Below are 56,372 nucleotides of genomic sequence, written 5' to 3'. Positions count from 1 at the left end.
GAATCAATTCATCGTTGGGCGTGGTGGTTCGCCATCCTTACCCCACTCACCGGTGGCATCGGCATTCTGCTGACCGGAACGGTGGTGGATCAGTGGCGCGACTGGGCTGTATTGCACCATTACGCCTTCCCCGATCCTTATATCGCTCCCTCGCTCCCCAATTAGGAACGCGCTCTCATCGGCTCACTGAACAGGAAAGAACTCCCCCCCAAACTCAAACCGGCCTCCCTGCAATTGGGAGGCCGGCTTTTTTTTGACCGCCAGGTTTCATAAATCCCTCCCCGTCACGGGGGCCGGCGCCAAAGATCGGCCAGATGTGTTGGAAAGGACAGAGCCAGCCAGATGCCCACCCACATTGGCCCGGCACCGGACAAGGCCGCCTTGAGCGCCAGCAGCAGACACCCCCCCGGCAAAGCGGCGATGATCATGCTTATCAGGCGCTGTCCGGCGCCGCACCCGCCACGCCGAAGACCTACCACCAGAATTTCCACGAGAAGAACGGCCAGGATGCAATCAACCGCCTGACCAGACGCCAAAAATGCGCTCATCGTCGCTCCTTCGTCGGGACGCCGGTACCGCCGTCAGCCGAAAGGACCATTCAGCAGCACAACCTCATAGTTCAGCCGTGATGCGATACTCACCCACAGGAGATAAGGCAGCAGCAAAATGCCGGCGAAAAGCGATCGGCGATAGACGATGGCGACCATGACCAGCGTCGAAAGCCAAAGCGCGCCCCCCTCGATAAGCGCCAGATCCGGCCGCCGGACGTGAAAAAAAATAAGGCCCCACAACATGTTCAACAGGCCATTGATCAGGAAAAGCGTGAGAAGCCTCTGCCGGTAAGCCCATCGCCCGCGGGTCACTTCTGACGAACGCCCCCAGACCACCAAGCCGGATGCGGCGGTCAAGGTGGCAATCACGGCCCAAATCACCGGAAAGGCCGCCGCCGGCGGCTTCCATGACGGCGTTTTCAGGCTTTGATACCAAGAACCGACATCGGTAAAATTTCCACCGGCCATGGCAACAACAATCGCCGCCACCGCGGCAACCATTACCGAACCGCGGACGGACGGACGGTTCGGGATCATGTCTTCGCCATTCCGAGCAGATGGGCGATGTCGTGGAACAGGATACGCAAATGGACGCCCGGCCGGGACCTCGCCAGTTCCTTGTTCATATAGGACTCCCACGTCAGCCTCTGGACGTCGGGATTGGCGCACATCGCCACGAATCGCTCGCGGCGGGCATCGCTGCTGTACCAGACATACTGCAAGATCCCCAGAATTCCGAAGACCAAGCCATGCGCCTTCATAAATCGGCGCCGGGCTTGCGCCAAACAATAGGGATCTCCGGTCACGAGAAAGGCATGTACCGCCTCGGCGGCCAGCCGGCCGCCGCTCATCGCGTAATAGATGCCCTCACCCGAGGCGGGGGCGACAACCCCCGCAGCATCCCCTGCCAGAATGACATCCTTGCCATTATCCCACGTCTTCAACGGCCGGGCCGGAATGGGGGCCCCTTCCCTGCGTAAAGTCTCGCAGGATGTAAGACCGGCCGCGGCACGCAATGTCTGAACCGATTTGCGTAACGAAAAGCCTTTTCTCGCACTTCCAACGCCGACACTGACGATGTCGCCGTGCGGAAAGATCCAACCGTAAAAATCGGGCGATATGACCCCTTGATAGTAGATGTCACAGCGCGTTCCATCGAATAGGCCGTCACAAAGTTGCGGTGTGCGGATGATCTCGTGATAGGCGAAGACGGTTTTCGTGTGCCCTCTGCCAGGGATTTCCTGACGGGCGACCTGCGACATGGCGCCATCGGCACCGATCACCACTTTCGTTCTCAACCGGACCGCCCCCTCCTCTCCTCCGGCCGGAGACGCCCGATAGACCACCTGCGGGAGGCCATCGTCATCGCGATCGATACGCAGAAAAGCCCCCCGGAACAGCACGGCGCCGGAAGCCGCCGCCCGTCGCCGAAGCCAGGGATCGAACGACGCTCGATCGACCATTCCGACGAAACCGCCCTCGATAGGCATATCGATCATACGATGCGAGGGAGCGATGATTCGCGCCGATCGAACGCGAGCGACCAGGAGATCATCGGGGATATCGAAATCTTTGAGCAAGCGGGGAGGGACCGCCCCGCCACAAGGTTTGACCCGTCCGGCACGGTCGAGAAGAGCCACTTTTAACCCGGAACGTGCCAAATCGTTGGCAGCAGTGGCCCCAGCCGGCCCTCCCCCAACGACGACGACATCGAAAAGCGTATCGCCGATCGTCACGACACCCCTCCCTTTTCAAGCCCTCCCGCCGGAAGCCGCAGCGGCAAGGAACGCGACGTTTCTCCATCGGCACGGCCCAACCGCAGGACAAGCGCGGCCGCCAGAACAAAACAGGCGCTTTCACCCGCGAAAACAACGGCGAAAGCCATCGGCCCCGTTCCCACCCATTGGCGCATCAGGGACAGCGCCGTCGCTCCGGTGAAACCGCCAAGGCCAAAGGCGCTCGCCTGCGCGGCCCCCCCAGACGCCGACCCGGATTCCTTCGCGACATTGCCCTTCCCGTCCGGCGAAAGACATCATCAGGCCCAGCGCCGATACCGCGAAAGCCCCGTTGGCCAGACCCAACGCGAAAACCAATGGCATGAGCGGCCAAGCCAGGAATCCGGCAACGGCCAATCCCACCAGAGCAGCCGCCGAGGCAAGGCACCCCCAAAAGGTGCAACGCCTCATGAACAGCGTTCTATCACCACGGACGTACGTTCCCAGTCCACCCGCCAGAACCATCCCCACCAGGACACCGGCATGCTGGATGCCTGCCAATTGCGTCGATTTTCCCAGGGACATACCGAAAACCAAACCGGCGTAGGGCTCCAGAATCAACTCCTGGGCGCTATAAGCCAGCATCGAGATGAAAATGAAGATGGCGAATTCGCGAGCAAGACGTTCCCGCCACGTCTGACGAATGGTTTTGATAAAACCGGAAGGCGCTTCCATCGTCTTCAGGGATGTCTCGGTTTTCAGGGATGAACTTCCCGCCGTCATACCCCTCACCGCCAGCAAAACCACGATCAGAGCGATGGCGACAAGACAGGACGCGACAGCCACCAATCGCTGCGGTGAAAAAGGATCGAGCATCTGGCCGGCCACTCCCGCGGTCAGCACTATTCCTGCGATCATCATGATCCAGGCGATAGCCGCGGCAGCCGGTCTCCGAGCCGGCTCCACTCTGGTCGACAGCAAAGCCAGAAGCGACGTTCCGCTCGCAGCGACCCCGCCACCGATCATGGTATAAGCCACGATTCCAAGCCCCACACCGAGGACCGGCGCGTCCTTCATGGCAATGGTCGCGTCCACCGCGAGCAGAGCGCCGAGCGCCAGAATCCCCATCCCGAGAAGAATCCAACGGACCCGATTGTGCCCGCGATCGGAGCGATGCCCCCAACCCGGACGAGACAATTGCACGAAATAATGCCAAGCGATGAAAGCGGCCGGTAGACCGGCGGGCAACGCCATCTCGACGACCATGATCCTGTTCAGCGTCACCGTTGTCAGCACGGCAATTGCGCCAATGGCCGTCTGCACCAAGCCCATTCGCACGATACCCAACCATCCGAGCCAGCAACCGGTCATGGCTGTCCCGCGACGATTGCGCGCACGGCAAAGGCTGCGATCAGCATCCCCAGAACGTAAAGGGTCGTCCCGGTCGCATTATACCAAGGGGCGAATTTGCGGGGATTGCGAAGCAGACGAATCATCAGCAGGGATTGGGCGAAGACCAGAAGTCCGACGGCGACGGAAAATTGCCCCCCCCCCCAAAGCCAGAGTTCGACCACGACGATCATTTGGGGAATGGCCATCGTCGCACAGGCAAAGCGGGCCGCCCCATCGGCGCCAAACATCACCGGAAGCGACCGTATGCCCATCTGACGATCGCCATCCATCGCCTTAAAGTCGTTGAGCGTCATGATGCCGTGGGCGCCGATGCTATAAAACAGGGCCAGCAACAGACTATGCCAGTCCGGCAAGGAGCCGCTCAGCACCGCGGCGCCGGTGAACCAGGTGATGCCTTCGTAGGACAATGCAACGGTGGCGGCCCCCCACCATCCACTTTGCTTCAATCGAAAAGGCGGCGCGCTGTATATCCAGGACAGAACAAGACCAAGGGTTGCCGCCCAGAAAACCCAGAAACCGAGAAGAGAGGAGAACAGCAACGAAAAGACCGTCCAGCCTATGGCGATTCCCAGTCCCCAATATCCGGGAATCCGCCCCGACGGAATTGGCCGGCCAGGCTCGTTGATGGCATCGACATGACGATCGAACCAGTCATTGACGGCCTGACTGGTGGCACAAACCAGAGGGCCTGCGAGAAGGAGTCCCGCCGACAACACCAGGCAATGGGAAAGGAGCGGAACCCCCGACGAGACGGCGCCACACAGGAAAGCCCACATCGGGGCGAACCAGGTGATCGGCTTGAACAACTCCAGCACAGAGCTGAAAGCGGGGAACATCTGTAGCGCAGGAAAGACGTTCGATCGAGCCATGATCGTAAGATTAAGTTGACAGTATATTTATGTCAACTTTTTTAGACACTCGATCAGCTACAGAAAGCGCCGCTTATCGGGCCAATGCGCGAGGGAGAAAATCCGGCGTCAAATGTCCTGTGCCGCGCCGGTTTCGGCGCTGCCAAGGCCGAAGCGGCTAAGCTTGGAATAAAGGCTTTGACGGCTGAGTCCCAGCATTTCCGCCGCAGCGGCCCGGTTATTGCCGGTAAGTTCCAGCGCCGCCTTGATGCACATCCGCTCGATGACGTCCGTCGTCTCGGTGACGATCTCGCGAAGCGAACTTCGCCCCACCAGATGCGTCAATTCAGAGGCGGTCCGAGGCAACTGCTCGACATCGCTGGATGGCGGCGGCGCGACCCGCCGGGCCGGACGAATGACGAAACCATGGCAGGATTCAAGCCCGATCCGGACCGAGACCGCTGATAACTCGACCTCGCTCTGCTCGCCATAAACGGTCCGAACCACCGTTCCAAAATTCCGCACCGTCCCGTGGTCCCGCAAATTCCCGGCAAGCACGCGAAGATCCACACCGGGCCGCCCGAGGAATCGCCCGAGAGGTTGTCCCTTTGCGGCTTCCGCGCTAGCCAATTGCAGGAGTTCGAGGAAAGACAAATTCACATCGACGATGTTCAAAGCCTCATCGGCCACCACAAAGGCGTCGGGAACGCGGTTGAGAACCTGCAGCAGATGACGCTTCGATTCATCTTCGCTGGCCGGCGACATCTCCTTGGTGGCCGATAGACAGATCAACCCGTGAAGCTCACCGTCCTGTCGGAATAAGGACACCACCGCCCTAAAACCATCCCGGCCATCGGCAAGACGCACATCCAGAGGATCGGTCCGCGCTACGGCATTGTGATCGTTCAACAATGCCCTGACCCCGTCCCGCGTCTCGGGATGAAACAATTTGGCGTAGGATTGGCCGACAAGCGAGCGGCAATCCACACCGAGCATGCCGCCGAGGGCAGGATTGGCTTCGATGATTTTCTTGCTGGCGGGATCAACGATCAACAGCGCCTCGGAGGTAATCTGGAAAAGAACGCGGTAGCGCGATTCGGCCTGACGCAAACGGATATAATCGCGTTCCATCGCCTGCTGCGCTTGCAGAACACGCTGCTGTAAGGCATGGTCCGCGCGCAGATCGCGACCGATCGCGATGACCCGTCCATCGAGTCCGACACCAACCCCGAGACAGCACAGGGGGATGGATCCCGTTGGCGAGTTCTGATTGATCTCACGCCAGCGCGTTTCCCGTCCGCTCCGCGCGTCGAGAAGGATTTCCTCCACCTTGTGACGGCTATCGTTGGCGACCGTTTCCACCCATGGGCGGTCAATGATGCCGGCAAAACTTTCCTTTGGAAGATCGGGGCCGGAAACGGCGACTTCGCAGATAACGCCATCCCGATCCATCACGAACACAACGTCGCTCACGGCAGACATCAGCCGCGCCGCCGTAACCGCGTCCATACCCCCTATCGCGTCTCCCGTCAGATGATACTCCATTGGCGTGTCCACGCGTTTCCCCCCACCCAGTGACATCTCATCCTTTACACGGATTGCCCGATGGACCCAAGCTGGCGGGTATTATAAATCATATTTTCTGCGGCTTCCACAGCATTAACCCCGTCTACAACAACCGTGGCACCAACTACACGTGATGCGAATTCGGGATGAAGCGTGAAAAGTCCACCACCGACAATAATTTCCAAATCATGATTTCGAGAATTCTTTCGTAACTGAAAAATAATATCCCTCAAATGGCCAAAAAACTCTTCTCCGGTAATGGAAATACCAACAATGTCAAAACTATTTTCAGAAACGGCACGCAATATCGTCGAAGCAGAAGTGTCACGATTGCTTGACACATCCCAGCCTGCCTGCAAAAAAGCCCCCTCAACCATCAGCAGCCCGAAACTATGCTGTTCACCAGGAACCGGAGCAAGAAATACACGGCGAAGACCTTGCAATATGGGCCGAATTTCGGCATTTCTCCGCCACATTTCAAGTAACACCAAATGCAGACGAGAAAGTGATAATGTCACGTCGATAATTCTACACCGATCATCATGCCATAATTCACCGATTTTGCGGGCAACAGGGGCGAGTATATCGAGACATATCCTCTGAATACCGACACCATGATCGATCAATAATTGTAGTTGATCGATAATTTTATCAGCGGGCTCATCACTTAAAACCAACACCGCAAGCGCTTCGATGTCGACAATATTACTAACAGAACACCATTCCTCACCAAGATCCGGCACGCCTGGGGGAGAGATAGAGGAAAACAATAACTTTGGTAAAATTTCTTTTTCTATAATATTAGCAAGGACAAAATTAGACAACTTCGTAGCATGCCCCCCATCTATCTGGAGGTCATCAACGTCATTCAAACTATTTATACGCGCCCGACTCAGATCGACCATTAAGGCCCATTCCAATATCTTATGATGCAGGGGTATCCACAATCAAAAAAGGGCATTCGTGTATTGTTTACATAAACTGCACAATTTCGCAGCCCTCCTAAACGTCATAATACCCGCACAATCACGCCATAAAACCATATGGCGACGGTGCCGCAGCCCCAGGCATAGCTCAACCATATGTAAGTTTTTTTTGACGTTCAATAAGATTGACACACCTTAAAGACCGGCTTTAAGCTTTAAGCATCGTGAACACCTGCCACCCGGGGAGGAAAACGATGCGAAACGCTGCGATGAAATGGTCCGGCATTGGTTCTCACACAGAAATCGGGAACCCTGAAATTCTCGGAAGCGATTTTGTTCCGAGCTTCATCGCCACTTTGCCCGGCAAAATGGGCGCAAAACTCCCATTCTTAGACTCTTTGCTGGAACGTTTCTCCTGTTGTCCCTGGACTGCGACCGCAGGCTCGGTCATCCCCTCCTATACCCTTGAGCCGAGGATCCATCCCCCGATTTACACGGCAGACGAACGCCGGCGACGCGACATGACGCCGTGGACCACCGTGCAGGGCGTCCTCGCCCCCATACAATTCGCCGTCTTCCTGGTCAGCCTGGCCTTGGTCCTAAACTATCTCGCGACCGGCCATGGCTATGGCGTCGCGACCGCCTCAATCGTCGCAAAAACCGTAATCCTTTACCTCATCATGGTCACCGGATCGATTTGGGAAAAGAAAGTCTTCGACCGATATTTATTCGCGGCGCCGTTTTTCTTCGAAGACTGCGTCAGCATGCTGGTCCTCGCTTTGCACACGGCCTATCTGATTGCGTTGACGGCGGGCCTCGGTTCGCCCGAGGGGCGCATGCTGCTGGCACTCTCCGCCTATGCCACTTATGCAATAAACGCCGCTCAATTTCTGCTGAAACTGCGGGCTGCCAGACTGGAAGCCGCGGACGCGGTGGCGAAAAAATCCGTTGATGGCGGGGCGAAATGACGGTGGAACCCATCGCCCTTAGGAAAAAGGGGAGTTTCGATGTTCCCGTGCCCCCTCCCAATATTCTGAGGGAACGCGGCCAACAGCAAATGTTCTGCGGCTTGGCGGGAATTATCTGGCTGCACAGAAAAATGACCGATGCTTTTTTTCTGGTCATCGGCTCGCGTACCTGCGCTCATTTTTTGCAATCGGCGGCCGGTGTGATGATTTTCGCGGAACCTCGCTTCGCCACGGCCATCTTGGAAGAACGCGATCTGACCGGTCTCGCCGATCCCGAGGATGAAATCGAGGCCATCGTAGCCCGGATTATCGAAAGACGGCCCGATATCCGGCAATTATTCCTGGTGGGGTCCTGTCCGTCCGAGGTCATCAAGCTCGATCTGTCACGCAGTGCAAAACGGCTTTCCGCCAAATATTTTCCGCAGATCGTGGTTCGCCAGTATACGGCGAGCGGACTGGAGACGACCTTCACCCAGGGCGAAGACGCCTGCCTCGCGGCAATCGTTCCCGACCTGCCCGCCGAGAAGCCTCATGATGGTCGCTCCTTGCTGATCCTCGGCTCTCTGCCCGATATCGTCGAAGAACAGTTTCGTCGCCTGTTCGACGCCCTTGGGATCGGCCCGGTCACCTTACTTCCGCAATCCCGCTCCGCGGATCTGCCCCGAGTAGGTCCTCGGACGCATCTGCTTCTGGCTCAGCCCTTTCTGGCGGAGACCGCACGCTGCCTGGAACAAAGGGGCGCCAACCGCTTGCCGGCACCCTTCCCCTTCGGCGTCGAGGGGACGACGCTTTGGTTGAAGGCCGCGGCGGACGCATGGGGCATCGATGAGGACCGTTTCGAGCAGGTGATCGCTCCGGCACGAGACAGGGCCCGTCGGGCGCTGGCGCATCATCAGCGCCGCTTGCGGGACAAGCGCTTGTTCTTCTTCCCCGATTCGCAACTCGAAATTCCATTGGCGCGCTTCCTATCGCGTGAATTGGGGATGACGCTGTTGGAGGTCGGCACGCCCTATCTGCATTCCGGTCTGCTCGCCGCTGAACTTTCCCTGCTTCCGCCCACAACCCGGCTTTCCGAAGGTCAGGATGTGGAGCGACAACTCGAACGCTGCCGGGCTTCCCGGCCGGATCTGGTGGTCTGTGGATTGGGCTTGGCCAACCCGCTGGAAGCGGAAGGGCTTACCACCAAATGGTCCATCGAACTGACTTTTTCGCCCATCCATGGTTTTGAGCATGCCGGAGACCTGGCCGAACTGTTCAGCCGCCCACTGGCACGACGAGACCTGCTGAAGGTAGGCCCATGAAGCTCGCCATCTGGACCTATGAAGGACCTCCGCACATCGGCGCCATGCGCGTCGCCACGGCGATGAATGGCGTCCATTGCGTCCTGCACGCGCCACAGGGCGACAGTTATGCCGATCTGCTGTTCACGATGATCGAACGCAACCGGCAACGCCCACCGGTGACCTACAGCTCGTTTCAGGCCCGAAACCTGGGACAAGACGTCGCCGCGCTGTTCAAGACGACTCTCAGCCAAGCCTACGAGCGCTTCCAGCCGCAACTTTTGCTGGTGGGAGCCAGTTGCACGGCGGAACTGCTTCAGGATGATCCTGGCGGACTGGCGCGTGCCTTGAAGTTACCGATTCCCGTCATCGCCCTGGATCTGCCGGCCAGTTCAAAGAAGGAAAACTGGGGAGCCGCGGAAACCTTTTATCAGATCGTCCGACATCTCGCCGACATCGACGTCAGGCCCACGCCTCGGATTGGACGACGCCCCTGCTGCAATCTTCTGGGGCCCGCCGGTCTGGGCTTTCGTCATCGCGACGATGCCGCCGAAGTCACCAAACTACTGGCGATGATGGGGGTGGATGTCGCCCTCTGCGCGCCAATGGGAGCCAGCCCCGCCGACATCGCCCGAATCGGACGGGCCGATTTCAATGTCGTCTTATATCCCGAGATCGCCGATCCTGCCGCCAGATGGCTGGAACGCACCTTTCATCAACCCATTGTTCGCACCGTACCGCTTGGCCACGGAGCGACCAGAGACTTCATTACCGAGATCGCCCGGGTCGCCGACGTCGATCCGGCCCCAGCCCTGCTTGCCGATCCGTCCCGCATGCCCTGGTGGACGCAGTCCGTCGACAGCACCTATCTCACCGGCAAAAGAGTGTTCATTTTCGGCGATGCCACCCACGCCATCGCCGCGGCCCGCGTCGCCCACGATGAACTGGGCTTCCAGATCGCCGGCCTGGGAACCTACAACCGCGAATTCGCCCGTGAGGTGCATGCCGCCGCCAACCTTTATGGCATCGAGGCGCTGATCACCGACGACCATCTGGACGTCGAGGCCAGGATCGCCCAACTGCAGCCGGAACTGGTTCTCGGCACCCAAATGGAACGCCATATCGCCAAAAGGCTGGGAATTGCCGCGGCGGTTATTTCCGCACCGGTGCATGTCGAGGATTTTCCGGCGCGCTACTCGCCGCAAATGGGATTCGAAGGCGCCAACGTTCTGTTCGACAGTTGGGTCCATCCCTTGATGAAGGGACTCGAGGACCATCTTTTGACCATGTTCCGCGACGACTTCGAATTCAATGATGCCTCCGGTCCGTCGCATCTGTCCCAACATCGGCCCGTAGCGGGCGGCCCGCGGCCATCCTCCGATGTTCGACCGGTATGGGCCGCCGAGGCGGAGCGGGAACTCGGCAAAATTCCTTTTTTCGTGCGAGGCAAGGCGCGCCGCAACACAGAGCAATTCGCCATCGACCGTGGGGTCGCAATCATCACCCTGGGGACGCTCTATGACGCAAAATCCCATCTTGCCGGCTGAAGCGCCGCCCATGCGCGTTGTCATCGTGACCCTCGACCGTCATCTGGCACGCGTTGCGGCCCAGGTTTCAGACATCTTGTCCGGCGAATACCCCGGCTTGTCGCTCCGGCTTCACGCCACCGCCGAATGGGAGAACAATCCGCTCGCGTTGGAAAGCTGCCGCGCCGATATCGCCACAGGCGACATCATCTTCGTCACCATGCTGTTCATGGAGGACCATATCCGGGCCATTTTGCCCGCCCTGGAAGCGAGGCGGGAGCAATGCGACGCGATGATCGTCACCATGTCAGCCGCCGAAACGGTCAAACTGACCAAAATGGGCGCTTTCCGCGCCGACGCCCCGCAAACCGGTACGCTGGCCCTGTTGAAGAAGCTGCGCGGCTCCGCGAAGAATGGCGCCAAGCTCCCGAGTTCCGGTGCGGCACAGATGGCGATGCTTCGCCGTCTGCCCAAAATCCTCCGGATGATTCCCGGTAAGGCCCAGGATGTGCGGGCCTATTTCCTGTGCATGCAATATTGGCTCGCGGGGTCTGAGGCCAATCTCGACAATATGGTTCGCTTTCTGGTCAACCGCTATGCCGACGGCGCGCGGCGCGGCCTGCGAGGAACCATCGAAGCGGCTCTTCCCGTGGATTACCCAGAAGTGGGACTCTACCATCCGGAGATCACGGGTGGCGTCAGCGACCGCCTCGAAGCGCTGCCGGCAACCGTTCCGGGCTCAGCCGGCACGGTCGGCGTTCTGGTTTTGCGGTCCTATGTCCTTGCGGGCGACAAGGGGCATTATGACGGAGTCATTCGGGCGCTGGAAAGCAAGGGGCTGCGCACCGTGCCGGCGTTCGCCAGCGGCCTCGACGCAAGGCCGGCGATCGAAAAATTCTTCACCTCCCAGGGCCGACCGGCCGTCGATGCCATCCTCTCACTAACCGGGTTCTCCCTGGTCGGCGGCCCCGCCTACAACCACGCCGAAGCGGCACAAGAGATCCTCACGCGGATGGACGTTCCCTACATCGCCGCGCAGCCGGTAGAATTTCAGACCATCGAAGCCTGGAATGCCTCCACCAGCGGCCTGACCCCGGTCGAGGCCACCATCATGGTTTCGCTTCCCGAACTGGACGGCGCCATTGCACCGACCGTCTTCGGTGGCCGGTCCGAAAGCGCGGTGGGCGGGCACCAGATGCAAACCTGTGACGAGCGCGCCGACATGCTGGCGGCCCGTGTGGCCAGACTGGTCGCCCTGCGCCGGACCGCCAGGCGAAACCGCAAGCTGGCCATCGTTCTCTTCAATTTTCCACCAAATGCCGGGGCGACCGGTAGCGCGGCCTATCTATCGGTCTTCGAATCCCTCCATCACATCCTCACGGCACTCAAGGACGGAGGATATGACGTCGAGGTTCCCGACGATGTGACCGCACTGCGTCAGCGGTTGCTTAACGGCAACGCGGGATTGTTCGGCACCGACGCCAACGTTCATATGACGATTCCGGTGGACGATCATGTCCGCCGCGAACCACACCTTGCCGCCATCGAAAGGCAATGGGGCGCCGCACCCGGACGCCAACTGTCCGATGGCTACAGCCTGTTCGTGCAAGGAGAGCGGTTCGGCAATGTCTTCGTGGGGATCCAACCCGGCTTCGGCTACGAAGGTGATCCGATGCGCCTGTTGTTCGAGGGCGGTTTCGCACCAACCCACGCCTTCACGGCATTCTATCGTTATATCCGAGAAGATTTCGCCGCCCATGCCGTGCTTCATTTCGGTACGCACGGCGCCTTGGAGTTCATGCCCGGCAAACATGTGGGGCTATCGCAGAGCTGCTGGCCCGATCGGCTGATCCAAGACCTGCCGAATTTCTATCTTTATGCCGCCAACAATCCATCGGAAGGCGCTCTGGCCAAACGCCGCGCCGCGGCCACCCTGATCAGCTATCTGACCCCGCCGATTGCCAGAGCCGGGCTTTATAAAGGACTTCTCGATCTCAAGGCCACCATCGAACACTGGCGTGCAAGCCCAGGAACGTCGCCGGAGGATCGGGCCGAACAAGCCGCGTTGATCCGCGAACAGGCGGCCCTCCTTGACCTTGGAGACGAGATCGAAGACACGGCGGCAGACAACGATGCCTGGATCTCCAACCTGTCCGCCCGTCTTTACGACTATGAACAGACTCTGATTCCCGAAGGATTGCATGTGATCGGCGAACCGCCCTCGCCCGAGGCCCGTGCCGACCTCCTCCTCGCCATGGCCGACGCGCACCACGGTTTGCGCCCCCATCGCCGGGCGATCGAAGCATTGATTGCCGGCATGCCGCCCAAACGTGCCGCCGCCTTAAGCGGATTGACCGATTCCTCGGCCGGCATGGCCCTGTTCTGCGAACTCGCCGTCATTAATGGCCATTTGTCCAAGGACTCGGAAATACTGGCGGTTCTGCGGGCACTTGACGGACGTTTCGTGCCACCGGTCACCGGTGGGGATCTGCTGCGCACGCCGGCCATCCTGCCCACCGGGCGCAATCTGCACGGCTTCGATCCGTTCGGACTTCCCAGTGCTTCGGCACAACGCAACGGCGTGCAACAGGCGCAATACCTCCTTGATCGCCATAGAAAAGAAGGTGCTCCACTGCCGGAAACCGTCGCCTTCGTATTGTGGGGAACCGACAATCTGAAAAGCGAGGGGGAACCCATCGCTCAAGTGCTGGCCCTGATGGGCGCCAAGGCGCGTTTCGACAGCTATGGACGCCTTTGCGGTGCCGAGTTGATCCCCCTGCAAGACCTGGAACGGCCCAGGATCGACGTGATCGCCACTTTATCCGGTATTTTCCGCGATTTGCTGCCCCTTCAAACCAAAATGCTGGCAGACGCGGCCTTCCTGGCGGCCAGTGCCGACGAGCCACTGGAAATGAACTTCATCCGCAAGCATGCCCTGGCCTATCAGGCCGAATTGGGCTGCGATCTGGAGACGGCTGCGCTCCGGGTCTTCTCCAATGCAGACGGCGCCTATGGAGCCAACGTCAATCAGATGATCGACGCCGGCTGCTGGGTCGATGGCGATGAACTCGCCGATGCCTACGAAAGCCGAAAATGTTTCGCCTATGGCCGGGCCGGCAAAGCCAGCAAACAGCCGGCCTTGCTTGGCTGCGCACTGAAAACAGCCGACCTCGCATACCAGAACCTCGATTCTCTCGAACTGGGCATCACCACCATCGATCATTATGTCGACACCCTGGGAGGAATCAGCCGCGCGGTTCGCCGCGCCAAGGGTGTCGACGTCGCGGTTTATGTCGGCGACCGGACGCAAGGTGAAGGCAAGGTCCGCACCTTGGCCGAACAGGTCACGCTGGAAACACGCACCCGGACCCTCAATCCGCGTTGGTATGACGGGCTGTTGCGCCACGGTTACGAGGGTGTCCGCCAGATCGAGGCGCAGGTGACCAACACCATGGGCTGGTCGGCCACCACCAGCCAGGTCGCCCCCTGGGTCTATCAGCGTATCAGCGAAACCTTCGTCCTCGATGAGGCGATGCGCAACCGGCTTGTCGACCTCAACCCCAAGGCCTCGGCCCGCATGGCCAATCGCCTGATCGAAGCTTACGAACGCAAATATTGGACACCCGATTCGGCCACATTGCAGGCCCTGCGCGACGCCGGCGACGACATTGAGGATCGGCTCGAGGGCGTCATGATGGCGATGGAGTGACATGATGAGGAACGCCGCATTGACTGTTTCTGATCTGTCCGGAGGACTAGCCCAAACGGCGGTGACGGAAAACCGTCCCCAGTTCCATCTCGCGGCGCACTTGCGGATCGATGGCGCCAGGGTCTTTGCCGTCTATGGCAAAGGCGGCATCGGAAAGTCTACGACATCGTCGAATCTCTCGGCCGCTTTTTCCAAACTGGGCAAACGGGTTCTGCAAATCGGCTGCGACCCCAAGCATGATTCGACATTCACCCTGACCAAAAGACTGATCCCCACCGTCATCGACATCCTCGAACAGGTAAACTTTCACGGCGAAGAGCTGCGCCCGGAGGATTTCGTCTTCGAAGGCTACAACGGCGTCATGTGCGTCGAAGCCGGCGGCCCCCCGGCGGGCACCGGCTGCGGCGGCTATGTCGTCGGCCAGACGGTGAAACTGCTGAAAGAACATCACCTTCTCGAAGAAACCGACGTGGTCGTCTTCGATGTCCTGGGCGATGTGGTGTGCGGCGGCTTCGCCGCTCCGTTGCAATATGCCGAACGCGCGCTGATCGTCACCGCCAATGATTTCGATTCGATCTTTGCGATGAACCGGATCGTCGCCGCCATCAAGGCCAGTTCGAAAAATTACGATGTCCGCCTGGGTGGCGTCATCGTCAATCGCAGCGACGGGACCGACCAGATCGACCGCTTCAACGCGGAAATCGGCATCGAACGGATCGCCCATTTCCCGGCGCTCGATGTCATCCGTCAATCGCGGCTCAAGAAATCGACGCTTTTCGAGATGGCAGCCTCACCCGAACTCGATGGCGTCTTGAGAGAATATCTTCGTCTCGCCCAGTCTTTACTGACCGATGGCACGTTCTATGACGCAACACCCATGAAAGATCGCAAGATCTTCGATTTTTTGGGGTTCGACTGATGCCGACGACCGCCTTTGCAAAACGCCGCAGCCGTCTGGAGGCCTATTTCGACCACACGGCATTGGAAGCTTGGACACAATTGACGTCCGACGCGCCGGTCGGAAAGATCCGCGCCACGGTCAGGGCAGGCCGCGAGCGGATGCACGGCCTGTTGTTGGATTGGTTACCGGCCGATCTTATGGGAAAGACGGTGTTGGATGCCGGTTGCGGGACCGGAACGCTCGCCATTGAAATGGCCCGTCGCGGCGGTGCGGTCATCGCAATCGACATCGCCGCCAATCTGATCGACATCGCCCGCCGACGCACTCCAAGCGATCTCGATGGCGGTTCCATCGACTATCGCGTCGGCGATATGTTGGAGCCGGGCAGCGGTACGTTGGACCATGTCGTCGCGATGGATTCGCTGATCCATTACGAGACCAGGGATGCCGTCGCCATCCTGGCGCGGCTTGCCGGACAAACCCGGTATTCGATCCTGCTCACGGTTGCGCCCCGCACACCGTCTTTAACCCTGATGCACGCTGTCGGACGGGTCTTTCCCCGCAGCAACCGCGCCCCGGCCATCATGCCGGCAGGCATGGCGGCGTTATCCCGGCAGATCGAAAGCGAGCCGGGTCTCAAGGATTGGCGGATCGGCAGGAACGAACGCATCAATTGCGGATTCTATATGTCTCAAGCCATTGAATTGGTGCGCAGATGAGGGAACAGGGCAACCGAGCTGGGAAAATCTGGACACGAATCGGCCTTCGGTTCCTGCCGTTTGCCGACGCCGCGACCAGCGATCTGCCACTGCTCAGACTTTTACGGTTGTCTTTGTTCCAGGTGACGGTGGGAATGGCCATCACTCTGACCATCGGGACCCTCAACCGGGTGATGATTGTCGAACTGGGCGTATCGACCTCCCTTGTGTCGATCATGGTCGCCCTGCCGCTTGTTGTCGCCCCGTTCCGCACCCTTATCGGCTTCAAATCCGACACCCATCGCTCGGTACTGGGCTGGCGGCGCGTGCCTTACATCTGGTTCGGCACATTGTTGCAATTCGGCGGACTGGCCATCATGCCCTTCGCCTTGCTGGTCCTGTCGGGCGACCACGGCGCCCCGGTCGTTTTCGGACAGGTCGCGGCGGCCCTGGCCTTTCTCTTGATCGGGGCCGGCATGCAGATGACCCAGACCGCCGGTCTGGCACTGGCCACCGATTTGGCCCCCGATTCGGTCCGCCCACGGGTGGTGGCGCTGATGTATGCCATGCTGCTGATCGGAGTCGTCGTCAGCGGTTTTCTGTTTGGCCTTCTGCTGGCCGATTTCTCTCCACTGCGGCTGATCCAGGTCATCCAGGGAGCGGCCACTCTGACGATGCTGGCCAATGTCGCGGCGCTGTGGAAACAGGAGCCACGGGATCCGTCGCGCACTGTCCGCGGCGGCGACGGTCTGCCGGATTTCAAGGCGTCCTGGCGTATGTTTTCGACGCTTCCCGACACCAAGCGATTTCTCGTCGCGCTCGGCCTCGGCACGGTCGCCTTTGCCATGCAAGATACGCTGCTCGAACCCTATGGCGGCGAAATACTCCATTTGGGCGTGGCCCAGACCACCTTGCTCACCGCTTTGATGGCCGGCGGCGCCCTGGCCGCGTTCGCTCTCGCGGCCGGCGCTTTGACGAGGGGACGCAATCCTTGCCGACTCGCCGCCCACGGCCTTCTGTTGGGACTGCCGGCATTTACCATCGTCCTGTTCGCCGCTCCGCTCGACTCGCCCCTTTTGTTCCGACTGGGCGTAATCCTGATCGGCTTCGGCGCTGGCCTCTTCGCGGTCGGGACTTTAACCGCCGCGATGAATCTGGAGTCCGGCGGACACAGCGGTCTCGCCCTTGGCGCCTGGGGCGCGGTGCAGGCAACGGGAGCCGGTGTGGCCATCGGCCTGGCCGGGCTGATCCGCGACGTCGTCTCCCTCCTCGCCCTGCGCGGCAGTCTCGGGGCGGCCCTGGTCAGTCCGGCCACAGGATACGGCGTCGTCTATCAAATTGAAATTCTGCTGCTCCTGGCCGGTCTGGTGGCGATCGGCCCGTTGGCCCGTCACTCAAGCAAAAACCGCTTATCCCGCTCCGACGATTTAGGCTTGGCGCGACTGCCAACCTAGTCGCCCCGCGTGAGGAGGACGTCATGGATTATACGCATTCCGGGATCGATTTTTCTCTGGTCTCCATTTATGTTTTCTGGGCCCTGTTTAGCATCTTGATTATTTATCTTCGCCGCGAAGATCGCCGCGAGGGTTACCCTCTCGAAGAAGATGGAAGCGGGCAACTGCGCCCGGCCGGCGGACTGTTGTTCACCGCCCCCCCCAAAACCTTCCGCTTGCCGCTCGGCGGTGGTGAACTGACGGTGCCCAACGATAATCGCGACAATCGCGACGTCGCCGCCCAGCGGACGAGCATTACTCCCGGTTCACCGCTGCAACCCACCGGCAATCCGATGATCGACGGAGTCGGGCCGGCCGCCTTTGCCGAGCGAGCTAAAGTGCCGGATCTCACCTTCGAGGGACTGCCCAAAATCGTTCCTATCAGCGTAGCCGCCAACTTCGCCATCGCCGACGGAGATCCCGACATCCGCGGCTGGTCCGTGTTGGGAACCGACGGAAGAAAGGCTGGGGTCGTCAAGGACATCTGGGTCGACCGGGCCGAATCAATGGTCCGCTATATCGAAGTGACTTTAGCCGATGGGGAAGCCAGCGTGCTGTTGCCGATCACCGTCGCCCTGATCGACAAAAGGCGGCATCTGGTGGATGTCGAGGCGATCACCGCCGCCCAATTCGCCGACGTTCCGAAAATCGCCAAGCCGGATCAGATCACGTTCTATGAGGAAGAAAGAATCGTCGCTTACTACGGCGGCGGGTTCCTTTACGCCACACCTGACCGGGTGGAGCCTCTCTTATGAGACGGAGCCACGATGAATTTCAGGGCGAACCGATCCCGGGACTGCCAGAGAGACTTCCCGTCGGGGAAAGAATTCTCTGGCAGGGTTCCCCTCTATGGTGGGACCTCACCAAGCGGGTGTTTCACATCCGGGTAGTGGCCGTTTATTTCGGGGTCCTCATCGCCTGCCACGCCGCCATGCAGGTAATGGAAACCGGCACGGGATTGTTCAGAGCAATTCTGTCTCCATTGCCGATCGCGCTGATCGGGCTGGGACTGCTCACATTTCTGGGGTGGCTAAGCAGCAAGACGACGATTTATACGATCACCAATCGCCGGGTCGTCTTACGGGTCGGGATTGCCTTGCCGACAGCGATCAACATTCCCTTTAGCGTGATCGGGGCCGCGCAACTGAGGCTCGACCGGAATGGCGCCGGTGACATTCCGCTTTCACTGACCGGCCGCAACCGAATCTCTTATAGCAGTCTGTGGCCCCATGCCCGCCCCTGGCGCTTCCAGACCCCCGAGCCGATGTTACGGTCGGTTTCCGATGCGGGACACGTCGCCGAGGTTCTGAGTGGTGCCCTGCATGCCGCGCTCGGCGCCTCCACGGTTCCTGCCCCAGGAGGGATCTCTGCGGCAAGCGAAGCAGGTCCCCCCTCCCCAGCGGCCCCAATTGCCGGCGCCCCCTCGCTTGACACGCCCCAAGTTGCCAACGGCATATTTTCATAAAAAATACAACATAATACAAATGAATAAATATAATAATAATTTTTATTGACACTTATAAAATATAGATCAAAATTACATATGGATAAATCACTTATGATGTAAGTTTCCCCAAACGTGCATTGGCATCCTTCTTCAATATTTCAAAACTTACCCCCGGACTCTGTCCGGGGGATCTTTCAAATGAGCCCTCGGAAATGACGCGACAATTTTCCGATTGTGGGCCGCCGCTCCGGACCGAGAAGGAGATAACGCCATGCGTTCCCTTAACGATCATTCCTTTCCGCCCTCCGCCCTGGTCGGCGCCGGATTGCTCGTTTTCACCACAGTGGTCGGGGTGGGCATCCATCAACTGAAAAACCATTTCCAGCCACCGACTGCGGCAGCTTCTGACGCCGCCCCAATCGAGGCTCGACAACTTCGCTTTATCGACGTCAACGACGGCCTTGGTGCCTATGGCGGTCACGTCCGTGTTTTTGACGCACGGACCGGAATTGAACTGGCGCAGCTTGCCGAAAACGAAGGATTCATTCGAACCGTCTTGAACGGCCTGACCTTTGAGCGGACCAAACGAGGCATTCGGGCGGAACCGGTCTTTGAACTGGCAGTCTGGCCGGACAACAAACTGACATTCGGCGACCCCGCAACTGGCGCACGAGTCAATCTTGGCCAGTATGGCGCCAGGAACAAAAGCGTATTCCTGCATTTTCTTGATCATCCGGAGGCCGGGCGATGACATCACCCGCCATGCTCGGACATGGGCTGTCCTGCATCTTTGCCATTTTCCTCTGGTGGCTGAGCACGGGAGTGATCGTGAGGCTCTGCGCGTTGCCGAAACGGACTTTCGGTTGGAGTCTGGGTGGCGGATTTCTGATGATGGTATTGGCTGCCTACGGGTTGGCCCAAACTGCGCAGACCACCACCGTCCTCGGCACCTACCTGTCTTTCCTGTGCACCATTGCCATTTGGGGATGGATCGAGATGAGCTTTCTCATGGGCTATGTCACGGGGCCGCGAATGGCTCCCTGCCCGGCCGATGCTGAAGGTTGGCAGCGTTTTTGGCTCGCGCTCAAGACATTGCTTTATCACGAATTGGCGATCGCCGCCGCCGCCTGCACTGTCGTTTTTCTCACCTGGAACGCGCCGAACCAGACAGGAACATTCGCCTTTCTGATCCTTATGGTGATGCGGATCAGCGCCAAACTGAACATCTTCCTGGGAGTGCCGCATCTGCCCGAGGCGTTGTTGCCGAACCGGCTTGCATATTTGAAAAGCTATTTTCGAACGCGCAGGTTCAACCTGTTGTTTCCCGTATCTATTTTCGGCGCCAGTTTGGCGGCGATCGGCCTTGGACGGAGAGCAATCGCTGCCGAAGACTTCGAGGTGATCGGCACGGCACTGCTTTTGACGCTCCTTTTCCTGGCCGTCATCGAGCATTTTTTCATGATGATGCCGATTTCCGGCGATGCCCTGTGGCGCTGGGCCAAGCCGTTGGAGGTGGACGAGTCCATCGAAAAATCCTCACCATAATGCCGATGCGCATGCGTTCCGGGCGACGCAGCCACATTCCCCATAGCCTCTCGGTCCCCCGCGGCTCAGGTCAATCCGGCTTCAATGAGGTTCAACGCTTGTCCAACTTCCAAGGAAGCGTTCGATCGCGGCGACAGCGCCTCAACCACCGACGCCACCCCTTGTGGCAGCACCGTCATATCAACATGTCCCAAGCCGGGAACGACACTGACGGCAATATCTGGACGGACGGTGTGTATGAGCGCGGCGAACCGATCGGCATAAAACGTCTCGTCATCCGCGCCGATCACGACGGTCATCGGTTTGGGCGTCCGACGGAAATCCCCCAAATAATCGGCATCGGGATGAAAGTTCCGCGAAAGGCGATAGGAATAGCTTGTCGTCAGGATCTTTTCCATGCCCGGCTGAATGGCAAAGGCGACGACCGGCAAACCTTCGAAGCGGTGAATACCCATTCGCTCCAAGGTTACCAGAGCGATGATCCTTGGGATGAAGGGGGCAACCCAACCGCCGCTGTTCGGTCGCTGGGTCGGCGCCTTGTGACCCAGATAGGGAGAGATCAGCACATAGTGATCGAACGAACCTCCCAACGTCCCTCCCGCCACCCGCAACACATAGCCGCCGCCCGAGGAAAAACCGATCAAAGCCACCTGCGCCTGCGAATGACGCGATCGGATGAACGCAATGAAATCGGCCAAATCGTCTTCAAGCTGCCCGACATAAGCGATATCGCCGCGCTGCCCCGTTGCGCCATGACCGCGCATGTCCGGGGCATAGGCGCTGATGCCGGAGGCCTGTAGACCTTTGGCCAGCGCATGCATGCTGCTGCCACTGCCAGCCGAACCATGAATCAGCACAGCCACTCGGTCGCCGGCGGCAAGATAAGAGCGATAGACCAAGTCCGTCCCATCCCGTAGCGGACAGCATTCGGTGGCGGGCAGATCACGGTAATCCATTTGCTTGAAGGGGGCGCCAATCGACTCCATCGCCTTCGGAGGGGCCGCGGTGCCAAATGCAACCATTGCAGCCAGCAGCAGAGCGACGGCAACAGGGACCGCGATGACGGCAATGACCAGGGCGCTCAGCGTCATTTAGCGGGACCTTAGTTGAGGACTCGTGCCAGGAGCGCACCCACCATGGCGGCCGTTTTCTCCAACGATTCAATCAACTCCAAATCATCACGCTGGCGTGCCTCCTGTTTGATTAGGTCCAGCAGTCGCTTGGCTTCCAGCAAATGGTCAGCCGGAACGGTGGTCGTTTCCATAATCGCCATTCAACACACCCCCCAGGGAAGTTGCGGCTTTAATTTTTCTACCATATCGACGGCGGGGCAGATGTCCCGACGACGGCCTGGCACCGCAATTGACACCCATCATCCTTCGAACGTTTATCCCGCTATTTGTCATGGACATTATGAGTTTAAGTTGCTTTTATGTCCATTATATTGACGTATAGCCTGGACAAAATGGATATGTTCGGCGGTCAAGCCTCATCCTTTCCAGCCTACCCCTTGCTCTGTCGCTACGAACGGATCATAAGGGTATGGTTGTGTCCTGATTGATATCCTCCATGCCGCCGCCCCCCGAGAAACCGAACGATGTCGAGCGACACGGTATGCCCGTGCCGATAAGCGCGCTTGAGCGTGAGACCGGAATCTCCAAGGAAGTGGCCCGCAAATGGGAGATCCGTTACGGTTTTCCCTGTCCTGAACGGGACGAGAACGGCGACCGCCTCTATTCAGCCAAACAAGTGCTTTCCCTGCGGCTGATCCGGCGGTTACTGGGCGCTGGCATGCGGCCAGGCAAGGTGGTCGGTCTTGATTTGGCGACGCTGGAGCAGTTGGCCCAGAATGTCACGCCGGACATGGTGGCCAAGTCTTCGAATTTTTCGACGCGGTTACTTGAAACTTTGGCCCGGCACGATCTGAGGCAGTTGGAATACCTCTTGAGAGGACAGTTGCACCGCCAAGGATTGTCCCTGTTCGCGCGGGAAACAGTCGCACGGCTGAATGTCATCGTCGGAGAAGCTTGGCTGCGCGGCGAGATCCGGGTGTTCGAGGAACACCTCTATTCCGAGGTGGTGCGGGGCATCCTCCAAGAGGCAGTCCGCACGGTCACCGAGACATCGGGGGCACCCCGCGTCGTGCTGTCAACGGCGCCCGGAGAACTTCACACGTTGGGGCTGCTGATGGCGAACGCGGTGCTTTCGCTGGAAGGGGCCTGCTGCATCGGATTGGGGGCGCAGACTCCGTCGATCGAAATCGTCACCGCCGTCAAGGTCTGCGCCGTCGATGTCGTCGGCCTGTCGTTCAGCATTGCCCATCCGGCACGTGAATCTGCGCAGTACCTGCGCGATCTGCGAAGCCGACTTGATCCAGCCGTCGACATCTGGGCCGGTGGGCTTGGCGTGGCACGCCTGCGGCGCATGGAGGGTGTGCGGTTCATGAGTACGCTTGAGGAAATCGGACCGGCCGTCCAGACCTGGCTCAAAAGGGAAATCCCCTCAAGAGCCCGAACCTGAACGCCCCCTCTTCTCATCGAAGTCGCCGCCGGTTGACTTGACATCGCACATCAGTGTCGGATGCGGCACGGCCCTTCCCTGCCGTGCCCGCCGGAAGTCAGAAGATACGGCGCCCGTTGATGGCAACCACGTATCCGTCCTTATTCACTTCGATCTGCCCGCCCTTCTTTCCGCCCTTGGTTCTGGCCGGCAAGTCTTTCGCGGGAGCCTTCGACAGCTTGTCTTTCACCGACGGCTTCTCGCTTTCGCTCACCACTTGATCACCCGGCACCACGTCACTGGACACCACTGCGCTGGGCTCCACATTACTGGGCGCGACTTCGTTGACCTCCACATTACCGGGCACCACTTCGCCAGGCGCGACTTCGTTGGGTACCGCTTCGTTGGGCTCCGCCATTTCGCGGGACTGGTACTGGGCCCATTGTGGGCGATGTGTGATGACGCCTTGTACCAAACGTGCTCTCCTTGCTGTCAGCGATCAGCCCACGCGGCAGGGCCACCGAAGCTGTTATTTCACCGACCACTGTAAAAATAATATAGTCATGATACGACCGGGATTGGTCTGCAATAACAATCCGGCCACCAACGGACCGAAGATCGCAAACAATCTATTCCTGGCTGTCGCCAACTTCATACTACTGGAAAAGGCACCGAACCAACCCCTGAAAAAATTTTTCAGTAACAATAAATGTCCGCGACAATGTCAGCCTGCCTCCAACCGGTGGCCGCCCGCCGTACCATTTGTTCGCGCGCCAAGCTGGCGTTAGCTGCAAAAGTGGGAGGTGTTGGGGTGATAGCAGGCATGGCCTCCCCTTGGACTATTTGTCTGGAGACGTGGCGATCCGAAGAACGCCACCGTCCGGGCGAGTGATTTCCACGATCGTTTCAAGCCGTGTCAGCCGCTTCTCATGATCGGCGAGACTGTTGTCGATCTTCGCCCGCAGCCCCTTCAATGCGTCATCGAGCGCCCTGGTACGCTCCTCGATCAACACGATGGTCTTCAGGCCGGAAAGGACGCGGTCGCCCAGGCTCACGATTGTGTCTCGATTTTCATGGTATCGAGCGTTGCGGACATTGCCGCGATCGACGCCATGGCGGTATCAACCGATTGAAGCACCTGCGGTGCCGTTGCTTCTAAAGCAGCCAACATCGCCTCGATTTCCTCGCGATGCTCCCCGATGTCGTCCGAGGCATTAAGGCTGCGTCGAACGAATTCCGCAGTAGGAACCCCGGCCCGCTTAGCCCGGCTATCGAGCGCCCGTTTTTCTTGCGGCGTCATCTGCACGACCAATCGTGCGGTTGCTGCCATAATCGTTACTCCGTGTACATGTACATGTCATGTACATATTGAGACCGCGAGCATGGGCTTTCAAGCGCCATCTATCGGCAACGATGGTTTCCCTCTATACCAGGCAGGCCAGCCAGAAAGTCCGAACCATATCGGCAATCAAAAAGCTTGAAAATTACCGTTGAAAACCAAAATGGACGCTGACTGTAAACTGGTCTGAAAACGATAATGGAATCAATATATTGAAGATCGCCACCTGGAACGTCAATTCGGTAAAGGCCCGGCTTGGGGCGGTTCTGGACTGGCTGCAAACGGCCAAGCCCGATGTGCTCCTGTTGCAGGAAATCAAATGCGTCGACGCGGACTTCCCCAGACTGGAACTGGAAAGCCTGGGCTGGCATCTGGCGGTCAGGGGGCAGAAAACCTACAACGGCGTCGCAGTGCTCTCGCGGCTGCCGATCATCGAAGAGGTCCGGGAAATGGCGGGCGACGGCGGCGAAGCCCGCTATATCGAAGCCAAGCTGGCGAACGGCGTTCGCGTGGCATCGATCTATGTCCCGATGGGCCAATCCACCGAATCCGACCGTTTTCCGTTCAAGCTGGCTTTTTTGGACGCAGTGCGAGAACGGGCCCGACGGCTTATGGAGCTGGAGGAACCCTTCGTCCTCGGCGGCGACTACAATGTGGCGCCCGAGGAGGCCGATGTCTTCGACGTCCACGCCATGGAAGGCCAGGTGCTGTTCCATCCCGAGGAACGCCAGCGCTTCCGCCGCCTGCTCTACCTAGGCCTGACCGATGCCTTCCGCGCCTTCCACTCCGAGGCCCACTGCTATTCCTGGTGGGATTACCGGGCAGGTGCCTGGCAGCGCGATCTTGGCCTCAGGATCGACCATCTGCTGCTGTCGCCCCAAGCGGCGGACCGTTTGGTCGCCTCGGGCATCGACCGGGAACCGCGCGGTAGGGAGAAATGTTCGGATCACACCCCGGTCTGGTGCGAACTGAGCGATTAATCCCCTTTCGTCAGGACGCCTTGCGCCCCGCCGCGTTCAGATCGGCCTCGACCGCCGACACCTCCTTGTCGAGTTCGCCGGCATGAACATCGACGGTCTGAGAGGCATTGGCGATGCCCTGAACGGCCTCGGCTTTCAATTTCTGCTTATTGCTCTCGATAACCAGGGCCGTTCAGTGCTCGTTCTCTCTCTTCGTCACCCCCGCGAAAGCAGGGGGTCCATGCTGATGGAGAGAGTATCACTCCCGGGGAAACAACGGTGTTTATCCCAACCATGGATTCCCTGCTTTCGCGGGGATGACGGCAACAAAAATGAGCACTGAACAGCCCTGTCTCGATAACCGTCTCTTTAATCTGCCATGCGGAATAAGGATATTCTGCGACAAGACACAAGATCGTTAATATATGAGACAGAATAAATTTCCAATGAATTCGCATATTGCTTAGAAGAATCGTCGTTATGCTTCCGATTTTGCCGTTTAATTTTCATATATGACACACCGTCTCCAAGAATATTTAATTCAATATGGGATTGAATATTCTTGGTTGAAAATACAATCGCAATCATCTATTAAATGAATGCTACCCACAGAAAACGAATATAAAATAAAATTAATTCGACAAACATAAACGACATACAAATAAAATGTAGATTTAAAAATATATTTTGCAATATCTTAAGATATTGCTGCAGGAGCATGACTTGTGCATCACATTTATTTATTTGAAACAAAAATGAAACAAAACCTTCAAACGAATTTCACCCGGCCGGAACGGTCAACTTGCTTACTTTAGGCCCCGATCAGTTGCTTTTGGCGCGTTGCCACCAAAGCATATTCAATCGCGGAGTATCGTCGTGGATTACGACATCAGGGATACCGGCACTGTGCACGAGTTGGCGTTGCGCGGCCGGCTGACCTTTGACAGCAATGAAAGGTTCCGGACCATCGTCGATACCCTTACCGCCGGAAAACCGAGGTCTCTCAGAATCGACGTCTCGCAACTCGAATTCATCGACTCGGCCGGACTGGGCATGCTTCTGCTGTTGAAGGAAAGCCAAAGCGGCCCCGTCATCCTGCGTGCTCCACAGGGTCAAGTAAAACGGCTTCTGGCGGCGGCACGCTTCGACAGCCTGATGACGATCGAAGACGGGCAAGGGGCATGACGGCGATGAACGAGAACGCGCGAACGACCACCGTCGATTCCCTGCTGGGCGGCATGGCCGCCGCCAGGCGGACCGAGTGGCTTGCCGGAACAACCTGGCTGCGCATGTGGCAGGAAGGAAGCTTCCCCCTTTTGTCGAACATCACGGTCGGCCGACGCGTGCATCTGCTGTTGCTGGTGGCGTTGATCGCAGCGGCTGTTTTCGGCCTGGTTTCGCTACAGGGGGAACACAAGATCTCGCAAGCCATGGCCGAGCAGGACTCCTACCGGCGGCAGGGTGATCTGGTCGCCGATGTGCGGGCCGAGGCTCTGGCCATGCAGACGCTTGAACAGGAATTTCTGCGCACGCGCCAACCCGAGATGGCCGAAGCGCATCGCCACTCCGCCGCAAAAATGACAGCCTATGTCAAGGAGCTGGCCGTCCTGCCCACCGCGCGGCCCGTCGCGCGCGACGTCGAGGTCCTGTCCAAGGAACTGGAGGCCTTGTCGCAGCAGTTCGAAACCGTGGTGGCGACCGAGGAAAAGCTGGGACTGACTGAGGATTCCGGGCTGCGCGGCGCGCTCCGCAAGTCGGTCAAGGCCATGGAGGACGAACTCAAGGTCTGGCCCAATCTCGATGCCCTGTGGAACAAGATGCTGGGCATGCGTCAGGCCGAGAAGGATTTCATGCTCTATGGCGGGGACGAACATCTCGGCAAACATCGCAAATTCAGCATGGAGTTCGATCTGAAAATCGACGGCTCCGGCTTGCCCGCCTCGACCGCCGAGGGTTTCCGCACTCTCCTCACCACCTACACCGCCGACATGGCCGCCTTCGCCGAGACCTCGACCGACCTCGGCATCCAGGTCGATGAACTGCGCGGGCATATGAACAAACTGAAACCGCAGATCAGTACGCTGTTCGGCTATGCCCGCGATGGTTCCGCCCGGGCCAGCGAGGAACAGACGGAAACCCGCGCGGCCATTGGACGTCAAACCGGAATGGCGGGCGCTCTCGCTCTGCTCGCCTTCTTCCTGATGTCGCTGATGTTATCGCGCAGCATCGTCGCCCCCTTGCGGCTGATCGAAAAGACCATGCGCCGCCTGGTCGGGGGCGAGCATGCAGTGGCGGTACCCGGCACCGAACGCAAAGACGAGATCGGCGACATGGCCCGCGCGGTCGGCGTCTTCAAGGAAAACGCCCTGGCCATGGTGGCGCTGCAAAAGGATCACGACACCCTGATGCGCCGCGCCGAAGCCGAAAAACGCACCGCCATGGCCGATCTCGCCGATCAGTTCGAAAACACGGTCAGCAGCGTCGTCGAAAAGGTATCGCACGGCACGCTCACCATCGCCGATACCGCGCGGCGCATGGCCAACCGCGTCAGCCACAGCGGCGAAAGCCGATCGCTTCTGGTGGCGGAAGCGGCCGTAAAGGCCGACGACAGCGTCCGGGCGGCGCGTGAGGCCGCCGAGGAACTGGCAGGATCGATCAGCGAGGTCACCGGCCTGATCGGCGAATCGGCAGCGATTTCCAAGGTCGGAGAACAGGAACTGCAACACGTCGATCACCGGGTGGCGGAGTTGACTGTTGCCGCCAGGGAAATCGGCGTGGTTCTCGAACTGATCGCCAAGATCGCCCAGCAGACCAACATGCTGGCCTTGAACGCCACCATCGAAGCGGCGCGCGCGGGCGAAGCCGGCCGCGGATTCGCCGTCGTGGCCGGCGAGGTCAAACATCTGGCCGATCAAACGGCGCAAGCCACCGGCAAGATCAGCGAGCAGATCCACTCGATCCGGCATGCCGCCGACGGTACGGCGCAGATGGTGGAGAACATTGGGGCGACCATTCGTCGCATGGCCGAAATCACCGCTTCGGTCAACGAGGCGATGACCCGGCAGTCCGCCGCCACCGGACGCATTGGACACTGCGTCGACATCGTCAGCGAAGACAGCCGGACGGTGGCCGATGGCGTGGTCGAGGTCACCCAGTCGGCGGCCAGCTATTGCGGCTCGGCCATTCGCGTCCTGTGGGCCGCCAACGACCTGAGCGCGCCGGTGCAGACCCTGCGCCAGGAGGTCGAGGCGTTCCTGGCCAGGGTCCGGGCTTAGAAAAAGGGCGATTCAGATTTTGAGGGCGCGAAAGCGCGCAGCAGTCTCAGCCTGCAAGTCAGACGGTATTTCTGACGACTTCCATCCCGCGGCGCCCCTTTGACGAAATTTTGTCTCTTCTCTTCCCCTCGGGCGGTCATATCGTTATGTTCTGCGAACATTTCTCCTGTTGAACTTCAAGGATTCCGGTCATGCCCGAATATCGCTCCCGTACTTCCACCCATGGTCGCAACATGGCCGGCGCGCGTGGACTATGGCGAGCCACCGGCATGAAGGATGGCGATTTCGGCAAGCCCATCATCGCCATCGCCAATTCCTTCACCCAATTCGTTCCCGGCCATGTGCATCTCAAGGATCTGGGCCAGATGGTCGCCCGCGAGATCGAAGCGGTCGGCGGCGTCGCCAAGGAGTTCAATACCATCGCGGTCGATGACGGAATCGCCATGGGCCATTCCGGAATGCTCTATTCGCTGCCGTCGCGCGAATTGATCGCCGATGCCGTCGAATATATGGTCAACGCCCATTGCGCCGACGCCCTGGTCTGCATCTCCAACTGCGACAAGATCACACCCGGCATGCTGATGGCCTCGTTGCGCCTCAACATTCCGACGGTGTTCGTCTCGGGCGGCCCGATGGAGGCCGGCAAGGTGACGGTGGGCGGCAAGGTCCATGCCGTCGATCTGATCGACGCGATGATCGTCGCCGCCGACGACAAGGTCAGCGACTCCGACGTCGCCGAATATGAGCGATCCTCCTGTCCGACCTGCGGCTCCTGCTCCGGCATGTTCACCGCCAATTCGATGAACTGCCTGACCGAGGCGCTCGGCCTGTCGCTGCCCGGCAACGGCACCCTGGTCGCCACCCACGCCGACCGCCGCGAGCTGTTCCTGGAAGCCGGCCGGCTGGCCGTCAGCCTGGCCAAGCGCTATTACGAGCAGAACGACGACTCCGTGCTGCCCCGCTCGATAGCCTCCTTCAAGGCCTTCGAAAACGCCATGACGCTCGACATCGCCATGGGCGGATCGACCAACACCGTGCTGCATCTCCTGGCCGCCGCCCAGGAAGGCGGTGTCGACTTCACCATGGCCGACATCGACCGGCTGTCACGCCGGGTGCCACACCTGTGCAAGGTGGCCCCCAGCGTCGCCGACATTCACGTCGAGGACGTGCATCATGCGGGCGGCATCATGGCGATCCTGGGCGAACTGGACCGGGCCGGCCTTTTGAACCGGGACGTCCCCACCGTCCATAAGCCGAGCCTGGGCGAGGCCCTGGCGCAATGGGACGTGTGCCAATCGAAGGCCCCCGCCGTCAAAACCTTCTTCCAGGCGGCGCCCGGCGGCGTCCGAACCACCGAGGCCTTCAGCCAGTCCGCCCGCTTCGAAGACCTGGACGACAACCGTCAAACGGGCGTGATCCGCGACCTCGATCATGCTTACAGCAAGGATGGCGGCCTGGCCGTACTCTACGGCAATATCGCCCTCGACGGATGCATCGTCAAAACCGCCGGCGTCGACAAGAGCAACCTGGTGTTCTCCGGCCCCGCCGTGATCTGCGAAAGCCAGGAAGAGGCCGTGGCCAAGATCCTGGGGGGCGACGTCAAGGAAGGCGATGTCGTGCTGATCCGCTACGAGGGGCCGAAGGGCGGTCCCGGCATGCAGGAAATGCTCTATCCCACCAGCTATCTGAAGAGCCGGCATCTCGGCAAGGCCTGCGCCCTGATCACCGACGGACGGTTCTCGGGCGGCACCTCCGGCCTGTCGATCGGCCATGTCTCGCCGGAAGCCGCCGAAGGCGGGGCCATCGGACTGGTCGAATCGGGCGATATCATCGAAATCGACATTCCCCACCGGAAGATCGGCGTCAAACTGACGGACGAGCAACTGGCCGCCCGCCGCGCCGCCATGGAAGCCAAAGGGGCCAAGGCCTGGAAACCGGTCTCCCGGCAACGTCAGGTCTCGCAGGCGCTGCGCGCCTATGCGGCGCTCACCACCAGTGCGTCCAAGGGGGCCGTCCGCGACGTCAGCCAGGTCGAACGGGCCGACTAACCTCAATCGCCGGTCGGGAGCAGACCCTCGGAACGGGTCTGCTCCTCCATCACCAGTTGGGAAAGCTCTCGTTTCAACCGGTTGAAGTCGCTACTGCTGGGATCGCGCGGATGGGCCAGATCGACCATGAGATCGCGCTTGATCGTACCCGGACGATAGGTCATCACCACGACCCGGTCCGACAGATAGAGCGATTCTTCGATCGAATGCGTCACGAAGACGATGGTCTTGCCGAATTCCTGCCAGATCCGTAGCAATTCGTCCTGAAGCGTCCGCCGGGTCAGGGAATCGAGCGCACCGAAAGGTTCATCCATCAGCATGATCGGAGAATCGAGGGCCAGGATACGGGCGATGGCCACTCTCTGGCGCATGCCCCCGGATAAATCCTTCGGATAGCGATCGCGAAACTCGGCCAGCCGCAATTTCGCCAGCAACATCTCGACCCTCGCCGCGGCCTCCGCCTTCGGCACGCCCTTGACGTCAAGGCCAAAGGAAATGTTCTTCGCCACGCTCATCCAGGGGAACAGGGCATATTCCTGAAAAACCATGCCGCGGTCGGGTCCCGGGCCGCTGACCGCCCGCCCGTCGACCAGGAGTTGCCCGGACGTGGGGACCTCGAAGCCGGCAATGGCATTCAGCAGGGTCGATTTTCCGCACCCCGACGGCCCGAGCAAACTGACGAACTGCCCCGCCGGGATGTCCAGATCGATATCTTTCAAGGCTTCGACCAGACCGCGAGGAAACACCTTGCCAAGCCCACGGATGCTGATCTGCGCCTGTGCGTCCGCCGGATAAAGAGATATCTGGCGACCCTTCGTCATGATCAAACCGGATCCGGTATCGGTCATCACCGTCAACTTTCCAGGCCGCGATGCCATTTGAGCAAAATCCGGCTGAGGGAATTCATCGCCACATCGATGCCCAGGCCAAGGATGCCGATGGAAAACATCCCGGCGATGATCTTGTCGGACCAGAAATATTCCCGAGCCTCCAGAATGCGGAAACCGAGTCCGCTGTTCACCGCGATCATCTCCGAAACGATGACCACGATGAAGGCGGTTCCCATGCCGATCCTCGCGCCGGTCAGAATGTAGGGCATGGCGGCCGGCAACATGATGCGGGTGAACATGGTCCAGGGGCGCACGCCCAGATTGCGCGCCGCCCGGATATAGATCCCATCGACGGTCTGTACGCCGGTGATGGTGTTCATCAGCATGGGAAAGAAGGCGCCGATGGAAATGAGGAAGATCGCCGGGGGATTGCCCAGACCGAACCACAGGATCGACAGGGGAATGAAGGCGATCGGCGGAATCGGCCGCAGGATCTGCACCAGGGGATTGAACAGGCTGAAAACGCGCCGATTGGCCCCCATCAGCAGACCGAGCGGCAATGCCAGCCCGCCCCCGATGGCAAATCCGCCGAAAACCCGCATCAGACTGGCCACCGCGTCAGCCGGCAACTCGCCCGAAAAAACCCAGGCGAGCCATGAGCCCTCCGCCGGACGATAAGCCTCCAGCGGCGCCAGATAGGCCCACCAGCGCTCGATCACGGCGATGGGGGACGGCAAGATCTGACTGTTGACGACCCCCAGCGATGCCAGACCCTGCCAGAAAGCGACAACCAGGACGGGGACGGCCACGCCGCGCAACAGACCCCGCCACCATCCGCGCCGCATCATTTCATCCGCCCTCGCTGTTAACAGGTCAGATCTATTACTTGACCCCCGCCGCCGCCTTGGCCTTGGCGAGCAGGTCGAGCTTGACCCAATCCTCCGCCTTCGGCGGGCTGCTCATCCGGCCCACACCATATTTGACCATCAGATCGGTGGTGATTTGCACATGTTCGATGGGCAGATCGTAAGTGAAAGCCGCGTTGCCCATGGCGTCCCGGTAGTCATCGTCGGAGATCTGGCCCTTAAACATCTGGGTGCGCACATAGCCCATGGACAGTTGGGAATTGGATAAAAAAGTCGCCGTCGCCTCGACGAAGCAATTCATCAGGCGCTGGGCGACATCCGGCTTTTCCTTATAAAGTTTTTCGGTAATCACCAGCACACGGATGGGTTCGCCCATCGCCGTGTCGTAAGGCTTGTTGATCTCCAGACCGAATCCCTTGTTGATCGCCTGGGAAGACTGCGGCTCGGATTGGCTCATGGCGTCGATCTCCTTGGACATCAGCGCCTGATTGAGATCGGCGTAAGGCAGATAGACGATCTGCACATCCTTGCCCGGCTTGTCCGACCAAGTGAGATCGTATTTGGCCAATTCGGCGAACAGCAGCAATTCCTGGGCTCCGCCGCGCGGAACCCCGACTTTTCGCCCTTTCAGCTCCGCGATGCTTTTCAAGCCGAGGTCGGTGCGCCCGACAATCCGGGCGCCCCCCTTGGCGAAACCGGCGACGGCATAAATGCCGGCCCCGCCGGCCCGCCCCGCGATGGCGGCGTCGAGCGCGCTGGCCGCGACGTCGATTTCGCCGGCGACGATCGCCGGCATGATGTCGATGCCCTTGGGAAAGACCTTTTCCTCAATCTTCAACGAATATTTTCCGGCGATTTCCTTCATGTAGGAAACGGCGCCGTAATGGGCGAACTTCAAATTGCCCAGGCGAACCACATCCTCGGCCCGTGCAGCCGGAACGATCGACAAAATGAAGAGAACACCCGCAATGAGGCGAATGGACTGCATCGTTTGGCTCCCCGTGACGTTTTTTTGTTTTCCTATTGCCTATCGACAACAGGTTGGGGGCCGAACGGTAAATAACAAGACAGCGGCGCCGACGTAATTTATCTATCGATCACAGACCTATCTTCCGATGATAAGGCTCGATTCCCTGTCGATGGGCGAGGCTGCTGATGATCAGCTTGGACAGGGGATAGGTCGACACTATAAAAGCCAGATGACTGGCCTTGTCATTCTGGTCGATGACACGGGCCACGGCCTCCACCCCGGCTTCCGTTTCGACCCTGCCATCCCCCCCTATCGGATAAAGGGTGATTCGGATGTCGCCCGGGGCAACGCCGCCGACCGTCTCCAATCTGATCGTCCGCAAGGTGGCATCGAGCACCCGGACCATGCGTCCGCCGATCATCACCATCAGATCGAGTTTCCGCGGCACATTTAAGTAACGTCCGCGACGAATATTGCCTTCCTTAATCATAAGGCGATAATAACAGCAGGAAGAACAGCTACAAACACATTATTTGTAAATGTACTGTATATTAATTATTTAATTTTGAAAATTAAAATGCGTATATTGATATCTTATGCATCAAAAATAAATGCACATGATTCACTCATACCAGCGAGCCGGACTCGGATTTTGGAAAAATAAAGAGCCTCTCGCGCCTGGCGACTGCCGAAACGACATGCCGGCACAGATCAGAGAAGATCAATTGGAGGCCGGGGCGTTCCTGGGAAGCTGGAAGGAAGGAGGAAGCGGCTCCTTGCGCCCGACCAGAGTGGCCAGTTCGTCGATTTCCTTGAGCCGCGCATCCAGATAATCCTTGAGATCCTGGTCGGCGCCATTCAATGCCACGAAAATCTCTTTCGCCCGCTGTGGCGAGATAGCCTTCGCCGCCATCGCGTGACCAAGCTTCGCCTTGACGATCTCGGGCTGCACCATGCCCAACAGCGTCAGGCCGTAGCGATTGGGAAAGGATTTGATGATGGCGTACATGTCATTGGGCGCCAAACCGGAAAACAGCCATTTGAGCGCCTGCACGTCATTGCGCAGAATGGTGTGGTGCAAAACGGTATTGCCTTCGACGTCCTGCTGGAGCAGCAAGGAAAGCAACGGATTGCAAGGCGCCGGAGAAGCCTTGTCGACCACCAGATCCTTGCGGACCGTTTCACCGCGAAAGGTCGTGCGCATGGCCAGATTGTCGTTATGCAACAGGCTCGATATCTTGCGCATATGATTGTGCTTGCCGGCGAACAATGCCTTGAACAGCACATTCTCGCCCCGTTTATCGCGCCGCAGCAGCTTTTTCGCCAGATAGGCCTGGCCATAGCTCTTCCGGGTGGCGACGTCGGGCGCGCCCATCGAATTGACCGTCTCGGCCGTATTATGGATCAGAAGCCGCATCAGGTCGTCGAACATGGCGTGATTGGCAATGGAGATCAGCTTGAAGAAGGCAGTCCCCCCCTGCTCCACATCCACATATTCGAAAAACAACCGACATGTCGCGGCGCGCAAGGTGATATCGGCCTGCGGCTGCACCGCCTGATGCAGGACGTGCTGGGACAGCAACCCCCGATTATCCTCGATGTCGCTGGTGAAGATCATCGTCATCAGATGGTTGCGTTGCGCCTGATCCTTGGATCGCTCGTTGATGGCCCCTTCGATATTCTCGATGGAAAGATGTTTCGTCTGAATGAGCGCGTTCAACGATTGCCACCGGGGCGCCGGCAGCAACATCTTGGATAGCGGTGATATTCCAAGCCGATTTCGACGGGAGAAATCGATGTCCATCGCCAGCAGGGTGCGGGCGATTTTCAGGGTCGACACCCCTTCATGCTCCCGCAAGGTATCGGCCAGATAGTGCCAGATTCCGTTCCCGTTGGTGTCTTCCGAATTCAGAAAATTGAAAATACGGGCTTCCTGATCCGTTTCCTTCCAATGGGTCAGGACCGTCTCGAATATGGCAGCCGATTCGACGACATGGTTCTGCATCAGACGGAACTGCAGATAAGTCTCACCGTTTTCGCCCCGCGCTTCGTAAAGACGATCGGAGTGGTCGCGGAATTTGATCCACTGCACGAAAAAATAACCGAACTTCCCGGAAACCTTGGCTTGGCGGGCGGTTATATCCTCATGAATGTCTGCAACGGTGCGCATTCAGAAATCTCTGACGGGCTGCAAGGGCGCCAACCGATCCTTCAAGGCATGATCTCTGGGTCGAGAGCGTAAGGGAGCGTCCCGACGGGTTAGTCACCATGGTTGAGGCGGCATAATATGTCAATTAACAATAGGAATACCCCGGTCTGATTCGAGGAAATTTCCACGCCTTATCAAAGTGCTGATTGTTATTTTGGCAATATTTTATACAAATTATCATGTCTTGCGCCGTGGCGTTTCCAAAGATCGAACGCCTTGCAACCCGCCGCTCTCAAGCAAGAGCAAGGCGAGGAAACGGCTTGCGGTTTTTATAAATACGCCCCGCTGAGGATGGTTTCGACCACCCAGGCCGTGCGGGCCGCCGACACCCCCTGACTGGGACAAACCCCCTTGCCGTTCAACTCGTCGACGATGGTCTGGATCAGCGGTTGCTGGACATGCGGCGGATTGACGATGGGGAATTCGGTCACCTGTCCCGCCCTTATCAAACGGATCGGCGCGAAGGAGAAGGGATGGAAGACGATCGATCCCTCCGTTCCAATGATTTCATTGCTTTCGGCATTCCTTTCCGCAGCGAAACACCAGGTACCGCTTCCCCTCACCCCCGATTCGAAGGCATAGCTCGCCGTCACCGTATCAGGCGGAGTATAAGCCCCCACCCGGTTGACCGGGAATCCCCTCGCCTCGATCACCGGGCCGAAAAGAAAATCGAGGAGGTCGAAATTATGACAAACGGTATCGAAGAAGATGCCTCCTCCGCAAAAGACCGGATCGAGCCGCCACGGCAAAGCGCCACCAGCAATGTCGGCAGCGGGGGGTAGCCGCTCCAAAAAAGAGGTCGACACCGCACAGACCCGTCCAATCCGTCCCTCGTCCAAAAGCTCCTTGACCTTCAACAAGTAAGGCATGGCCCGCCGGTAATAGGCGACGAACACCGGCACCCCATGGCTGCGGCAGGTGGTCACCATCTCGATGCACTGCCCATAGGTCATCGCCATCGGTTTCTCGACATAGACCGCCTTGCCCGCCTTGGCGCAACGCAAGACATAATCGTGATGGGAATCGGGCCTGGTCGCGATATAGACGGCGTCGATATCCTTCGCGGCGATGATATCCTCGGCATCCGCATGCCAGCGGGGCACCCCGTGGCGACGGGCATAATCGCGGGCCCGATCGGCATCGCGCCGCATCACGGCGACGAGCGTCGAGTTGTCGGCCTTTTGGAAAGCGGGGCCACTCTTCACTTCCGTGACGTCGCCGCAGCCGATGATTCCCCACCGGATGGTTTTCATGGTCCCCATTTCCTCCGAAAACTGGCCGATATCTGAGATAACCGGTTAGTTAAAAACTACTATTCAGTGGGAGGATGGCCGAGGTAAAGACGGAAAGCGAGATGATTTGAGAAAAACGGAGGTCAGGCGTCTACGCCGCCGTCGCCACCGTTTCCGCCGAACAGCATTTCCAGGCCCACGAGGGCCAGAATGACATATTTCAGCTTCCACAGAATCCACAGAAGCAAGGCGGCGCCACCGGCGATCACCAGTGGCACCTGCAACCCCAGATGGACGAGTCCGGCAAGAAACAGCAGGACGGCGAACGACTTCATCGCGAATTCCCTCAATGCGGCGGATGACTGGTGGTTCGAATTCTGACGGATGGCATGGTCACCATCCGTCAGAATTCGAACACTGGGGCCTGTCGTCGATTATCCTATGGATTTCCGACAACCGGAAATCGGTCACTTGACCTTGGCGAGCGTCGGCAAATCCTCCTCCAGGATGGTCATCATCAGGGAATAGGACACCTCGCCCTCGTCGTCGTCGCGATGGAGCACGCCGATGAATTCCCCGCCGACGCTGACCTCTATCGGGCCGCCGCGCTTCTTGGGGGGGACGATGCGAATGGTGGAATTACCGAAAGTGGCGTTGAGATAAGCCTCAACGCGGGCGATCTCGCTCGGGTTCATGACAGAAAGCTCACGGAAATGGACAGAAAAACCTAACGGGGCTCTGTTATTTGTTCGCCGCGCGAAAAAAGCAAGGCTTTACGACGGCGGGCAGGGAAGGACGCCACGGCACGAGGCATGCAACCCGATAACCGTCTCCGCGGTGAAGGTCGTCGTCGATATCTTGACCGGCAGGCCGATATCTCGTCCGACGAAAACGTTGAAACCGGCATTTTTCCAGAAATCCATGGCGCGGGGCCGGAAGCCGTACAGCGGATTCATCACCGCCTTGAGGTCGAGCGTATCATATGTTTTGCCACCGATATCGTGGGAACCGGGCCCCACCGCCTCGACCGCGAGATCATAGCGGCGCCGGCCATCGAATACGGCGAGGACAAAGGTCTTTTCTCCCGCCATGCCACGTCGCCCCATCTCGAACAAGGCCGTCACCGGATCGAGCACGTGGTGACGCGCCTCCTCCGGAACAGGCGGATCGAGATCATCGGGATCAGCGGGAGCCAGGGAAGCATCGTTTCGCCGCTCATCATCCACCAGTTTCTCGGCCGTTTCGCCCTCATCGACGAAACGCATCTCGATGCGGCGGTTCTTCTCCCTGGAACTGCTCACCTGGCTGAAAGTGAGGGGGCGGAAACCGGTCGGCGTGACCGTCCCCCAACTGTCGGAATCGACCAGCAGCCTAGTCATCCAATGCGTCATGCCATGGGTGAGAATGGATAAATGACCGTGATAACGGCCATCCTGCTGCTCGGCAACGAAGGAGATCTCGGCGGCATCAAGACCGCCGCAATAGGCTTGAAAACTTAAGCTCTCGGGCTCGGCGGCCCGACCTGAGCCGCACGCCCCCAACCACACCAGCAGAGAAAACATCGCCGTCGGACGGCGCAGATCAAACTGCCTCATCTGACTCCTGACGCTCGTTCCCTTGAGGCTTCGGGGCGAAATAAGCGCTCCGGAGCCTCAAGGGCGATATGCCGTCCACGCCTCCGGCTTCGGCGGCGCGTCATCACATCACATCATGACCTCTCGTCACTATTTCAACTCTCCCTGCACTATTTGGATAGTTGAAGCCCGCACAGGAAAAACCTGCGCGGACCGCTTCGATAAACCGCCCATTTTTTGGGCATCTGCTCTCCGTAACAGCATCAAATCACACCATGGTTTCCCCCTTCCCCTGTCGCGGGTTTCCCCCTTCCCCTGTCGCGCCCCGATGCCACCGATAATTTCAGGCGCCCCGCCGCGTCTGGCCCATAAATTGCGTAACAGCAGGCATTCTTAATGGCTTCCAAGGAAGACACCCATGAAACTGATGCGAGCAATTGCCGGGGTTGGCGCGATTATCGCGGCTACCGTTTCCTCTCACGCGGTGGGGGCCGCCGAGGACACCATCAAAGTCGGTGTGCTTCATTCCCTTTCCGGCACCATGGCGATCAGCGAGACGACGCTGAAGGACACGGTCCTGATGATGGTCGACGACATCAACAAGAAGGGCGGCCTGTTGGGCAGGAAGGTGGAGGCCGTCGTCGTCGACCCGGCTTCGAACTGGCCGTTGTTCGCGGAAAAGGCCCACGAGCTTCTGGAAAAGGACAAGGTCGCGGTGGTCTTCGGCTGCTGGACATCGGTCTCGCGCAAGTCGGTGCTGCCCGTCTTCGAGCAGGACAACGGCCTCTTGTTCTACCCCGTCCAATACGAGGGCGAAGAGGAATCGAAAAACGTCTTCTATACCGGCGCAGCGCCCAACCAGCAGGCGATCCCGGCCGTCGAATATCTGATGAGCAAGGACGGCGGCGGCGCCAAGCGGTGGGTGCTGGAAGGCACCGATTACGTCTATCCGCGCACCACCAACACCATTCTCCGCGCCTTCCTGCATTCGAAGGGCGTCGCCGACGAAGACATCCTTGAGAATTACACGCCCTTCGGCTTCTCCGATTGGCAGACCGAGGTTTCCAAGATCAAGCAGTTCGCCTCGGCCGGCAAGAAGACCGCCGTGGTCTCGACCATCAACGGCGACGCCAATGTCCCCTTCTACAAGGAACTGGCCAACCAGGGCATCAAGGCCTCCGACATCCCCGTGGTCGCCTTCTCGGTCGGCGAAGAGGAACTGGCCGGCATCGACACCAAGAATCTGGTCGGCCATCTGGCCGCCTGGAACTACTTCGAATCCATCAAGACCCCTGAAAACGCTGCCTTTATCAAGCAGTGGCACGCCTTCGTGAAGAACGACAAGCGCACCACCAACGATCCGATGGAAGCCACCTACATCGGCTTCAAGATGTGGACCCAGGCGGTGACCAAGGCCGGCACCACCAATGTCGACGCGGTGCGGACCGCGATGATCGGCCAGACGGTGAAAAACCTGACCGGCGGAACCGCGGTGATGAACGAAAACCACCACCTGTCCAAGCCGGTGATGATCGGCGAGATCAAGCCGAACGCGCAGTTCAGCGTGGTCTGGAAAACCAAGGACGTGGTCAAGGGCGAACCCTGGAGCCCCTTCATCGCCGGCGGCAAACCGGCCGCCCAGTAGAAAAACGTGATGCTCCCCCGGGGATCGGTGTTCCCGGGGGAACGGAACAGTCTCGCCCGGTGACCTTCGTGAAAATCATATCCGTCGCCTTTTTTCTGTTTCTTGTCGCGACGGCCTGGAATAACCCGGCCGGTGCCGGTGATCGTCCGGATTTCGCCGGTGCCGTGGCGGCGCTGAACAGCGATGATTTCGACGAAAAGATCAAGGCGGTCGAAACCCTGGCGGCGCTGGGCGACCCGCGTGCCGTGCCGGTGCTCCAGGCGTTGCTCGATTCAAGGCTGTCCGCCGCCGAGGACGGACGGCTGCTCTACGCCGATGGCGACGTCTATCGCGACGCGATGGATGGTCAGCCGGTCACGGGCGTCGATCCGGCCGATCTGTCCGACGTTTCGGCCAACAACCGCGTGCGTGGCGCCATCGAAGGGGCGATCGGGCAACTCTCGCTGTTCGATCCCAATCCGGAAAAACGCCGCGGCGCGGCCCGCGCGGTCGCCGATTCCAAGTCAGCCGAGGCGGTCGATCTCTTGCAGAGGGCGCTGGCCCAGGAGACCGATCCGGCGACAGGGTCCGTCATGACGACGGCGCTGGCCGGCTTGCAATTGCGCGATGCCGATCGGACCGTCCGCTTGACGGCGATTCACACCCTCGCCTCCTCCACCGACCCGACGATGCTGGGCCTGCTCGAACGTCTCCAGGACGGGGAGCGGGATCAGGCGGTGCGGCGTGCCGCCGACCAGGCAATCTCGGGCATCCGCCAAAGGATCGCGCTCATCGGCATCGGCGCCCATCTGTTCGAAGGCTTCTCTCTGGGCAGCGTGCTGCTGCTGGCGGCCATCGGCCTGGCCATCACATTCGGCGTCATGGGGGTGGTCAACATGGCCCATGGCGAGATGATCATGCTGGGCGCCTACGCCACCTATGTCGTGCAGCAATGTTTCCGCATGTGGCTGCCAGCGTCGGCCTTCGACGCCTATCTGGTGGTCGCCGTGCCGGTCGCCTTCCTGATCAGCGGGGCGGTCGGCATCGCGCTGGAACGGGGCGTCATCCGTTTCCTCTACGGACGGCCGCTGGAAACCCTGCTTTCCACCTGGGGCATCAGCCTCGTCCTGCAGCAGTTGGTGCGCACCATCTTCGGCGCCCCCAACAAGGAAGTGGCCAATCCCGCCTGGATGACCGGCGGCATCGACATGAGCGGCGGCTTCATCCTGACCTGGAACCGCCTGATCATCATCGTCTTCTGCCTGGTGGTGCTGGGCGCGCTCGCCGCCCTGCTCCGCTATTCCCGCTTCGGCCTGCAGATGCGCGCCGTCGCGCAGAACCGGCCGATGGCTGCCGCCATGGGCATCCGCACCGGGCGGGTGGACGCGCTGACCTTCGGGCTCGGCTCGGGGATCGCCGGGATTGCCGGCGTCGCCCTGTCGCAGATCGGCAACGTCAGCCCCAACCTGGGACAGGGATATATCGTCGACAGTTTCATGGTGGTGGTCTTCGGCGGCGTAGGCTCCCTTTGGGGTACCCTGCTGGGGGCGGTCAGCCTGGGCGTCGTCAACAAATTCCTGGAGCCTTACGCGGGAGCCATGCTGGGCAAGATCCTGGTGCTGGTCTTCATCATTTTGTTCATCCAAAAGCGGCCGCGCGGCCTGTTCGCCCTCAAAGGGCGCTCCATCGAGGGATGAGGAAGGACTCAAAACCCCATGACGTCGCCCCTCCATCGCCTCCTGCAATTCCACGACCGCCGCTTCTGGCTGAGTTTCGCCGTCGTCGGCGCCGTCCTCCTGGGCCTCGTTCCGCTTCTCAATCTGCTTCCGGGCGAAAACTCGGCCCTGCATCTGCCCAACTACATGATACCACTGCTCGGCAAATATCTGTGCTACGGCCTGCTGGCGCTGGCGCTCGATCTGGTCTGGGGATATGCCGGCGTCCTTTCCCTGGGTCATGGCGCCTTTTTCGCCCTGGGCGGCTACGCCATGGGCATGTATCTGATGCGCGAGATCGGCACCAGGGGCGTCTATGGCAACCCGCTGCTGCCGGACTTCATGGTCTTCCTGGCCTGGAAGGAGTTGCCCTGGTATTGGATGGGCTTCGACCATTTCGCCTTCGCCGCCCTCATGGTGGTCCTGGTGCCCGCCTGCCTCGCCCTGGTGTTCGGCTGGCTGGCCTTCCGCTCGCGCATCACCGGGGTCTATCTGTCGATCATCACCCAGGCCATGACCTTCGCGCTGATGCTGGCTTTCTTTCGCAACGAAATGGGGTTCGGCGGTAACAACGGCCTGACCGACTTCAAGGATCTTCTGGGCTTCGACCTGCGCGATCAGACGACCAAGGTGGCGCTTTACGCGGCCAGCGTCGTCGCGCTGGGCGCAGCTCTCCTCATTTGCCGCTTCGTCGTGGCATCGAAGCTCGGCCGGGTGATGATGGCCATGCGCGACGCGGAAAGTCGCGTGCGGTTCCTGGGCTATTCGGTGACCGCTACCAAGCTGTTCGCCTTCACCTTGTCGGCCGCCCTGGCCGGCATCGCCGGGGCGCTCTATGTCCCGCAGGTCGGCATCATCAATCCGTCGGAATTTTCGCCGGCCAATTCCATTGAAATCGCCATCTGGGTGGCGGTCGGCGGGCGGGGCACCCTGGTCGGCGCCATCCTCGGCGCCCTGGCCGTCAATGCCGCGAAAACCTGGCTGACCGGCGCCCTGCCCGATGCCTGGCTGTTTTTCCTGGGCGCCCTGTTCATCGCCGTTACCCTGGTCCTGCCCGACGGACTGACCGGCCTGGCCGGGCGCCTGCACCGACGGCGCCCGAAGGCTCCGCCGGCACGGGAGGAAAAGCATGCCTGACGAGAGCCTTCCCATCGACGAGCCGCGCGGCTCGGGGTCACCTGCCCAGGGCAGCATCCTCTATCTGGACGGCGTGACCGTCAGCTTCGACGGCTTCAAGGCGCTCAACGCCCTCTCGCTGGTCATCGCGCCGGGCGAATTGCGCACCGTGATCGGCCCCAATGGCGCCGGCAAGACCACCATGATGGACGTCATCACCGGGAAGACCCGTCCCGACGCGGGCGACGTCCTCTTCGATGGCCACGTCGACCTGACCCGCCTCGACGAGGCGGCCATCGCCAACCTCGGAATCGGCCGGAAGTTCCAAAAACCGACGGTCTTCGAAAAGCTTTCCCTATTCGACAACCTGGAACTGGCCCTGAAAGGTCCGCGCGGCACCCTGGCCACCCTGTTTTTCACCCTTTCGGGCGAGGCGAAGGACCGCATCGGCCAGGTCCTCACCCTGGTCGGCCTCACCGACAAGGCGAAACTTCCGGCCGGCCAATTGTCCCATGGGGAAAAACAATGGCTGGAGATCGGCATGCTGCTGATGCAGGACCAGCGCCTTCTGCTGCTCGACGAACCGGTGGCCGGCCTCACCGACGCCGAAACCGAGGCGACGGCCGCCCTCATTCTCGATTTGTCCCGCGACCGTTCGCTGGGAGAGCGCTCGCTGGTGGTGGTCGAGCACGACATGGAATTCGTCCGCTCGCTGGCGGCCAAGGTGACGGTCCTGCACGAAGGCTCGGTCCTGGCCGAAGGCAGCATCGACGCCGTACAATCCAATCCCCGCGTCGTCGAAGTCTATCTGGGACGGTGAAACGCACAATCATGCTGAAAGTCGACGACATCAACCTGTTCTACGGCGCCAGCCAGGCGCTGCGCGGCGTTTCCCTGACCGCGCGAAAGGGCAAGGTGACCTGCGTGCTGGGGCGCAACGGCGTCGGCAAGACCAGCCTGATGCGGGCCATCATGGGCCTGCAGTCCGTTGAAAGCGGCAGCATCGGCTGGGAGGATCGGGAGATCACCCGCCTGCCCGCCTATGAACGGGCGCGGCGCGGCATCGGCTTCGTCCCGCAAGGCCGCGAAATCTTCGCCCGGCTTTCGGTGAAGGAAAACCTGGAAACCGGCTTCGCCCCGCTGCCACGCAGCCAAAGCCGCATTCCGCCCGAGATCTTCACGCTGTTCCCGGTCCTGAAGGACATGTTGGGCCGGCGCGGCGGCGATCTGTCGGGCGGCCAGCAGCAGCAATTGGCCATCGCCCGCGCGCTGGTCACCCGCCCTCGCCTCCTGATCCTCGATGAACCGACCGAGGGCATCCAGCCGTCGATCATCAAGGACATCGGACGGGTCATCAGGATGCTGGCCTCCGGCGGAACCATGGCCATCGTCCTGGTCGAACAATATTTTGAATTCGCGCGCGAACTGGCTGACGACTTTGCCGTCATGGAACGCGGCGAAGTCGTCATGGCCGGATCGGCCGCAGAATTGGTGGAGGCCGATGTTCGCCGCTATCTCACCGTTTGACGGAACTCAAGAACTTGACGCCTCGTCCCCGCCCCCTCCCGGCATGCACGGAATCGCGGAGGTTCGCCTGACCACCCGGGACGGAAAGACCGACCTGGCGGATCTTCGGCAAGTCTCGCCCTTGCGCGTTCTCTTTCCCACCGCCGCCTCCGGCGATCCCCTGACGGCGGCGCTGGTCACCACTTCGGGCGGATTGGTGGGCGGCGACAGCTTGGCCTTCGACCTGCGCGTGGAGGACGGGGCCTCCGGCCTGTTCGTCGCCCAGGCCGCCGAGAAGATCTATCGTTCGAGCGGTGCCGACGGCCGTATCGACGTCCGGCTTTCGGTGGGACGCGACGGATGGCTCGAATATCTGCCCCAGGAAACCATCCTGTTCGACAATGCCCGGCTGCGGCGCTGCACCGATGTCGACGTCGCCCAGGGGGGCCGCCTGCTAGCCGGGGAAATGCTGGTTTTCGGCCGCACCGCGCGCGGTGAAAGAATGAACCACGGCCTGATCCGCGATGCCTGGACCATTCGAAGGAACGGCAGGATGGTCTGGTCCGACGCCTTGCATCTCGACGGCGACATCGCCGGCCGCCTGGACGACGGAGCGGGGTTCGACGGCTGTCACGCCATGGCCACCCTGGCCCTGGTGGTGGACGATCCCCCGCCCTTCCTGACCATCCTGCGCGCCTGCCCCGATCATTCGCAGGTGCGTTTCGGCGCCACCATCGTCAATGGTATCCTGATCGCCCGTTGGCTCTCCGCCGACGCCCAGACCCTCAGACGATCCTTCGGATACGCCTGGGGTGAGTTGCGCGCGGCGGCCGGCAGCTGCCCGAAGACGCTGCCCAGGCTTTGGCATATTTGAAAAAAGGAGGATTCCGGTGAATTTGTCGCCAAGGGACAAAGACAAACTGTTGATCGCCATGGCGGCCATCGTGGCGCGCCGCCGGCTGGAACGGGGCGTCAAACTCAACTATCCGGAAGCCGTGGCCCTGATCACCGATTTCGTCGTCGAAGGCGCCCGTGACGGCCGGTCGGTGGCCGAACTGATGCAGGACGGCGCCAAGGTGCTGACACGCGCGCAGGTGATGGACGGCATCAGCGAGATGATCCACGAGATCCAGGTGGAAGCCACCTTCCCCGACGGGACCAAACTGGTGACCGTGCATGCTCCGATCCGATGAGATGAGGCTTTAAGATGATTCCCGGCGAAATTATCACCGCTCCCGGCAGCCTGGTGCTGAACGAGGGCCGCGCCACCATCACCCTGGCCGTGGCCAATACCGGCGACCGTCCCATCCAGGTGGGATCGCACTTCCATTTCCATGAGACGAACCGGGCGCTCGCCTTCGATCGCGACAAGGCGAGGGGCTTCCGCCTGGATATCCCGGCCGGCACGGCGATCCGTTTCGAACCGGGCCAGACCCGCGATGTTACCCTGGTGGCGTTCTCGGGCAACCGCACCGTCTGGGGATTCAACGGGTTGGTCAACGGGCCTCTCGAAGGAGGGAACTGATCATGGCTTATGAAATCGAAAGACAGGCCTATGCCGCCATGTTCGGTCCCACCACCGGCGACAAGGTGCGCCTGGCCGACACCGATCTCATCATCGAGGTCGAAGAGGACCGGACCCTCTATGGCGAAGAGGTCAAGTTCGGCGGCGGCAAGGTCATCCGCGACGGCATGGGGCAATCCCAGGCCTCACGGGCGGAAGGGGCGGTCGACACGGTCATCACCAATGCCCTGATCGTCGATCACTGGGGTATCGTCAAGGCCGACGTCGGATTGAAGGATGGATGCATCGCGGCCATCGGCAAGGCCGGAAATCCGGACATCCAGCCGGGCGTCGACATCGTCATCGGCCCCGGCACAGAGATCATCGCCGGCGAGGGCCGCCTCCTCACCGCCGGGGGTATCGACAGCCACATTCATTTCATCTGCCCCCAACAGATCGAGGACGCGCTGCATTCCGGAGTGACCACTCTGTTGGGCGGAGGCACCGGACCGGCCGACGGCACCAACGCCACCACCTGCACGCCGGGTCCCTGGCATCTGGCGCGCATGCTCCAGGCCGCCGAGGGTCTGCCGATCAACCTCGGTTTTTTCGGCAAGGGCAACGCCACCCGGCCGGAAGGCCTGATCGAACAGGTCCAGGCGGGGGCGTGCGGGCTCAAACTGCACGAGGATTGGGGCACCACGCCGGCCGCCATCGACACCTGCCTGTCGGTGGCCGACCAGATGGATGTCCAGGTCGCCATCCATACCGATACGCTGAATGAATCGGGCTTCTGCGAGGACACGGTGGCGGCCTTCAAGGGGCGCACCATCCACGCCTTCCACACCGAGGGCGCCGGAGGCGGCCATGCGCCGGACATCATCCGGCTGTGCGGCGTCGCCAACGTTCTGCCCTCCTCGACCAATCCGACCAGGCCGTTCACCGTCAATACGGTGGATGAACATCTGGACATGCTGATGGTCTGCCATCACCTCGACCCCCGCATTCCGGAGGACGTGGCTTTCGCCGAAAGCCGGATCCGCCGCGAGACCATCGCCGCCGAGGATATTCTCCACGACCTCGGCGCCATGAGCATGATGTCCTCGGACAGTCAGGCCATGGGCCGCATCGGCGAGGTGATCATCCGCACCTGGCAGACGGCCCACAAGATGAAGACCCAGCGCGGCGCCCTGTCCGGAGACGGCGCCAACGACAATCACCGGGTCAAGCGCTACATCGCCAAATACACCATCAATCCGGCGATCACCCACGGTATCTCGGCCCATGTCGGATCGGTCGAGGTGGGCAAGCTGGCCGACCTCGTCCTATGGAAGCCGGCCTTCTTCGGCGTCAAGCCGGACATGGTCCTGAAATGCGGTTCCATCGCCTCGGCCGCCATGGGCGATCCCAATGCCTCGATCCCCACTCCGCAGCCCGTGCATTATCGTCCGATGTTCGGCGCTTTCGGCGGCGCCTTGTCCCACAGTTGCGTGACCTTCGTCAGCGGCACGGCGGCCGAGGCCGGTATCGGGAGCCAACTGGGTCTGCGCCGTCGGATCCTGCCGGTGTCGGGCACACGGGGCCTGACCAAGGCGGCGATGATTCACAACGACGCCTGCCCCGTCATCGAGGTCGATTCGGAAACCTACGAGGTGCGGGCCGACGGACAGTTGCTGACCTGTGAACCGGCCCGCGAGCTGCCGCTCGCCCAGCGCTATTTCCTGTTCTGAGGATGGAAATGCGACGCGCCCTCTCCCTCCATCGGCCCGGCGACTGGCCGGCCGACCGTGCCCGGGCCAGCATCACCCTGGCCTGGGCCGACCGTCATCGGCGGCGCCTCGCCATGACCGACGATTCCGGGGGCGAGTTCCTGCTCGACCTCCCCGAGGCCAGTCTGCTGGCCGAAGGCTGCGGCCTGCGCCTCTCGGACGGCGAATGGATCGCCGTGCGGGCCGCGCCGGAAGCGGTCGTCGACATCGCTTGCCACGACGCCGAAAGCCTGATCCGCATCGCCTGGCATATCGGAAACCGTCACGCCCCCGTGCAAATTCTCGAAGGCGGCGGCCTCAGGATTCAAGACGATCATGTCCTGGTCGGCATGGTCGAGCAATTGGGTGGACATATCGTCCGGCATCGCGCGGCCTTTCACGCCGAGGGCGGCGCCTATGCCGCCGGGGAGCATCACCATGCCTGACGCCGGCGCCACCACCACCGACAACGACGGCCTTCTGCGCCTGATGTCCTGGCTGTCGCCGGCATTTCCGATCGGCAGCTTCAGTTATTCGCACGGACTGGAGCAGGCGGTCGAAGCCGGCCTGCTGACCGACCTGGACAGCGTCACCGGCTGGGTCGCCGGCATCCTGCGCCACGGCGGCGCCTGGATCGACGCGGTGCTGTTCTGCCAGGCCCATCGGGCGGTCCGTGAAAATGCCCCCAACCGGCTGGCAGAAATTTTCGATCTGGCGGAGGCCTGGCGCGGCACGGCGGAAACCGCCCTCGAGTCCCGGTCACAGGGAAAAGCCTTTGTCAAGGCGCTCTCCGCCTGCTGGCCGTCCGAGGAATGGGACCGCTGGATGGCCGGGCGGGAGGCACCCGCTTACGCCGTCGCCGTGGCGGTGGCCGCCGCGGCCGCTGGGATCGCCGAGGAGGCCGCCCTTGCCGCGTTCCTGCATGCGGTGGCGGCCAACCTGGTCTCGGCGGCGGTCCGGCTGGTTCCGTTGGGACAGACCGACGGTCAGAAGGCGGTTCGCGCCCTGGTCCGCATTCTGCCGGAAGTCGTCGCCGCCGCCGCCGTTCATCCCCTTGCCGACCTGGGCACGGCCACGCCCATGGTCGACTGGGCCAGCATGCGTCACGAAACCCAATATACGAGGCTGTTCAGATCATGACTTCTCCCTTCCGCGTTGGAATCGGCGGCCCCGTCGGTTCGGGCAAAACCGCCCTGATGGACCGCCTGTGCAAGCGGTTGCGCGACGCCTACGACATCGCGGCCATCACCAACGACATCTACACCCGCGAGGACGCGGAGTTTCTCACCCGTTCCGGCGCATTGCCCCCCGACCGCATCATGGGCGTCGAGACCGGCGGCTGCCCGCATACGGCCATCCGCGAAGACGCCTCGATCAATCTGGCCGCCGTGTCCGAAATGACCGCACGCTTCCCCGGCCTGGAAATCATCCTGGTCGAATCGGGGGGCGACAATCTGTCGGCCACCTTTTCGCCGGAACTGGCCGACATCACCATCTATGTCATCGACGTGGCGGCCGGCGACAAGATCCCCCGCAAGGGAGGCCCCGGCATCACCCGTTCCGATCTTCTGGTGATCAATAAGATCGACCTGGCGCCGATGGTCGGCGCCAGCCTGGAAGTGATGGACCACGACGCCCGGCGCATGCGGGGCACCCGTCCCTTCGTCTTCACCAACTTGAAGTCCGGCGACGGACTGGAGGAAGTCGCAGCCTTCATCCTGAAAAGCGGCGGCCTGCCCCGCCGGACCGGCACGGCGGCGTAAGCGGCCGGATAATTTCAGACGGGAAAAGCCGTCCGCTTGCAAATTCCCCGAATGGTGAAGCGGGTACGCAGGCGGGCGGCGCCGGGCAGCCGGGCCAGGACCTGGCGATGCAGACGTTCGTAATCGTTGCTGTCGGCCACCGACACCTCCAGCAGGTAATCCGTATCCCCCGCCATCAATGAACATTGCATGACCTCGGGGCAGGCCCTCACCGCCTGCTCGAAGGCATCCAGGGCGACATCCGTCTGCCGTTCCAGGCTGATTTCAATGAAAACCGTCAGGCCCCGCCGCACCGGCGCCGGGTTCAGGAGCGCCACGTAGCGCTCGATGACGCCCGCCTGTTCCAGCAGTTGAACCCGGCGCAGACAGGCCGATGGAGACAGGCAGACTTTCTCGGCCAGTTCGGCATTGCTGATGCGCCCGTTCTCCTGGAGCAGACGGAGAATTTGGCGGTCCTTGGCATCGAGACGATCAAAGTCGAATATTGTTTCAATCATTTTAATAACCATCGAATTTTCTGCGAAATATTAAGTATTTCGTTCGTCAGATCGCAAGGACATTCACCATAAACAGCGCATAAAATAATAACCGAATTCGTCGCCATCAGGAGAGATGCTAGCCATGAAGATCGGTGTTCCAAAAGAAACGAAAATTCACGAATATCGGGTGGGCCTGGTCCCCGCCGGCGTCCGTGAACTGGTCGCCGCCGGCCACAAGGTGGCCATCGAGAAGAACGCCGGTCTGGGTTCCGGCATCCCCGACGCCGATTACGAAAAGGCCGGCGCCACCATCCTCGGCACCGCCGACGAGGTGTTCGCCACCTCGGACATGATCGTCAAGGTGAAGGAGCCCCTGGCCGCCGAGCGCAAGAAGCTGCGCCCCGGACAGATCCTGTTCACCTATCTGCATCTGGCGCCCGACCCGGAACAGACCCACGATTTGCTGGAAAGCGGGGCCATCTGCGTCGCCTACGAGACGGTGACCGCCGCCGACCGCTCCCTGCCGCTGCTGACCCCGATGTCGGAAGTCGCCGGACGCATGTCGATCCAGGTGGGCGCAGCCTGCCTCGAGAAGGAACTGGGCGGCCGTGGGGTTCTGCTGGGCGGCGTGCCCGGCGTGCCGCCGGCCAACGTGGTCATCCTGGGTGCCGGCGTCGCCGGATCCAATGCCGCGCTCATTGCCCTCGGCACCGGAGCCAATGTGACCATCGTCGACCGCTCGCTGCCCGCGCTGCGCCGCGCCACCGACCGCTTCGGCACCGCCCTGCGCACGGCCTTCTCGACCCAGGCCGAAATCGAACGCCTGGTCGTCGACGCCGACCTCGTCATCGGCGCCGTCCTGGTCGCCGGCGCCACCACGCCGAAGCTGGTCACCGCCGACATGGTCAAGAAGATGCAGGCGGGTTCGGTTCTCGTCGATATCGCCATCGATCAGGGCGGATGTTTCGAGACCAGCCACGCCACCACTCATGCCGAGCCGACTTTCGTCATCGATGACGTGGTCCATTATTGCGTGGCCAACATGCCGGGCGCCGTCGCGCGCACCTCGACCTTCGCCCTGGCCAATGCAACGCTGCCGTTCGCCCTGTCGCTGGCCAACAAGGGGGGGAAGGACGCCCTGGCAAGCGATCCGCATCTTCTGGCCGGACTCAACGTCCATACCGGCAAGCTGACCTACCAGGCCGTCGCCGAGGCTCTCGGCCTGAAATACACACCGGCCCAGTCGGTCCTATAAACCACCGCCTCCCCGACGGTGGTGATGTCCAGGCAGGTAAAAGCCCTTCTCCCCTCGCGGGAGAAGGGTTGGGATGAGGGGGCATCCCGCCGACAGGCAGAAGAAAACTCTCAGGCGTCGCGCGCGAGCGGGTGAGGGGTTCGCGCGTCGGCGCGACAGAAAGACTTGCTTGTTTTTGCACACTTTTTCCGCACTCCCGCGCGTAAGTCCCCTCACCCCACTCGCTTCGCTCGTCCCCTCTCCCGCAAAGCGGGCGAGGGAGAAGACTATAAAGCCCGGCCTTTTGCCCTTCTTGCCCAGGCAACTCCTTCCGATCGCCGGCCTCAATGAGGCTTTTCGACCGGAAGGAGTCCGCCCCTTCGAAAATCATAAGCTCCCTCCTGTTCACCTTGACTTTCCCCTGGGGAGATCCCCTTTCTCAAAAGGTCTGGATTCCAATCTCCAGCCCCTGAGGAAGTAAATGACCGCCAGCGGAATCGGCCTTGTCCTGCTTGTCGCCTGTGTGGTCGCCATGCTATCCCGCAGGCTGCGCCTGCCCTACAGCGTCGGCCTCGTCGTCGCCGGCATCGGACTGGCGGTCCTGGGCGGCCCGATCGACTTCACCCTGGCATCCGATCTGATTTTCCCGGTTCTGCTGCCCCCGTTGATTTTCGAGGCGGCCCTGCAAATCAAATGGCGGCGGTTCCGTGACGATCTTCCGGTCAGCCTGACACTGGCCTTTCCCGGCGTTCTGCTGGCCGGAGCGATCATCGCGGCGGGGATGCATCTCGTCATCGGCTGGAGTTGGCTGGGCTCGGCGCTGTTCGGCGCCCTGATCGCGGCGACCGACCCGGTGTCGGTCATCGCCGCCTTCAAGGAAATGAAGGTCGAGCCGCGTCTCAGCCTTCTGGTCGAATCGGAAAGCCTGCTCAACGACGGTGCCGCGGCGGTGGCCTTCGCCATTCTCGCCTCCGTCGCGAACGGCGCCACCCTCGAGCCCATGAATATGGCGGGATCGCTTCTATGGATGGTCGCGGGCGGGGTCGTGGCCGGGGGCCTGGTCGCCGGAGCCTTGCTGCTGCTGGCGGGGCGTACCGAGGATCATCTGGTCGAGATCACCCTGACGACCATCGCCGCCTATGGCTCGTTCCTGCTGGCCGAACATTTCCACATGTCCGGCGTCCTGGCGACATTATCGGCCGGCCTGATCGTCGGCAATGTGGGATGGAAAGGCTCCATCTCCGAGGCTGGACGGGAGCATGTCGTCGCATTCTGGGAATATGCTGCCTTCCTGGCGAATTCGGTGGTGTTCATCCTGATCGGCGGCCATGAGGCCAACCATGCGGCGCAGCTCCTTTCCGTCGCCGCCGCCGTCGCCGTGCCGCTTGTTCTCGTCAGCCGATGGGCCGCGGTTTATCCGCTGTGCGCCCTGTTCGCCCGATCGACCAGAAGGGTCGACCCACGTCATCAGCATGTCCTGTTTTGGGGCGGACTGCGTGGGGCGCTGGCCTTGGCGCTGGCCTTGGCCATCCCGGCAAGCGTTCCCGAAAAGAACGCCATCCTCATCGCCGCCTTCTCCGTCGTCGCTTTTTCCATCTTCATCCAGGGCCTGTCCATGCCCTGGCTGATCCGAACGCTCCGCCTGAAAGCCCGGTAATCGGTCAGCCGCGCGAAACGGCGGTGATGGCCAGTTCCTCGTCAAGACAGGTGAGGAAACTGGCGGCGATGGCTTCGAGCCCCATATCGCCGCGGACCAGCGGGTCAGAACGGGGGATTCGCTAATCTCGTTCGATATGGACGCTCTCGCCCACAGGGCCAAAAGCCTGCTGATTTCGCTCATCGTCCTCGGCGAGGACTTCCAGATGACACCGATCGTCGCCGGCCGCCCCCATCGCCTCCGGTGAACCGCTGGCGACCATCTATCCGAAGAGGCGCGATCCCTTCTTGACGCCCAGTCAGGGATGACGGGAGCGTTTGTTCAGGCAGGAATTTTTACGGAAATTTACCCCGCCACGGCCTTTCCTCTGAAAAGCAATAGCCTTATACCATCCGGGATCCCTGGGACGGTATAAGGCCAAGCGACTGGCAACACATCAAAACCAATGGGTCGAAAATGAACCTTACCGGGAGGAGATGCCAGTCATGGCCAATGAAATTCCAAGGGAAGAACTCCAGCGAGGACTGAAGGAAAGACATATTCAACTCATCGCCATCGGCGGCGCAGTCGGCGTCGGACTGTTCTACGGTTCGGCCAGCGCCATCAAGACCGCCGGCCCGATGCTGATGATCTCTTATCTGGTGGCCGGCATCGTCATGTTCTTCATGATGCGCGCCTTGGGCGAGGTCGCCCTCGCCCATCCCGTCTCCGGCTCATTCAGCGCTTACGCGCATCACTTCATCAACCCGCTCTTCGGCTATTTGACCGGATGGACCTACTGGTTCGCCTGGGTGGTGACCTGCATGGCGGAAATCACCGCGGTCGGCGTCTATGTCCATTTCTGGCAACCCGATCTGCCGCAATGGATTCCGGCCCTGGCCGCCGTCCTCGGCATGTCGCTGGTCAATTTCGTATCGGTCAAGGTTTATGGAGAGTTCGAGTTCTGGTTCGCCTTGATCAAGGTGGCGACCATCGTCGCCATGATCATCTTTGGCGGCGCCATGATCGTCTTCGGCCTGGGCAACGGCGGCGTGGCCATCGGCATTTCCAACCTGTGGACTGTCGATGGAGGCTTTTTCACAAAGGGATTCACCGGCTTTTCCCTGTCCCTGGTGATGGTCAGCTTCGCCTATATCGGTATCGAGCTGGTCGGTGTGACGGCCGGCGAAGCCAAAAATCCGGAAAAAAGCCTGCCCGCCGCCATCGACAAAATTTTCTGGCGGATTCTGATTTTTTATATCGGCACCCTGTTCGTCATCATGTCCCTCTACCCTTACGATCAGTTGGGAACCGTAGGCAGCCCGTTCGTCGCCACTTTTGCCAAATTGGGCATTCCGTCAGCCGCCGGCCTCATCAACTTCGTCATTCTGACGGCCGCTCTGTCGTCCTGTAACAGCGGCCTCTTCAGCACCGGCCGCATGCTTTACAACCTTGCTTTGCAGGGAAAGGCCCCAGCGATTTTCGGGCGGCTCAATGGCAGAAAGGTGCCGGCCAATGCCCTTCTGGTCTCTTCGGTACTGCTGCTGGTCGGCGTCGCCCTCAATTATCTGGTTCCTGGCGAGGTGTTCAATTACGTCACCAGCATCGCCACCTCGGGCACTTTGTTCGTCTGGGGCATCATCGTCGTCGTCCAAATGAAATATCGAGCGGCCCTCACCCCACGGGAAGCTGCCGCGCTCAAATACAAAATGCCTCTTTATCCCCTTGCCAACTATATCGTCCTGGCATTCCTCGTCTTCGTCATCATCACCATGGGCTTCGACGAAAACAACCGTGTCGCCCTCTATGTGGCCCCCTGCTGGTTCGCGTTCCTTCTCGTGAGCTACTACGGCGCCGGCTATCACCGGAAACTCGACGACATCGTCGCCGAAGGCGAGAGTCCTTGAGCCTTTGTCCAAACGATAATTGAACGCCCAAGCGTCACAACGCCCCTTTCCGATCACAAGCTGTAAGAAGCTTATGTCGATCGGAAGGGGACGTTATGAAAATTGGGTCACCGAAGGAAAGCGGGTCCGTCCGCATCACCGATGGGATCGATCACTGATGCAGCCATGTCATCCTCCCTCTATTGCTACCGCATCCCCATTCCACCGAAACCGCCGAAAAACCAGAGCGCCAGAAGAATGAGCAGCACCAAGCCAAGAACACCGCCCAGTCCGGAACTGCCATAGCGGCCGTGAGCGTAATACCCACCGCCGCCGCCAAGAAGAATAACCAACACGACGATGATGACAATCGTGCTCATGCCCCGCCTCCCTTGGTAAACCTACATATTTCCATTACTTTTTCAGTGCGTCCCGCACTGCATCCTTCACGCCGCCGACGGCGTTCCGGATCTTGCCTTCGGCCTTGTCCGCCCGACCGTCAGCCCTCAATTTGGCGTCGCCCGTCATCTTGCCGACCGCTTCCTTGACCGCACCCTTGGCCTCTTTCGCCGAGCCGGAAATTCTGTCTTTGTCCATGGCCATAGCCTCCTGGCGTTCCCGTAGCGCTGTTGAAATCCTTCGGCTAAGGGCTGCCGATGGCTGAGCATAGCGGTCGGCAGGGCGCTTGCGGTAGGCTCGGGAATTACTCAAAGCCGGACGCCTCGCGCCCTGACCGTCGCCAGGCAGGCAGCCGGACCGGAGGTAACGATGCTCGATCCCAAGGACCTCAGGACTATCGCCGATCGCACTCTCGGCCATTACAACCGGCATGCCGAAGAATTCTGGCAGGGAACACGCGATCACGATGTCAGCCAGAACATCGCCGCGCTGCTGCAAGCGCTCGAAGGTGAACCGCCGTTCCTGATTCTCGATTTTGGTTGCGGACCTGGGCGCGATCTCAAAAAATTTGCCGATCTCGGTCACCGGGCGGTGGGCCTGGAAGGTGCTGGGCGATTTGCCGAGATGGCACGGAGCCATAGCGGCTGCGAGGTGTGGCTGCAGGATTTCCTCAGCCTCGACCTGCCCGGCGATCATTTCGATGGCATTTATGCCAATGCATCGTTGTTCCACATTCCCAGCCAGGAATTACCGAGGATCCTGATGGAACTCCGCGCCAGCCTGAAGGCAGGCGGAGTGCTGTTCAGTTCGAACCCCCGTGGCGACAATAGCGAAGGCTGGAACGAGGAGCGCTACGGTAGCTACCATGATCTTGACGCCTGGCGCGGCTATGCATCCGCCGCCGGTTTCGTCGAACTTTCCCATTACTACCGACCAGCCGGTCTTCCCCGCGAACGCCAGCCCTGGCTGGCCGGCGTCTGGCGCAAATTGGACTGAATTGTTCCGGGGCGGTGTCCCGATTACGCCCCATCTTATACCAACTCTCGGTGATCGGAACCGATCACCGAGCCCTCAATCGCCGGGCGGGTTTCTCCGAAACCCTGGGCTTCGCGCCAATGATGGCGCGGGCCCTCAATGGGCCAGACCAAGTTTCGATAAGTTATCCTCATCGAAACTTGGTATTAACCGTTTGTCAGGCGGCACGGACGTCCTTGAGGAAGCCGTCGACGACCCGGCGAAGCGAATCGGATTCGCGGGCTAGGCTGGTCGCCGCGGTCAGCACGCCATGCGCCGAATGGCCGGTCTCGGTCGCCGCGTCCGAGACACCGCCGATGTTCTGCGTCACCTGCTGCGTGCCCTCCGCAGCCTGCTGCAC

The 56,372-nt window shown here is 60.4% G+C and carries 59 protein-coding genes and 2 pseudogenes (1 of these 61 running past the window's edge); 34 read left to right on the top strand and 27 right to left on the bottom strand.

What is annotated here, in order from left to right:
- On the top strand, positions 1–165 hold the 3' portion of the coding sequence (gene pufM, locus CWS72_RS15390; protein ID WP_101251509.1) for a photosynthetic reaction center subunit M. The gene continues 789 nt to the left of window position 1, outside the view; only the last 165 of its 954 coding nucleotides appear in the window; the start codon falls outside the window, past its left edge; the stop codon is at positions 163–165.
- A 119-nt stretch (positions 166–284) separates the two neighbouring features.
- On the opposite strand, the gene CWS72_RS15385 is transcribed toward pufM, so the two are convergent.
- From CWS72_RS15385 to CWS72_RS15355, 8 genes are all read right to left on the bottom strand, one after another.
- Positions 285–548 (bottom strand): hypothetical protein, encoded by a 264-nt coding sequence (locus tag CWS72_RS15385; RefSeq protein WP_101251508.1) that lies wholly within the window; start codon positions 546–548, stop codon positions 285–287.
- A gap of 33 nt (positions 549–581) precedes the next feature.
- Positions 582–1,088 (bottom strand): TspO/MBR family protein, encoded by a 507-nt coding sequence (locus CWS72_RS15380; protein ID WP_199175705.1) that lies wholly within the window; start codon positions 1,086–1,088, stop codon positions 582–584.
- Positions 1,085–2,287: a geranylgeranyl diphosphate reductase gene (locus CWS72_RS15375; protein ID WP_101251507.1), complete on the bottom strand. Its 1,203-nt coding sequence runs from the start codon at positions 2,285–2,287 to the stop codon at positions 1,085–1,087. Before CWS72_RS15375 ends, CWS72_RS15380 begins: the two co-directional genes overlap by 4 nt.
- The gene (locus CWS72_RS28815; protein ID WP_420824070.1) at positions 2,284–2,466 is read right to left on the bottom strand and encodes a hypothetical protein; all 183 of its coding nucleotides are present in this window, start codon (positions 2,464–2,466) and stop codon (positions 2,284–2,286) included. The genes CWS72_RS15375 and CWS72_RS28815 overlap by 4 nt, the downstream gene beginning before the upstream one ends.
- Positions 2,408–3,637 carry a BCD family MFS transporter gene (locus CWS72_RS15370; RefSeq protein ID WP_274540605.1) on the bottom strand — a complete coding sequence of 410 codons (1,230 nt, stop codon included), beginning with the start codon at positions 3,635–3,637 and terminating at the stop codon, positions 2,408–2,410. The genes CWS72_RS28815 and CWS72_RS15370 overlap by 59 nt, the downstream gene beginning before the upstream one ends.
- A complete protein-coding gene (gene chlG, locus CWS72_RS15365) occupies positions 3,634–4,515 on the bottom strand; it encodes a chlorophyll synthase ChlG (protein ID WP_241911743.1) in 882 nt (293 codons plus the stop codon). Before chlG ends, CWS72_RS15370 begins: the two co-directional genes overlap by 4 nt.
- 141 nt (positions 4,516–4,656) lie before the next feature.
- Positions 4,657–6,000 (bottom strand): transcriptional regulator PpsR, encoded by a 1,344-nt coding sequence (gene ppsR, locus CWS72_RS15360; protein WP_158240675.1) that lies wholly within the window; start codon positions 5,998–6,000, stop codon positions 4,657–4,659.
- A gap of 116 nt (positions 6,001–6,116) precedes the next feature.
- Positions 6,117–6,998, bottom strand: coding sequence for a cobalamin B12-binding domain-containing protein (locus CWS72_RS15355; protein WP_101251504.1), 882 nt, complete (start codon positions 6,996–6,998; stop codon positions 6,117–6,119).
- Positions 6,999–7,273: 275 nt separating this feature from the next.
- Between CWS72_RS15355 and bchF the strand changes: the two genes are divergently transcribed.
- The 11 genes from bchF (at position 7,274) to puhE (ending at position 20,586) form a co-directional block, all read left to right on the top strand.
- Positions 7,274–7,987, top strand: a complete 714-nt coding sequence (bchF, locus tag CWS72_RS15350; protein ID WP_420824069.1) for a 2-vinyl bacteriochlorophyllide hydratase — start codon at positions 7,274–7,276, stop codon at positions 7,985–7,987.
- Positions 7,984–9,288 carry a ferredoxin:protochlorophyllide reductase (ATP-dependent) subunit N gene (locus CWS72_RS15345; protein ID WP_101251502.1) on the top strand — a complete coding sequence of 435 codons (1,305 nt, stop codon included), beginning with the start codon at positions 7,984–7,986 and terminating at the stop codon, positions 9,286–9,288. The genes bchF and CWS72_RS15345 overlap by 4 nt, the downstream gene beginning before the upstream one ends.
- Positions 9,285–10,814, top strand: coding sequence for a ferredoxin:protochlorophyllide reductase (ATP-dependent) subunit B (gene bchB / locus CWS72_RS15340; RefSeq protein ID WP_101251501.1), 1,530 nt, complete (start codon positions 9,285–9,287; stop codon positions 10,812–10,814). The genes CWS72_RS15345 and bchB overlap by 4 nt, the downstream gene beginning before the upstream one ends.
- Positions 10,815–10,824: 10 nt before the next feature.
- On the top strand, positions 10,825–14,502 hold the full coding sequence (locus CWS72_RS15335; RefSeq protein WP_241911742.1) for a magnesium chelatase subunit H: 3,678 nt from the start codon (positions 10,825–10,827) through the stop codon (positions 14,500–14,502).
- Between the two features lie 61 nt (positions 14,503–14,563).
- Positions 14,564–15,421: a ferredoxin:protochlorophyllide reductase (ATP-dependent) iron-sulfur ATP-binding protein gene (bchL, locus tag CWS72_RS15330; protein ID WP_338056195.1), complete on the top strand. Its 858-nt coding sequence runs from the start codon at positions 14,564–14,566 to the stop codon at positions 15,419–15,421.
- Positions 15,421–16,122, top strand: a complete 702-nt coding sequence (gene bchM / locus CWS72_RS15325; protein WP_101251499.1) for a magnesium protoporphyrin IX methyltransferase — start codon at positions 15,421–15,423, stop codon at positions 16,120–16,122. The genes bchL and bchM overlap by 1 nt, the downstream gene beginning before the upstream one ends.
- Positions 16,119–17,555: an MFS transporter gene (locus tag CWS72_RS15320; protein ID WP_101251498.1), complete on the top strand. Its 1,437-nt coding sequence runs from the start codon at positions 16,119–16,121 to the stop codon at positions 17,553–17,555. Before bchM ends, CWS72_RS15320 begins: the two co-directional genes overlap by 4 nt.
- 23 nt (positions 17,556–17,578) lie before the next feature.
- A complete protein-coding gene (gene puhA / locus CWS72_RS15315) occupies positions 17,579–18,349 on the top strand; it encodes a photosynthetic reaction center subunit H (protein ID WP_101251497.1) in 771 nt (256 codons plus the stop codon).
- Positions 18,346–19,059, top strand: coding sequence for a photosynthetic complex putative assembly protein PuhB (gene puhB / locus CWS72_RS15310; RefSeq protein WP_101251496.1), 714 nt, complete (start codon positions 18,346–18,348; stop codon positions 19,057–19,059). The genes puhA and puhB overlap by 4 nt, the downstream gene beginning before the upstream one ends.
- Before the next feature lie 253 nt (positions 19,060–19,312).
- A complete protein-coding gene (puhC, locus tag CWS72_RS15305) occupies positions 19,313–19,792 on the top strand; it encodes a photosynthetic complex assembly protein PuhC (protein WP_146002769.1) in 480 nt (159 codons plus the stop codon).
- Positions 19,789–20,586, top strand: a complete 798-nt coding sequence (puhE, locus tag CWS72_RS15300) for a putative photosynthetic complex assembly protein PuhE (RefSeq protein WP_101251494.1) — start codon at positions 19,789–19,791, stop codon at positions 20,584–20,586. The genes puhC and puhE overlap by 4 nt, the downstream gene beginning before the upstream one ends.
- Positions 20,587–20,651: 65 nt before the next feature.
- Here the strand turns inward: puhE and CWS72_RS15295 are convergent, their stop codons facing one another.
- Positions 20,652–21,677: an alpha/beta hydrolase gene (locus CWS72_RS15295; protein ID WP_101251493.1), complete on the bottom strand. Its 1,026-nt coding sequence runs from the start codon at positions 21,675–21,677 to the stop codon at positions 20,652–20,654.
- Between the two features lie 11 nt (positions 21,678–21,688).
- Positions 21,689–21,859, bottom strand: a complete 171-nt coding sequence (locus tag CWS72_RS27840) for a hypothetical protein (protein ID WP_158240674.1) — start codon at positions 21,857–21,859, stop codon at positions 21,689–21,691.
- 341 nt (positions 21,860–22,200) lie between these two features.
- Between CWS72_RS27840 and CWS72_RS15290 the strand changes: the two genes are divergently transcribed.
- Complete coding sequence (locus CWS72_RS15290; protein WP_158240673.1) at positions 22,201–23,106, top strand: MerR family transcriptional regulator; 906 nt, start codon at positions 22,201–22,203, stop codon at positions 23,104–23,106.
- A gap of 97 nt (positions 23,107–23,203) precedes the next feature.
- Here the strand turns inward: CWS72_RS15290 and CWS72_RS15285 are convergent, their stop codons facing one another.
- The 3 genes from CWS72_RS15285 to CWS72_RS15275 all read right to left on the bottom strand — a co-directional run bounded on the left by CWS72_RS15285 (position 23,204) and on the right by CWS72_RS15275 (position 24,415).
- The gene (locus CWS72_RS15285; protein ID WP_146002768.1) at positions 23,204–23,560 is read right to left on the bottom strand and encodes a hypothetical protein; all 357 of its coding nucleotides are present in this window, start codon (positions 23,558–23,560) and stop codon (positions 23,204–23,206) included.
- 364 nt (positions 23,561–23,924) lie between these two features.
- The gene (locus CWS72_RS15280) at positions 23,925–24,140 is read right to left on the bottom strand and encodes a hypothetical protein (RefSeq protein WP_101251490.1); all 216 of its coding nucleotides are present in this window, start codon (positions 24,138–24,140) and stop codon (positions 23,925–23,927) included.
- A complete protein-coding gene (locus tag CWS72_RS15275) occupies positions 24,137–24,415 on the bottom strand; it encodes a plasmid mobilization protein (protein ID WP_146002767.1) in 279 nt (92 codons plus the stop codon). Before CWS72_RS15275 ends, CWS72_RS15280 begins: the two co-directional genes overlap by 4 nt.
- A gap of 221 nt (positions 24,416–24,636) precedes the next feature.
- On the opposite strand from CWS72_RS15275, the gene xth reads away from it, so the two are divergent.
- Entirely contained in the window at positions 24,637–25,404 is a 768-nt protein-coding gene (xth, locus tag CWS72_RS15270; RefSeq protein ID WP_101251488.1) for an exodeoxyribonuclease III, read from the top strand.
- 10 nt (positions 25,405–25,414) lie between these two features.
- Here xth and CWS72_RS28625 read toward each other — a convergent pair whose 3' ends face one another.
- Entirely contained in the window at positions 25,415–25,543 is a 129-nt protein-coding gene (locus tag CWS72_RS28625) for a hypothetical protein (protein ID WP_274540604.1), read from the bottom strand.
- Between the two features lie 716 nt (positions 25,544–26,259).
- Between CWS72_RS28625 and CWS72_RS15265 the strand changes: the two genes are divergently transcribed.
- The 3 genes from CWS72_RS15265 to ilvD all read left to right on the top strand — a co-directional run bounded on the left by CWS72_RS15265 (position 26,260) and on the right by ilvD (position 30,706).
- A complete protein-coding gene (locus tag CWS72_RS15265) occupies positions 26,260–26,568 on the top strand; it encodes an STAS domain-containing protein (protein ID WP_158240672.1) in 309 nt (102 codons plus the stop codon).
- 5 nt (positions 26,569–26,573) lie between these two features.
- Positions 26,574–28,658: a methyl-accepting chemotaxis protein gene (locus CWS72_RS27835; RefSeq protein ID WP_158240671.1), complete on the top strand. Its 2,085-nt coding sequence runs from the start codon at positions 26,574–26,576 to the stop codon at positions 28,656–28,658.
- 191 nt (positions 28,659–28,849) lie between these two features.
- Positions 28,850–30,706 carry a dihydroxy-acid dehydratase gene (ilvD, locus tag CWS72_RS15255; RefSeq protein ID WP_101251485.1) on the top strand — a complete coding sequence of 619 codons (1,857 nt, stop codon included), beginning with the start codon at positions 28,850–28,852 and terminating at the stop codon, positions 30,704–30,706.
- A 2-nt stretch (positions 30,707–30,708) separates the two neighbouring features.
- Here ilvD and CWS72_RS15250 read toward each other — a convergent pair whose 3' ends face one another.
- The 9 genes from CWS72_RS15250 to CWS72_RS15210 all read right to left on the bottom strand — a co-directional run bounded on the left by CWS72_RS15250 (position 30,709) and on the right by CWS72_RS15210 (position 38,408).
- The gene (locus tag CWS72_RS15250) at positions 30,709–31,584 is read right to left on the bottom strand and encodes an ABC transporter ATP-binding protein (protein ID WP_241911741.1); all 876 of its coding nucleotides are present in this window, start codon (positions 31,582–31,584) and stop codon (positions 30,709–30,711) included.
- Entirely contained in the window at positions 31,560–32,384 is an 825-nt protein-coding gene (locus CWS72_RS15245) for an ABC transporter permease (protein WP_199175704.1), read from the bottom strand. Before CWS72_RS15245 ends, CWS72_RS15250 begins: the two co-directional genes overlap by 25 nt.
- A 34-nt stretch (positions 32,385–32,418) precedes the next feature.
- Entirely contained in the window at positions 32,419–33,390 is a 972-nt protein-coding gene (locus tag CWS72_RS15240) for an ABC transporter substrate-binding protein (protein WP_101251484.1), read from the bottom strand.
- Positions 33,391–33,499: 109 nt separating this feature from the next.
- Positions 33,500–33,820: a hypothetical protein gene (locus CWS72_RS15235; RefSeq protein ID WP_146002766.1), complete on the bottom strand. Its 321-nt coding sequence runs from the start codon at positions 33,818–33,820 to the stop codon at positions 33,500–33,502.
- 273 nt (positions 33,821–34,093) lie between these two features.
- The gene (locus CWS72_RS15230) at positions 34,094–35,542 is read right to left on the bottom strand and encodes a hypothetical protein (protein WP_101251482.1); all 1,449 of its coding nucleotides are present in this window, start codon (positions 35,540–35,542) and stop codon (positions 34,094–34,096) included.
- Between the two features lie 308 nt (positions 35,543–35,850).
- Positions 35,851–36,834 (bottom strand): Gfo/Idh/MocA family protein, encoded by a 984-nt coding sequence (locus CWS72_RS15225; protein ID WP_101251562.1) that lies wholly within the window; start codon positions 36,832–36,834, stop codon positions 35,851–35,853.
- Positions 36,835–36,956: 122 nt separating this feature from the next.
- The gene (locus CWS72_RS15220; RefSeq protein ID WP_101251481.1) at positions 36,957–37,148 is read right to left on the bottom strand and encodes a hypothetical protein; all 192 of its coding nucleotides are present in this window, start codon (positions 37,146–37,148) and stop codon (positions 36,957–36,959) included.
- Between the two features lie 132 nt (positions 37,149–37,280).
- Positions 37,281–37,508, bottom strand: a complete 228-nt coding sequence (locus CWS72_RS15215) for a DUF3126 family protein (protein ID WP_101251480.1) — start codon at positions 37,506–37,508, stop codon at positions 37,281–37,283.
- Between the two features lie 78 nt (positions 37,509–37,586).
- Positions 37,587–38,408, bottom strand: coding sequence for a DUF3108 domain-containing protein (locus tag CWS72_RS15210; protein WP_101251479.1), 822 nt, complete (start codon positions 38,406–38,408; stop codon positions 37,587–37,589).
- 397 nt (positions 38,409–38,805) lie between these two features.
- On the opposite strand from CWS72_RS15210, the gene urtA reads away from it, so the two are divergent.
- The 12 genes from urtA (at position 38,806) to ureG (ending at position 49,363) form a co-directional block, all read left to right on the top strand.
- On the top strand, positions 38,806–40,032 hold the full coding sequence (urtA, locus tag CWS72_RS15205; RefSeq protein WP_101251478.1) for an urea ABC transporter substrate-binding protein: 1,227 nt from the start codon (positions 38,806–38,808) through the stop codon (positions 40,030–40,032).
- Positions 40,033–40,100: 68 nt separating this feature from the next.
- Entirely contained in the window at positions 40,101–41,708 is a 1,608-nt protein-coding gene (gene urtB / locus CWS72_RS15200; protein ID WP_241911740.1) for an urea ABC transporter permease subunit UrtB, read from the top strand.
- Between the two features lie 18 nt (positions 41,709–41,726).
- Complete coding sequence (gene urtC / locus CWS72_RS15195; RefSeq protein WP_101251476.1) at positions 41,727–42,863, top strand: urea ABC transporter permease subunit UrtC; 1,137 nt, start codon at positions 41,727–41,729, stop codon at positions 42,861–42,863.
- Positions 42,856–43,662 carry an urea ABC transporter ATP-binding protein UrtD gene (gene urtD, locus CWS72_RS15190; RefSeq protein WP_101251475.1) on the top strand — a complete coding sequence of 269 codons (807 nt, stop codon included), beginning with the start codon at positions 42,856–42,858 and terminating at the stop codon, positions 43,660–43,662. Before urtC ends, urtD begins: the two co-directional genes overlap by 8 nt.
- Positions 43,663–43,673: 11 nt before the next feature.
- Positions 43,674–44,369, top strand: a complete 696-nt coding sequence (gene urtE, locus CWS72_RS15185; RefSeq protein WP_101251474.1) for an urea ABC transporter ATP-binding subunit UrtE — start codon at positions 43,674–43,676, stop codon at positions 44,367–44,369.
- Positions 44,344–45,222: an urease accessory protein UreD gene (locus CWS72_RS15180; protein WP_101251473.1), complete on the top strand. Its 879-nt coding sequence runs from the start codon at positions 44,344–44,346 to the stop codon at positions 45,220–45,222. Before urtE ends, CWS72_RS15180 begins: the two co-directional genes overlap by 26 nt.
- Before the next feature lie 16 nt (positions 45,223–45,238).
- Positions 45,239–45,541, top strand: a complete 303-nt coding sequence (locus CWS72_RS15175; RefSeq protein WP_101251472.1) for an urease subunit gamma — start codon at positions 45,239–45,241, stop codon at positions 45,539–45,541.
- A gap of 14 nt (positions 45,542–45,555) precedes the next feature.
- The gene (locus tag CWS72_RS15170; protein WP_101251471.1) at positions 45,556–45,873 is read left to right on the top strand and encodes an urease subunit beta; all 318 of its coding nucleotides are present in this window, start codon (positions 45,556–45,558) and stop codon (positions 45,871–45,873) included.
- 2 nt (positions 45,874–45,875) lie between these two features.
- On the top strand, positions 45,876–47,582 hold the full coding sequence (gene ureC / locus CWS72_RS15165; RefSeq protein WP_101251470.1) for an urease subunit alpha: 1,707 nt from the start codon (positions 45,876–45,878) through the stop codon (positions 47,580–47,582).
- Positions 47,583–47,590: 8 nt separating this feature from the next.
- Positions 47,591–48,046, top strand: coding sequence for an urease accessory protein UreE (locus CWS72_RS15160; RefSeq protein ID WP_101251561.1), 456 nt, complete (start codon positions 47,591–47,593; stop codon positions 48,044–48,046).
- Complete coding sequence (locus CWS72_RS15155) at positions 48,039–48,740, top strand: urease accessory protein UreF (protein ID WP_101251560.1); 702 nt, start codon at positions 48,039–48,041, stop codon at positions 48,738–48,740. The genes CWS72_RS15160 and CWS72_RS15155 overlap by 8 nt, the downstream gene beginning before the upstream one ends.
- Positions 48,737–49,363 (top strand): urease accessory protein UreG, encoded by a 627-nt coding sequence (ureG, locus tag CWS72_RS15150; protein ID WP_101251469.1) that lies wholly within the window; start codon positions 48,737–48,739, stop codon positions 49,361–49,363. The genes CWS72_RS15155 and ureG overlap by 4 nt, the downstream gene beginning before the upstream one ends.
- Before the next feature lie 14 nt (positions 49,364–49,377).
- On the opposite strand, the gene CWS72_RS15145 is transcribed toward ureG, so the two are convergent.
- Complete coding sequence (locus CWS72_RS15145; protein ID WP_101251468.1) at positions 49,378–49,860, bottom strand: Lrp/AsnC family transcriptional regulator; 483 nt, start codon at positions 49,858–49,860, stop codon at positions 49,378–49,380.
- Positions 49,861–49,984: 124 nt separating this feature from the next.
- Here CWS72_RS15145 and ald point away from each other — a divergent pair, with 124 nt between their 5' ends.
- From ald to CWS72_RS15125, 4 genes and pseudogenes are all read left to right on the top strand, one after another.
- Positions 49,985–51,097: an alanine dehydrogenase gene (gene ald, locus CWS72_RS15140; protein WP_101251467.1), complete on the top strand. Its 1,113-nt coding sequence runs from the start codon at positions 49,985–49,987 to the stop codon at positions 51,095–51,097.
- Positions 51,098–51,557: 460 nt separating this feature from the next.
- A complete protein-coding gene (locus CWS72_RS15135; protein WP_101251466.1) occupies positions 51,558–52,733 on the top strand; it encodes a cation:proton antiporter in 1,176 nt (391 codons plus the stop codon).
- 67 nt (positions 52,734–52,800) lie between these two features.
- A pseudogene (locus CWS72_RS28810) lies at positions 52,801–52,980 on the top strand (hypothetical protein); the annotation flags it as partial.
- A gap of 238 nt (positions 52,981–53,218) precedes the next feature.
- Positions 53,219–54,619, top strand: a complete 1,401-nt coding sequence (locus tag CWS72_RS15125; RefSeq protein ID WP_199175703.1) for an amino acid permease — start codon at positions 53,219–53,221, stop codon at positions 54,617–54,619.
- Between the two features lie 185 nt (positions 54,620–54,804).
- Here the strand turns inward: CWS72_RS15125 and CWS72_RS15120 are convergent, their stop codons facing one another.
- Both CWS72_RS15120 and CWS72_RS15115 read right to left on the bottom strand, forming a co-directional pair.
- Entirely contained in the window at positions 54,805–54,978 is a 174-nt protein-coding gene (locus tag CWS72_RS15120; protein ID WP_101251463.1) for a DUF3309 family protein, read from the bottom strand.
- Between the two features lie 34 nt (positions 54,979–55,012).
- Positions 55,013–55,195, bottom strand: a complete 183-nt coding sequence (locus tag CWS72_RS15115) for a CsbD family protein (RefSeq protein WP_101251559.1) — start codon at positions 55,193–55,195, stop codon at positions 55,013–55,015.
- 171 nt (positions 55,196–55,366) lie between these two features.
- On the opposite strand from CWS72_RS15115, the gene CWS72_RS15110 reads away from it, so the two are divergent.
- Complete coding sequence (locus CWS72_RS15110) at positions 55,367–55,993, top strand: class I SAM-dependent DNA methyltransferase (protein WP_101251462.1); 627 nt, start codon at positions 55,367–55,369, stop codon at positions 55,991–55,993.
- A 196-nt stretch (positions 55,994–56,189) separates the two neighbouring features.
- Here CWS72_RS15110 and CWS72_RS27830 read toward each other — a convergent pair.
- Positions 56,190–56,372 (bottom strand): annotated as a pseudogene (locus CWS72_RS27830) (methyl-accepting chemotaxis protein); the annotation flags it as partial.

The sequence above is a fragment of the Telmatospirillum siberiense genome (genome assembly GCF_002845745.1).
Lineage (GTDB): Bacteria > Pseudomonadota > Alphaproteobacteria > Rhodospirillales > Magnetospirillaceae > Telmatospirillum > Telmatospirillum siberiense.
Note: the sequence above shows the minus strand (reverse complement) of the source record. Positions and strands in the feature narration are given on the sequence as shown.

Coding starts and splice junctions, on each gene's coding strand:
- CWS72_RS15385 (WP_101251508.1), bottom strand. CDS start 548: ATGAGCGCATTTTTGGCGTCTGGTCAGGCGGTTGATTGCATCCTGGCC.
- CWS72_RS15380 (WP_199175705.1), bottom strand. CDS start 1,088: ATGATCCCGAACCGTCCGTCCGTCCGCGGTTCGGTAATGGTTGCCGCG.
- CWS72_RS15370 (WP_274540605.1), bottom strand. CDS start 3,637: ATGACCGGTTGCTGGCTCGGATGGTTGGGTATCGTGCGAATGGGCTTG.
- chlG (WP_241911743.1), bottom strand. CDS start 4,515: ATGTTCCCCGCTTTCAGCTCTGTGCTGGAGTTGTTCAAGCCGATCACC.
- CWS72_RS15355 (WP_101251504.1), bottom strand. CDS start 6,998: ATGGTCGATCTGAGTCGGGCGCGTATAAATAGTTTGAATGACGTTGAT.
- bchF (WP_420824069.1), top strand. CDS start 7,274: ATGCGAAACGCTGCGATGAAATGGTCCGGCATTGGTTCTCACACAGAA.
- CWS72_RS15345 (WP_101251502.1), top strand. CDS start 7,984: ATGACGGTGGAACCCATCGCCCTTAGGAAAAAGGGGAGTTTCGATGTT.
- bchB (WP_101251501.1), top strand. CDS start 9,285: ATGAAGCTCGCCATCTGGACCTATGAAGGACCTCCGCACATCGGCGCC.
- CWS72_RS15335 (WP_241911742.1), top strand. CDS start 10,825: ATGCGCGTTGTCATCGTGACCCTCGACCGTCATCTGGCACGCGTTGCG.
- bchM (WP_101251499.1), top strand. CDS start 15,421: ATGCCGACGACCGCCTTTGCAAAACGCCGCAGCCGTCTGGAGGCCTAT.
- CWS72_RS15320 (WP_101251498.1), top strand. CDS start 16,119: ATGAGGGAACAGGGCAACCGAGCTGGGAAAATCTGGACACGAATCGGC.
- puhA (WP_101251497.1), top strand. CDS start 17,579: ATGGATTATACGCATTCCGGGATCGATTTTTCTCTGGTCTCCATTTAT.
- puhB (WP_101251496.1), top strand. CDS start 18,346: ATGAGACGGAGCCACGATGAATTTCAGGGCGAACCGATCCCGGGACTG.
- puhC (WP_146002769.1), top strand. CDS start 19,313: ATGCGTTCCCTTAACGATCATTCCTTTCCGCCCTCCGCCCTGGTCGGC.
- puhE (WP_101251494.1), top strand. CDS start 19,789: ATGACATCACCCGCCATGCTCGGACATGGGCTGTCCTGCATCTTTGCC.
- CWS72_RS15295 (WP_101251493.1), bottom strand. CDS start 21,677: ATGACGCTGAGCGCCCTGGTCATTGCCGTCATCGCGGTCCCTGTTGCC.
- CWS72_RS27840 (WP_158240674.1), bottom strand. CDS start 21,859: ATGGCGATTATGGAAACGACCACCGTTCCGGCTGACCATTTGCTGGAA.
- CWS72_RS15290 (WP_158240673.1), top strand. CDS start 22,201: ATGCCCGTGCCGATAAGCGCGCTTGAGCGTGAGACCGGAATCTCCAAG.
- CWS72_RS15275 (WP_146002767.1), bottom strand. CDS start 24,415: ATGGCAGCAACCGCACGATTGGTCGTGCAGATGACGCCGCAAGAAAAA.
- CWS72_RS27835 (WP_158240671.1), top strand. CDS start 26,574: ATGAACGAGAACGCGCGAACGACCACCGTCGATTCCCTGCTGGGCGGC.
- ilvD (WP_101251485.1), top strand. CDS start 28,850: ATGCCCGAATATCGCTCCCGTACTTCCACCCATGGTCGCAACATGGCC.
- CWS72_RS15250 (WP_241911741.1), bottom strand. CDS start 31,584: ATGGCATCGCGGCCTGGAAAGTTGACGGTGATGACCGATACCGGATCC.
- CWS72_RS15245 (WP_199175704.1), bottom strand. CDS start 32,384: ATGATGCGGCGCGGATGGTGGCGGGGTCTGTTGCGCGGCGTGGCCGTC.
- CWS72_RS15240 (WP_101251484.1), bottom strand. CDS start 33,390: ATGCAGTCCATTCGCCTCATTGCGGGTGTTCTCTTCATTTTGTCGATC.
- CWS72_RS15230 (WP_101251482.1), bottom strand. CDS start 35,542: ATGCGCACCGTTGCAGACATTCATGAGGATATAACCGCCCGCCAAGCC.
- CWS72_RS15225 (WP_101251562.1), bottom strand. CDS start 36,834: ATGAAAACCATCCGGTGGGGAATCATCGGCTGCGGCGACGTCACGGAA.
- CWS72_RS15220 (WP_101251481.1), bottom strand. CDS start 37,148: ATGAAGTCGTTCGCCGTCCTGCTGTTTCTTGCCGGACTCGTCCATCTG.
- CWS72_RS15215 (WP_101251480.1), bottom strand. CDS start 37,508: ATGAACCCGAGCGAGATCGCCCGCGTTGAGGCTTATCTCAACGCCACT.
- CWS72_RS15210 (WP_101251479.1), bottom strand. CDS start 38,408: ATGAGGCAGTTTGATCTGCGCCGTCCGACGGCGATGTTTTCTCTGCTG.
- urtA (WP_101251478.1), top strand. CDS start 38,806: ATGAAACTGATGCGAGCAATTGCCGGGGTTGGCGCGATTATCGCGGCT.
- urtC (WP_101251476.1), top strand. CDS start 41,727: ATGACGTCGCCCCTCCATCGCCTCCTGCAATTCCACGACCGCCGCTTC.
- urtD (WP_101251475.1), top strand. CDS start 42,856: ATGCCTGACGAGAGCCTTCCCATCGACGAGCCGCGCGGCTCGGGGTCA.
- urtE (WP_101251474.1), top strand. CDS start 43,674: ATGCTGAAAGTCGACGACATCAACCTGTTCTACGGCGCCAGCCAGGCG.
- CWS72_RS15180 (WP_101251473.1), top strand. CDS start 44,344: ATGTTCGCCGCTATCTCACCGTTTGACGGAACTCAAGAACTTGACGCC.
- CWS72_RS15170 (WP_101251471.1), top strand. CDS start 45,556: ATGATTCCCGGCGAAATTATCACCGCTCCCGGCAGCCTGGTGCTGAAC.
- ureC (WP_101251470.1), top strand. CDS start 45,876: ATGGCTTATGAAATCGAAAGACAGGCCTATGCCGCCATGTTCGGTCCC.
- CWS72_RS15160 (WP_101251561.1), top strand. CDS start 47,591: ATGCGACGCGCCCTCTCCCTCCATCGGCCCGGCGACTGGCCGGCCGAC.
- CWS72_RS15155 (WP_101251560.1), top strand. CDS start 48,039: ATGCCTGACGCCGGCGCCACCACCACCGACAACGACGGCCTTCTGCGC.
- ureG (WP_101251469.1), top strand. CDS start 48,737: ATGACTTCTCCCTTCCGCGTTGGAATCGGCGGCCCCGTCGGTTCGGGC.
- CWS72_RS15145 (WP_101251468.1), bottom strand. CDS start 49,860: ATGATTGAAACAATATTCGACTTTGATCGTCTCGATGCCAAGGACCGC.
- ald (WP_101251467.1), top strand. CDS start 49,985: ATGAAGATCGGTGTTCCAAAAGAAACGAAAATTCACGAATATCGGGTG.
- CWS72_RS15135 (WP_101251466.1), top strand. CDS start 51,558: ATGACCGCCAGCGGAATCGGCCTTGTCCTGCTTGTCGCCTGTGTGGTC.
- CWS72_RS15125 (WP_199175703.1), top strand. CDS start 53,219: ATGGCCAATGAAATTCCAAGGGAAGAACTCCAGCGAGGACTGAAGGAA.
- CWS72_RS15120 (WP_101251463.1), bottom strand. CDS start 54,978: ATGAGCACGATTGTCATCATCGTCGTGTTGGTTATTCTTCTTGGCGGC.
- CWS72_RS15115 (WP_101251559.1), bottom strand. CDS start 55,195: ATGGACAAAGACAGAATTTCCGGCTCGGCGAAAGAGGCCAAGGGTGCG.
- CWS72_RS15110 (WP_101251462.1), top strand. CDS start 55,367: ATGCTCGATCCCAAGGACCTCAGGACTATCGCCGATCGCACTCTCGGC.